This is a genomic window from Parasphingopyxis sp., from assembly GCF_028279465.1.
Classification (GTDB): domain Bacteria; phylum Pseudomonadota; class Alphaproteobacteria; order Sphingomonadales; family Sphingomonadaceae; genus Parasphingopyxis.
The window spans coordinates 1-54726 of record NZ_JANQNS010000017.1; the positions used below are offsets into that span (position 1 = coordinate 1).

62 protein-coding genes and 1 riboswitch (1 of these 63 only partly in view) are annotated in these 54726 nt (G+C 62.1%); of the genes, 22 read left to right on the forward strand and 40 right to left on the reverse strand.

The features are described from left to right. Positions 1-143: 143 nt before the first annotated feature. From Q0974_RS13650 to Q0974_RS13675, 6 genes are all read right to left on the reverse strand, one after another. Positions 144-1631, reverse strand: a complete 1488-nt coding sequence (locus Q0974_RS13650; RefSeq protein ID WP_299328699.1) for a lipopolysaccharide biosynthesis protein — start codon at positions 1629-1631, stop codon at positions 144-146. 21 nt (positions 1632-1652) lie between these two features. After that, entirely contained in the window at positions 1653-4415 is a 2763-nt protein-coding gene (gene polA, locus Q0974_RS13655) for a DNA polymerase I (RefSeq protein WP_299328702.1), read from the reverse strand. 41 nt (positions 4416-4456) lie between these two features. After that, positions 4457-5629 carry an MFS transporter gene (locus Q0974_RS13660; RefSeq protein ID WP_299328705.1) on the reverse strand — a complete coding sequence of 391 codons (1173 nt, stop codon included), beginning with the start codon at positions 5627-5629 and terminating at the stop codon, positions 4457-4459. A gap of 166 nt (positions 5630-5795) precedes the next feature. Next, positions 5796-7385, reverse strand: coding sequence for an L-aspartate oxidase (gene nadB / locus Q0974_RS13665; protein ID WP_299328707.1), 1590 nt, complete (start codon positions 7383-7385; stop codon positions 5796-5798). Continuing rightward, positions 7382-7765 carry an endonuclease domain-containing protein gene (locus Q0974_RS13670; RefSeq protein WP_299328709.1) on the reverse strand — a complete coding sequence of 128 codons (384 nt, stop codon included), beginning with the start codon at positions 7763-7765 and terminating at the stop codon, positions 7382-7384. Before Q0974_RS13670 ends, nadB begins: the two co-directional genes overlap by 4 nt. A gap of 52 nt (positions 7766-7817) precedes the next feature. Then, positions 7818-8738, reverse strand: coding sequence for an ABC transporter ATP-binding protein (locus Q0974_RS13675; protein ID WP_299328712.1), 921 nt, complete (start codon positions 8736-8738; stop codon positions 7818-7820). A 135-nt stretch (positions 8739-8873) separates the two neighbouring features. Here Q0974_RS13675 and Q0974_RS13680 point away from each other — a divergent pair, with 135 nt between their 5' ends. After that, complete coding sequence (locus Q0974_RS13680) at positions 8874-9398, forward strand: DUF4402 domain-containing protein (protein ID WP_299328714.1); 525 nt, start codon at positions 8874-8876, stop codon at positions 9396-9398. Between the two features lie 125 nt (positions 9399-9523). On the opposite strand, the gene Q0974_RS13685 is transcribed toward Q0974_RS13680, so the two are convergent. Beyond that, the gene (locus tag Q0974_RS13685) at positions 9524-10030 is read right to left on the reverse strand and encodes a DUF4402 domain-containing protein (protein ID WP_299328717.1); all 507 of its coding nucleotides are present in this window, start codon (positions 10028-10030) and stop codon (positions 9524-9526) included. 366 nt (positions 10031-10396) lie between these two features. Here Q0974_RS13685 and Q0974_RS13690 point away from each other — a divergent pair, with 366 nt between their 5' ends. The 8 genes from Q0974_RS13690 to Q0974_RS13725 all read left to right on the forward strand — a co-directional run bounded on the left by Q0974_RS13690 (position 10397) and on the right by Q0974_RS13725 (position 16304). Continuing rightward, the gene (locus Q0974_RS13690; protein WP_299329016.1) at positions 10397-10639 is read left to right on the forward strand and encodes a zinc-finger domain-containing protein; all 243 of its coding nucleotides are present in this window, start codon (positions 10397-10399) and stop codon (positions 10637-10639) included. A 19-nt stretch (positions 10640-10658) separates the two neighbouring features. Beyond that, a complete protein-coding gene (gene tldD / locus Q0974_RS13695; RefSeq protein WP_299328720.1) occupies positions 10659-12089 on the forward strand; it encodes a metalloprotease TldD in 1431 nt (476 codons plus the stop codon). Beyond that, complete coding sequence (locus tag Q0974_RS13700) at positions 12086-12571, forward strand: CPBP family glutamic-type intramembrane protease (protein WP_299328723.1); 486 nt, start codon at positions 12086-12088, stop codon at positions 12569-12571. The genes tldD and Q0974_RS13700 overlap by 4 nt, the downstream gene beginning before the upstream one ends. Before the next feature lie 308 nt (positions 12572-12879). Then, positions 12880-13461 carry a pyridoxamine 5'-phosphate oxidase family protein gene (locus Q0974_RS13705; RefSeq protein ID WP_299328726.1) on the forward strand — a complete coding sequence of 194 codons (582 nt, stop codon included), beginning with the start codon at positions 12880-12882 and terminating at the stop codon, positions 13459-13461. Further along, positions 13448-13660 carry a DUF2007 domain-containing protein gene (locus Q0974_RS13710; RefSeq protein ID WP_299328727.1) on the forward strand — a complete coding sequence of 71 codons (213 nt, stop codon included), beginning with the start codon at positions 13448-13450 and terminating at the stop codon, positions 13658-13660. Before Q0974_RS13705 ends, Q0974_RS13710 begins: the two co-directional genes overlap by 14 nt. Then, a complete protein-coding gene (locus Q0974_RS13715; protein WP_299328730.1) occupies positions 13657-14469 on the forward strand; it encodes a patatin-like phospholipase family protein in 813 nt (270 codons plus the stop codon). Before Q0974_RS13710 ends, Q0974_RS13715 begins: the two co-directional genes overlap by 4 nt. 150 nt (positions 14470-14619) lie before the next feature. Continuing rightward, positions 14620-14958, forward strand: a complete 339-nt coding sequence (locus tag Q0974_RS13720; protein WP_299328733.1) for a P-II family nitrogen regulator — start codon at positions 14620-14622, stop codon at positions 14956-14958. 14 nt (positions 14959-14972) lie between these two features. Continuing rightward, positions 14973-16304 (forward strand): ammonium transporter, encoded by a 1332-nt coding sequence (locus tag Q0974_RS13725; protein WP_299328736.1) that lies wholly within the window; start codon positions 14973-14975, stop codon positions 16302-16304. Between the two features lie 69 nt (positions 16305-16373). Here Q0974_RS13725 and Q0974_RS13730 read toward each other — a convergent pair whose 3' ends face one another. From Q0974_RS13730 to Q0974_RS13750, 5 genes are all read right to left on the reverse strand, one after another. Beyond that, complete coding sequence (locus tag Q0974_RS13730) at positions 16374-17309, reverse strand: sterol desaturase family protein (protein WP_299328739.1); 936 nt, start codon at positions 17307-17309, stop codon at positions 16374-16376. Continuing rightward, positions 17306-17716: a hypothetical protein gene (locus Q0974_RS13735; RefSeq protein ID WP_299328742.1), complete on the reverse strand. Its 411-nt coding sequence runs from the start codon at positions 17714-17716 to the stop codon at positions 17306-17308. The genes Q0974_RS13730 and Q0974_RS13735 overlap by 4 nt, the downstream gene beginning before the upstream one ends. Beyond that, on the reverse strand, positions 17713-18141 hold the full coding sequence (locus Q0974_RS13740) for a TIGR01244 family sulfur transferase (protein WP_299328745.1): 429 nt from the start codon (positions 18139-18141) through the stop codon (positions 17713-17715). Before Q0974_RS13740 ends, Q0974_RS13735 begins: the two co-directional genes overlap by 4 nt. A gap of 61 nt (positions 18142-18202) precedes the next feature. Continuing rightward, on the reverse strand, positions 18203-19966 hold the full coding sequence (recQ, locus tag Q0974_RS13745; protein WP_299328748.1) for a DNA helicase RecQ: 1764 nt from the start codon (positions 19964-19966) through the stop codon (positions 18203-18205). A gap of 47 nt (positions 19967-20013) precedes the next feature. Then, positions 20014-21231 (reverse strand): PQQ-dependent sugar dehydrogenase, encoded by a 1218-nt coding sequence (locus Q0974_RS13750; RefSeq protein WP_299328751.1) that lies wholly within the window; start codon positions 21229-21231, stop codon positions 20014-20016. 156 nt (positions 21232-21387) lie between these two features. Here Q0974_RS13750 and Q0974_RS13755 point away from each other — a divergent pair, with 156 nt between their 5' ends. After that, positions 21388-21807 (forward strand): hypothetical protein, encoded by a 420-nt coding sequence (locus Q0974_RS13755; protein ID WP_299328754.1) that lies wholly within the window; start codon positions 21388-21390, stop codon positions 21805-21807. Between the two features lie 175 nt (positions 21808-21982). Here the strand turns inward: Q0974_RS13755 and Q0974_RS13760 are convergent, their stop codons facing one another. The 3 genes from Q0974_RS13760 to Q0974_RS13770 are packed head-to-tail and all read right to left on the reverse strand — an operon-like array spanning position 21983 to position 23456. Further along, a complete protein-coding gene (locus Q0974_RS13760; protein WP_299328756.1) occupies positions 21983-22411 on the reverse strand; it encodes a CopD family protein in 429 nt (142 codons plus the stop codon). Further along, positions 22408-22737, reverse strand: coding sequence for a DUF3817 domain-containing protein (locus Q0974_RS13765; RefSeq protein WP_299328759.1), 330 nt, complete (start codon positions 22735-22737; stop codon positions 22408-22410). The genes Q0974_RS13760 and Q0974_RS13765 overlap by 4 nt, the downstream gene beginning before the upstream one ends. After that, positions 22734-23456 (reverse strand): DJ-1/PfpI family protein, encoded by a 723-nt coding sequence (locus Q0974_RS13770; protein WP_299328760.1) that lies wholly within the window; start codon positions 23454-23456, stop codon positions 22734-22736. The genes Q0974_RS13765 and Q0974_RS13770 overlap by 4 nt, the downstream gene beginning before the upstream one ends. 166 nt (positions 23457-23622) lie before the next feature. On the opposite strand from Q0974_RS13770, the gene Q0974_RS13775 reads away from it, so the two are divergent. After that, on the forward strand, positions 23623-24579 hold the full coding sequence (locus Q0974_RS13775; RefSeq protein WP_299328762.1) for a helix-turn-helix domain-containing protein: 957 nt from the start codon (positions 23623-23625) through the stop codon (positions 24577-24579). 74 nt (positions 24580-24653) lie between these two features. Here Q0974_RS13775 and Q0974_RS13780 read toward each other — a convergent pair whose 3' ends face one another. Beyond that, positions 24654-26459 (reverse strand): ABC transporter ATP-binding protein/permease, encoded by a 1806-nt coding sequence (locus Q0974_RS13780; protein WP_299328764.1) that lies wholly within the window; start codon positions 26457-26459, stop codon positions 24654-24656. A gap of 111 nt (positions 26460-26570) precedes the next feature. On the opposite strand from Q0974_RS13780, the gene Q0974_RS13785 reads away from it, so the two are divergent. Further along, entirely contained in the window at positions 26571-26798 is a 228-nt protein-coding gene (locus Q0974_RS13785) for a hypothetical protein (RefSeq protein ID WP_299328767.1), read from the forward strand. 7 nt (positions 26799-26805) lie between these two features. Here the strand turns inward: Q0974_RS13785 and Q0974_RS13790 are convergent, their stop codons facing one another. After that, on the reverse strand, positions 26806-27150 hold the full coding sequence (locus Q0974_RS13790) for a hypothetical protein (RefSeq protein ID WP_299328770.1): 345 nt from the start codon (positions 27148-27150) through the stop codon (positions 26806-26808). Between the two features lie 172 nt (positions 27151-27322). Here Q0974_RS13790 and Q0974_RS13795 point away from each other — a divergent pair, with 172 nt between their 5' ends. Further along, a complete protein-coding gene (locus Q0974_RS13795) occupies positions 27323-27868 on the forward strand; it encodes a hypothetical protein (RefSeq protein ID WP_299328773.1) in 546 nt (181 codons plus the stop codon). Here Q0974_RS13795 and Q0974_RS13800 read toward each other — a convergent pair. From Q0974_RS13800 to Q0974_RS13820, 5 genes are all read right to left on the reverse strand, one after another. Further along, positions 27865-29940, reverse strand: coding sequence for a TonB-dependent siderophore receptor (locus Q0974_RS13800; protein ID WP_299328776.1), 2076 nt, complete (start codon positions 29938-29940; stop codon positions 27865-27867). The genes Q0974_RS13795 and Q0974_RS13800 overlap by 4 nt on opposite strands. Before the next feature lie 142 nt (positions 29941-30082). Then, positions 30083-30310, reverse strand: coding sequence for a hypothetical protein (locus tag Q0974_RS13805; RefSeq protein WP_299328778.1), 228 nt, complete (start codon positions 30308-30310; stop codon positions 30083-30085). Positions 30311-30437: 127 nt separating this feature from the next. Beyond that, positions 30438-30872: a hypothetical protein gene (locus tag Q0974_RS13810; RefSeq protein ID WP_299328781.1), complete on the reverse strand. Its 435-nt coding sequence runs from the start codon at positions 30870-30872 to the stop codon at positions 30438-30440. A gap of 10 nt (positions 30873-30882) precedes the next feature. Next, on the reverse strand, positions 30883-31689 hold the full coding sequence (locus Q0974_RS13815) for a DUF72 domain-containing protein (protein ID WP_299328784.1): 807 nt from the start codon (positions 31687-31689) through the stop codon (positions 30883-30885). Next, complete coding sequence (locus tag Q0974_RS13820) at positions 31690-32487, reverse strand: hypothetical protein (protein WP_299328787.1); 798 nt, start codon at positions 32485-32487, stop codon at positions 31690-31692. It abuts the gene before it with no gap. Between the two features lie 194 nt (positions 32488-32681). On the opposite strand from Q0974_RS13820, the gene Q0974_RS13825 reads away from it, so the two are divergent. The 3 genes from Q0974_RS13825 to ung all read left to right on the forward strand — a co-directional run bounded on the left by Q0974_RS13825 (position 32682) and on the right by ung (position 34950). Next, positions 32682-33296, forward strand: a complete 615-nt coding sequence (locus Q0974_RS13825; RefSeq protein ID WP_299328790.1) for a hypothetical protein — start codon at positions 32682-32684, stop codon at positions 33294-33296. A gap of 514 nt (positions 33297-33810) precedes the next feature. Then, positions 33811-33993 (forward strand): PspC domain-containing protein, encoded by a 183-nt coding sequence (locus tag Q0974_RS13830; RefSeq protein WP_299328793.1) that lies wholly within the window; start codon positions 33811-33813, stop codon positions 33991-33993. Positions 33994-34248: 255 nt separating this feature from the next. After that, entirely contained in the window at positions 34249-34950 is a 702-nt protein-coding gene (gene ung / locus Q0974_RS13835) for a uracil-DNA glycosylase (RefSeq protein WP_299328796.1), read from the forward strand. Between the two features lie 6 nt (positions 34951-34956). On the opposite strand, the gene Q0974_RS13840 is transcribed toward ung, so the two are convergent. Next, a complete protein-coding gene (locus tag Q0974_RS13840; protein WP_299328799.1) occupies positions 34957-35967 on the reverse strand; it encodes a hypothetical protein in 1011 nt (336 codons plus the stop codon). A gap of 266 nt (positions 35968-36233) precedes the next feature. Here Q0974_RS13840 and Q0974_RS13845 point away from each other — a divergent pair, with 266 nt between their 5' ends. Further along, positions 36234-37445, forward strand: coding sequence for a diguanylate cyclase (locus tag Q0974_RS13845; RefSeq protein ID WP_299328802.1), 1212 nt, complete (start codon positions 36234-36236; stop codon positions 37443-37445). 49 nt (positions 37446-37494) lie between these two features. On the opposite strand, the gene Q0974_RS13850 is transcribed toward Q0974_RS13845, so the two are convergent. The 3 genes from Q0974_RS13850 to Q0974_RS13860 are packed head-to-tail and all read right to left on the reverse strand — an operon-like array spanning position 37495 to position 39561. After that, complete coding sequence (locus tag Q0974_RS13850; protein ID WP_299328805.1) at positions 37495-38820, reverse strand: NAD(P)-binding domain-containing protein; 1326 nt, start codon at positions 38818-38820, stop codon at positions 37495-37497. Beyond that, positions 38817-39149 carry a hypothetical protein gene (locus Q0974_RS13855; protein ID WP_299328807.1) on the reverse strand — a complete coding sequence of 111 codons (333 nt, stop codon included), beginning with the start codon at positions 39147-39149 and terminating at the stop codon, positions 38817-38819. The genes Q0974_RS13850 and Q0974_RS13855 overlap by 4 nt, the downstream gene beginning before the upstream one ends. A 19-nt stretch (positions 39150-39168) precedes the next feature. After that, entirely contained in the window at positions 39169-39561 is a 393-nt protein-coding gene (locus Q0974_RS13860) for an EthD domain-containing protein (protein WP_299328810.1), read from the reverse strand. Positions 39562-39747: 186 nt separating this feature from the next. Here Q0974_RS13860 and Q0974_RS13865 point away from each other — a divergent pair, with 186 nt between their 5' ends. After that, complete coding sequence (locus Q0974_RS13865) at positions 39748-40344, forward strand: lysophospholipid acyltransferase family protein (protein WP_299328812.1); 597 nt, start codon at positions 39748-39750, stop codon at positions 40342-40344. A gap of 10 nt (positions 40345-40354) precedes the next feature. On the opposite strand, the gene Q0974_RS13870 is transcribed toward Q0974_RS13865, so the two are convergent. Together Q0974_RS13870 and Q0974_RS13875 are read right to left on the reverse strand one after the other, a co-directional pair. Continuing rightward, positions 40355-40840 carry a DUF2505 domain-containing protein gene (locus Q0974_RS13870; protein WP_299328814.1) on the reverse strand — a complete coding sequence of 162 codons (486 nt, stop codon included), beginning with the start codon at positions 40838-40840 and terminating at the stop codon, positions 40355-40357. Positions 40841-40844: 4 nt separating this feature from the next. After that, positions 40845-42143: a PLP-dependent transferase gene (locus Q0974_RS13875; RefSeq protein ID WP_299328817.1), complete on the reverse strand. Its 1299-nt coding sequence runs from the start codon at positions 42141-42143 to the stop codon at positions 40845-40847. Positions 42144-42346: 203 nt separating this feature from the next. On the opposite strand from Q0974_RS13875, the gene Q0974_RS13880 reads away from it, so the two are divergent. The 4 genes from Q0974_RS13880 (at position 42347) to Q0974_RS13895 (ending at position 45237) form a co-directional block, all read left to right on the forward strand. Beyond that, positions 42347-43765, forward strand: a complete 1419-nt coding sequence (locus Q0974_RS13880) for a S41 family peptidase (protein WP_299328819.1) — start codon at positions 42347-42349, stop codon at positions 43763-43765. A gap of 36 nt (positions 43766-43801) precedes the next feature. Further along, complete coding sequence (locus Q0974_RS13885) at positions 43802-44314, forward strand: DUF1579 family protein (RefSeq protein WP_299328822.1); 513 nt, start codon at positions 43802-43804, stop codon at positions 44312-44314. Positions 44315-44392: 78 nt separating this feature from the next. Then, positions 44393-44845, forward strand: coding sequence for a GFA family protein (locus Q0974_RS13890; protein ID WP_299328826.1), 453 nt, complete (start codon positions 44393-44395; stop codon positions 44843-44845). Between the two features lie 2 nt (positions 44846-44847). Further along, positions 44848-45237: a globin gene (locus Q0974_RS13895; protein ID WP_299328829.1), complete on the forward strand. Its 390-nt coding sequence runs from the start codon at positions 44848-44850 to the stop codon at positions 45235-45237. A gap of 6 nt (positions 45238-45243) precedes the next feature. On the opposite strand, the gene Q0974_RS13900 is transcribed toward Q0974_RS13895, so the two are convergent. The 12 genes from Q0974_RS13900 to Q0974_RS13955 form a co-directional block, all read right to left on the reverse strand. After that, positions 45244-45981: a DUF427 domain-containing protein gene (locus Q0974_RS13900; RefSeq protein WP_299328832.1), complete on the reverse strand. Its 738-nt coding sequence runs from the start codon at positions 45979-45981 to the stop codon at positions 45244-45246. A gap of 118 nt (positions 45982-46099) precedes the next feature. Then, complete coding sequence (locus Q0974_RS13905; RefSeq protein ID WP_299328835.1) at positions 46100-46492, reverse strand: hypothetical protein; 393 nt, start codon at positions 46490-46492, stop codon at positions 46100-46102. Between the two features lie 107 nt (positions 46493-46599). Then, positions 46600-47271, reverse strand: coding sequence for a DUF4259 domain-containing protein (locus Q0974_RS13910; RefSeq protein WP_299328837.1), 672 nt, complete (start codon positions 47269-47271; stop codon positions 46600-46602). 129 nt (positions 47272-47400) lie between these two features. After that, positions 47401-47820, reverse strand: coding sequence for a hypothetical protein (locus Q0974_RS13915; RefSeq protein WP_299328839.1), 420 nt, complete (start codon positions 47818-47820; stop codon positions 47401-47403). Positions 47821-49373: 1553 nt separating this feature from the next. Then, positions 49374-49940: a hypothetical protein gene (locus Q0974_RS13920; protein ID WP_299328841.1), complete on the reverse strand. Its 567-nt coding sequence runs from the start codon at positions 49938-49940 to the stop codon at positions 49374-49376. Between the two features lie 10 nt (positions 49941-49950). Beyond that, the gene (locus Q0974_RS13925; protein ID WP_299328843.1) at positions 49951-50085 is read right to left on the reverse strand and encodes a hypothetical protein; all 135 of its coding nucleotides are present in this window, start codon (positions 50083-50085) and stop codon (positions 49951-49953) included. 7 nt (positions 50086-50092) lie between these two features. Further along, positions 50093-50323, reverse strand: coding sequence for a hypothetical protein (locus Q0974_RS13930; RefSeq protein ID WP_299328845.1), 231 nt, complete (start codon positions 50321-50323; stop codon positions 50093-50095). 26 nt (positions 50324-50349) lie between these two features. Then, positions 50350-50823 (reverse strand): Rid family hydrolase, encoded by a 474-nt coding sequence (locus tag Q0974_RS13935; RefSeq protein WP_299328848.1) that lies wholly within the window; start codon positions 50821-50823, stop codon positions 50350-50352. A 37-nt stretch (positions 50824-50860) separates the two neighbouring features. Then, a complete protein-coding gene (thiC, locus tag Q0974_RS13940) occupies positions 50861-52738 on the reverse strand; it encodes a phosphomethylpyrimidine synthase ThiC (RefSeq protein ID WP_299328851.1) in 1878 nt (625 codons plus the stop codon). 41 nt (positions 52739-52779) lie between these two features. Further along, positions 52780-52895: riboswitch (TPP riboswitch) on the reverse strand. Between the two features lie 54 nt (positions 52896-52949). Further along, complete coding sequence (locus Q0974_RS13945; RefSeq protein WP_299328854.1) at positions 52950-53702, reverse strand: VOC family protein; 753 nt, start codon at positions 53700-53702, stop codon at positions 52950-52952. A gap of 105 nt (positions 53703-53807) precedes the next feature. Continuing rightward, positions 53808-54317, reverse strand: a complete 510-nt coding sequence (locus Q0974_RS13950; protein ID WP_299328857.1) for a DUF2569 family protein — start codon at positions 54315-54317, stop codon at positions 53808-53810. Between the two features lie 76 nt (positions 54318-54393). Further along, positions 54394-54726, reverse strand: the end of a protein-coding gene (locus tag Q0974_RS13955; protein WP_299328859.1) for an NAD(P)/FAD-dependent oxidoreductase. It continues 1209 nt past the right edge of the window; only the last 333 of its 1542 coding nucleotides appear in the window; its start codon lies off the right edge, out of view; the stop codon is at positions 54394-54396.

The window sequence follows — 54726 nt, forward strand, 5'->3', positions numbered from 1 at the left end:
GCCCGCTCCCCCTCCCGACCTCCCAATAAGTGTACCCTGTGGGAGGTCGGGAGGGGGAGCGGGCCGGTGCCGCGCCGAGCCGTAGGAGAGGTCTGACAAACAAACCCAGTGCCGCGCTCAACCGATAGGTTGAGTCTGACGAATCACGCCGCTTTCTTCTTCCCCATTTTGAACAATATCCGATCCTCGGGGCCGAAGCCGCGATACCAGATCACCCAGCCATAGATGGCGAGCACGGCCGGGGCGCCGATGACGAGTTCCATCCATTCCGGCGCGAAGGTCGCAACATAACCGACGACCGTCGCTGTCGCGGCGGCCCAGACCAGCGCCCAGCGCCAGGGGCTGACGGGCGCTTCGAGCAGGCGGGAGAGCAGGCGCGCTTTCATCACCGATGCCATGCCGAGCGCCAGCATTAGCGCGATAGCCGGGCCCGTCGCCTGATAGAGGAGCGGCAGATCGTAGCTGCGCATGATCAGGATGATCCCCACGGTGAGCGCGGCCTGAACCGTCAGCATGAAGCAGGAAATCATGAGGTTGCGGTGCCGGGCGACATAGACGAGCGCGGCCTCCGATACGGCGGCGGTGGCCGCCACGACTTCGGCGGCCAGCAGAAAGGCGAGAATGCCCGTACCGCCGACAAAGGCCGCGCCGACCAGCCCCATCCAGGCTTCGCCGGGGATGCCGAGCGCGAGCGCGACCCCGGCCTGCGCCGCGATGATCCAGAATCCCGCTTGCCGCACCTGTTTGGCGACGGCCGCGCGATTGCCCTCGCGCAGATTCTGCGTGATCACAGGCCCGAGGATCGGGTCGAAGCTGGTTTTCAGTTTTTGCGGCAGCGATGCGAGCTGCTGCGCGACATAATAGATGCCGACGATTGCCGGCGAGAAGAACAGGCCGAGGATCGCGATATCGAGGCGGCGCGACACCCATTCGATTGCGTCTGCCCCGGCCATCGGCAGGTTCGCCCAGGCGAGCCGCATCAGCCGCACCGGATGCGGACGCCAGCCGGTCGGAAAGCCGTAGCTGCGGAAAAGCGGCCAGAGCGAGGCGATAAGCGCCGCGATCATCGAAAGGACATAGGCGAGGATCAGCCCGTCGCGCAGCGAGTAAAAGGCGAGGAAGAAGGCCGCGATGCTGATCGTCCAGGGCTCGACGATAGCACGGGCCCGCACGGTCGCGCCGATATCGTGGCGATAGGCGAGGGCGGCGAGCGCGATATCCGACGCGGCGAGCGCGAAAATCGTCAGCGGCAGGAGCCGCTCCATGCCCTGGATTTCGCTGTTCGGGAACATGGCTTGCGGGAAAGCGACGAGCAGCAGCACGGCAATCGCGGAGGCGACGAAACCGGCGAGCATCGCATCCCAGACGACATGGACATGGGGACGATCGGTCTTCGACAGCTGCTCGGCGAGGCCGCGCTTGAGTCCGAGCGTTGCGAGCTGGGCGGCAAATTCGACGACGATGACCGCATAAGCGAAAATGCCCAGCGCTTCGGGGCCATACCAGCGGCCGGCAATGAACAGGAACGGAATGCGGGCCGCCAGCCGGAGGAGGAAGCCGAAGAAATTGGTCCGCCCGCCTTTTGCGAGCGCCGCCAAGTCGGGCGGGGGCGTTTTCTTCGCGTCCGCCATCTTACTTCGGACCGCTCCGGATCAATGCGCCGCGCCCCAGCTATCGCCGGTGCCGATATCGACGGCGAGCGGAACATCGATCTTCGCCAGCGGTTCGGCCGCTGACGCCATGACGTCACTGATCACGGCTGACGCGGTTTCCACTTTCTTTTCAGGGAGTTCGAAGACCAGCTCGTCATGCACTTGTAGCAGCATTTTGACGTCATCCAGCCCCTCTTTGGCGAGTGCCGGGCCCATCCGCGCCATGGCGCGCTTGATGATATCGGCGCTCGTGCCCTGGATCGGCGCATTGATCGCAGCGCGTTCGCTGCCCTGCCGCTCATGCTGCGTCTTGCTCTTCAAGCGCGGGAAATGCGTCTTCCGGCCGAAGAGCGTTTCCGTATAGCCGGTCTCGCGCGCGGCGGTCAGCGTCTGGGTGATATATTGGTTGATGCCCGGGAAACGCTCGAAATACTTGTCGATCATATCCTGTGCTTCATCCGGTGTTATCTCCAGCCGTCCGGCCAGTCCCCAGCGCGAAATGCCGTAGAGAATGGCGAAATTGATCGTCTTGGCCTTGCCGCGCGTGTCGCGGTCGACTTCGCCGAACAGCTCCTGCGCCGTACGATTGTGAATATCCTCACTCGCCTCGAACGCCTGTTTAAGCGTATCGACATCGGCCATATGGGCGGCGAGCCGCAGCTCGATCTGGCTGTAATCCGCCGCCAGCAGCACATTGCCGGGTTCGGCGACAAAGGCGAAGCGGATCTTGCGGCCCATTTCGGTGCGGATCGGGATGTTCTGGAGATTGGGTTCGGTCGAGGAGAGCCGCCCGGTCTGCGCCCCGGTCAGGCTGTAGCTCGTGTGCACGCGGCCGGTCTTGGGATTGATCTCGGCCTGCAGCGCATCGGTATAGGTGCTTTTGAGCTTCGATAGCTGCCGCCAATCCAGGACTTTCTGCGCGATAGGCTCGCCGTCGCGCGCCAGCCGCTCCATCTCGTTCACATCGGTGGACCAGACGCCGGACTTGCCCTTGCGCCCGCCCTTGAGGCCCATCTTGTCGAACAGGATTTCGCCGAGCTGTTTCGGGCTGCCGATCGCGAAGGGTTCGCCCGCAATATCGTGGACTTCCTTTTCCGTCTCTTCCATCTGCGCGGCAAAATCGGCGGAGAGCCGCGCCAGTTCCTCGCGATCCACCTTGATGCCGTTGCATTCCATCTCGGCGATCACCGGAACCAGCGGCCGGTCGACCAGCTCATAGACGCGCGTCGCCCGGTCCGACACGAGTCGTGGCTTGAGCCGTTTCCAGAGGCGTAGCGTCACATCCGCATCCTCGGCCGCATATTCGGTGGCTTTGTCGAGCGGCACTTCGGCGAAGGAAATCTGCTTCTTGCCCGTACCGACCAGGTCCTTGAACTTGATGCACTGGTGGCCGAGGAACAGCTCGGCGATCTCGTCCATGCTATGGCCATGCATCCCGGCTTCGAGATCGAAGCTCATGACGATCGTATCGTCAAGCGGCGCGAGCGCGATATCGTGCTGCGCCAGCACCCCCAGATCATATTTAAGGTTATGGCCGATCTTGAGAACGGCAGGGTCCTCGAAGAGTGGCTTGAGCTTTGCGATGGCCGTGTCGAAATCGATCTGGTCGGGATTTTCGCCGAGCAGATCGCCGCCGCCATGGCCGAGCGGGACGTAGCAGGCCTTGCCCGGTTCCGTTGCCAGGCACACGCCGACGAGCCGGGCCGTCACCGATTCCAGCGAGTCCGTCTCGGTATCCACCGCCACATGGCCGATGCGTCGCGCCTCTGCGATCCATGCATTAAGCGCCGCCTCGTCGGTCACCGTCTCATAGGCGCTGCGGTCGATCGGCGGCTCGTCGTCGGCGTCTTCGGCCTCGGTTTCGCTGTGCTGCGCCATTTCGGCATTGGCCGCCCCGCCCCCGATCCGGGTGAGCAGCGACTTGAAGCCGTGATGGCTGAGAAACTCGCGCAAGGGATCTTCGGGTATGCCGTCGAGCAGGAAATCGTCGAGCGGTTCGGGCAGCGCAACATCGTCCTTGAGCGTCACCAGCACCCGCGACATGCGCGCATTGTCCGCCTGTTCGATCAGATTCTCGCGCATCTTGGACTTTTTCATGTCCGGCGCGGCGTCGAGCACCGCATCGACCGTCCCATATTCGTTGATCAGCTTGGACGCGGTCTTGGGTCCGATCCCGGTGACGCCCGGGATATTGTCGGACGTATCGCCCATGAGCGCCAGCACTTCGCCGAGCTTGTCCGGCTCCACGCCGAATTTTTCGAGCACATGCTCGCGGCCGAGCTTCCGGTCGTTCATTGTGTCGTAGAGATCGAGGCCCGGTTCGATCAGCTGCATCAGGTCCTTGTCCGAACTGACGATCGTGACCTTCCATCCGTCGGCCAGCGCCACTTTCGCGTAGGAGGCGATGAGGTCATCGGCCTCGAAGCCCAGCTCCTCGATACAGGGCAGCGAAAAGGCGCGCGTCGCGTCGCGGATCATCGGAAATTGCGGGACGAGATCTTCGGGTGGTTCGGGGCGGTTAGCCTTATACTGGTCGTAAATTTCGTTGCGGAAGGTTTCCGAGCTCGCATCGAGGATCACGGCCATATGGGTCGGCCCGTCCTCGGCGTTGAGCTGATCGACGAGCTTCCACAGCATCGTCGTATAGCCATAGACCGCGCCGACCGGCTCGCCATGCGTGTTCGTCAGCGGCGGCAGCCGGTGATAGGCGCGGAAGATATAGCTCGATCCGTCAACGAGATAGAGATGCTTCCCCTCGGGCATCGGGCGGGTCTAGCCGATGCAAGGCGCGGGGCAAAGGGACTCTAGAAGGCTCTCTGACCCTTGCGGTCCCGCCACCAGACCCAGGCCGAAAAGGCGATCAGATAGACGCCGCAGCAGCCATAGGCCGGGATGATGCCGATCGCCCATGCAAGGCCACCGATCGCAAGGCACATGCCGATGCTGGCGACGCAGTGAAAGAACATCATAGTCGATGTTGTCGTTGCCCGGCTCGCGCCGCCCATGACCTGCTGGAACCGGGTTTCGGCAAGCACCCAGACCGGCGCGCCGCAGATATAGGCCATCATCAGCGGAATCAGCAGCCAGGCCGATTCCGCGATGCCCGCGATCACCAGCAAACAGCCGCCGATCAGCGGAAACAGCCAGCCACCGGCGTGGAAACCGGCAAAGCGGTGCGCGGACATATTGGCGGCGGCATAAGCCGCGATGGCGAGCGCGCCGATCAAGCCGAAACTCCAGATCGGCATGCCCACGGCGAGATAATAGAGCGGGTCGAACTCGCTGAGCACGAAGAACAGCATGATGCCGAGCGTGAGGTACGCCGTGATGAACCGTAGATTGGCGCTGCGCCGGAATTCGCCCAAGGCTTCATGGAAATGGCTCAGATAGCCGGGCTTGTCTTCACCATCTTCCGGCCGCACGCGGATGTCGGGCAGCCAGAAAGCGATAATCGCGGCGAGCACCAGCGGCGGCACGGCGAGCCACAGGGCGAGCGGCATCGAGAAATGGCCGACAATGCCGCCCAGGATCAGCGCGATGCCCGCGCTGATCTCTACGATCGCCCGGTCGCGGCCCAGCACCCGGTCATACTCGTCCGTCTGCCCCGCGGCTTCCATATGCTCATAGAGCAAAGCCTGTTTGCAGCCCGATACGAGCGAATCGGCGAAGCTCCAGACGACAAAGCCGAGCACGAAGAGCGCGAAACTCCCGTCCGCCAGCGCCCAGATCACGAAGGCGCCGGCCTTGACCAGCGGCGCGGCCATCAACTGCCAGCGCCGGTCGAAATGATCGGCAAGCGCGCCGGACGGAATTTCGAAGACGGCGGCCACGACCGACCAGATGGCGAAAAGCAGGGCGATGCCCCAGACGTCGAGCCCGCTCAGCTGAAAATAGACCGTGTAGATCGCATAGCCGAGCATGAAATCGAACAGGAAGACATAGGCGTAATAGGCGCGCAGAAATCGGGGGAGGGGCATCTAAAGCTCCAGCGGCGAAGGGATCAGGACGATGAAATGCGTCTCTTGATCATGGCGGCGCTCTGGCATGCGCGCGGCCATGGGGCGTGGCTGTAGGAAGAAGGCGGCACGGGGCCGCCCGCCACGGTCAGATCATGTCATATGCGCTGGTCATGACCGCCCGATACTATGGTTTAAGCACGGTATCCACCGCATTTTTCGCAAGGTCCGGATAGTCGGTCGTGTAATGGAGCCCCCGGCTTTCCTTGCGGGCGAGCGCAGAGCGCACGATGAGCGCGGCGACTTCGATCAGGTTGCGCAGTTCGATCAGGTCCGGCGTCACGCGGAAATTGCCATAATATTCGTCGACTTCCTGGCGCAGCAGATCGATGCGGTGCTGGGCGCGTTCGAGTCGCTTGGTCGTCCGCACGATGCCGACATAGTCCCACATGAAGCGGCGGATCTCGCGCCAGTTATGCTGGACAACGACTTCTTCATCGGAATCCGTCACCCGGCTTTCGTCCCAGGGCTGGATCGCAGGCGGGTCGGGCAGATCGTCCCAGTTCGCGGCAATATGGTTGGCCGCCGCTTCGCCGAAGACGAAACATTCGAGCAGGGAGTTGGAGGCGAGCCGGTTGGCGCCGTGCAGCCCGCTCTCGCTCACTTCCCCGGCGGCATACAGGCCGGGCAGATCGGTGCGGCCGTCGAGATCGATACGCACGCCGCCGCAGGTATAATGCTGTGCAGGCACGACCGGGATCGGCTCTTTCGTCATATCGATGCCGAGGCCGATCAGTTTGTCATAGATGTTCGGGAAATGCTCGCGGACGAATGCGGGTTCGCGATGGCTGATATCGAGATGGACATAATCGAGACCGAGCCGCTTGATCTCATGGTCGATCGCACGCGCGACGATATCGCGGGGGGCGAGTTCCTCGCGGCTGTCGAATTCGGGCATGAAGCGATGACCGGGATTGGGTGCGTCCTGCGTCAGTTTCAGATGCCCACCCTCGCCGCGTACGGCCTCGGTGATCAGGAAATTTTTGACCTCGAGATTGTAAAGGCAGGTCGGGTGGAATTGCATGAATTCCATGTTGGAAATGCTGCAGCCGGCGCGCCAGGCCATGGCGATGCCGTCCCCCGTCGCGCCGCGCGGCGCGGTCGAGAACAGATAGGTGCGGCCCGCCCCGCCGGTCGCCAGGATCGTGGCGCGCGCCGCAAAGGCCTCGACATGGCCGCTCGCCTTGTTGAACGCATAGGCGCCCCAGACATGATCGGTCTCGGTCGGCGCATCGGCGTGCCGGTCGGTAATCAGGTCGATCGCGACCATGTCGGGCAGCATCGTGATATTCGGATTGGCCTCGGCCGCGCGTTCGAGCGCCTCCTGCACGGCCCAACCGGTCGCGTCGTCGACATGGACGATGCGGCGATGGCTGTGCCCGCCCTCGCGCGTCAGATGCAGGTCGCCATCATCCTCGACATTGAACGGCACGCCGAGTTCGACAAGCCGCTGGATCGCGCGCGGCGCATTTTCGACGACGAACTCGACGGTCTCCTCGCGGTTGAGTCCCGCCCCCGCATCCATCGTATCGGCGATATGGCTTTCGAACGTATCGCCGGGCTCCAGCACCGCCGCGATGCCGCCCTGCGCCCAGGCCGTCGACCCGCCCGATATCGCGCCCTTGGCGAGCACCAGCACCCTGAACCGCTCGGCCAATGTGATCGCCGCCGTCAGCCCGGCCGCGCCCGAGCCGATGATCAGGATGTCGTAGTTCACTGCGCCCCTCCCGCTTGCGGGAGGGGTTGGGGGTGGGCCCGACATGCGATCTCAATTTTCTGCAACACGCCTTCGATATTGCCCAAAACGTCCTCATTGGTGAAACGCAGCACGGTCAATCCTCGCGATTCGAGATAGCGTGTTCGATGCTTGTCATGCTCTTCCCGGGAATCATGCGAAGCGCCATCGATCTCGATAACGATGCTTTCCGCACGACATAGAAAATCGCAGTAATAGGGACCGACTGGCATTTGGCGACTGAATTTATGTCCAGCGAGCTGGCGGCGGCTCAGATATTGCCACAGTTTTCGCTCCGCAGGTGATGCGGCGTTGCGCAGATCGCGGGCGTGTTTGGTGTTGCGAGGTTGGAACTGGCCCACCCCTAGCCCCTCCCGCAAGCGGGAGGGGAACACATTGCCTGACCGCGCCTCCTCACGCCGCCGTCCGGGTCAGGTTGAGGAAGACATCCTCAAGGTCCGCCTCTTTGGTCGAGACGTCGATGATATTGTGTCCGGCTTCGCCGAGCGCGGTCAGCACCTCGCCCGCATTCACCTTGTCCTTGCGATAGGTGATGGAGAGTGTCCGCGCGTCGAGCTGCTCGACCTTTTCGAAGGCGGCTGTGTCGGGCGGTGTCGCGATATCGTTTTCGACCGTCACGACGACTGCCTTTTCCTGGGCCATGTCGACGAGTTCACGGGTCGGCTTGTCGGCGATCAGCTTGCCATGATTGATGATCGCGATCCGGTCGCACAGTTCTTCGGCTTCTTCGAGATAATGGGTGGTGAGGACGACTGTCACACCGCCCGCATGCAGTTCGCGCACATAGTCCCAGAGCTGCCGCCGGAGATCGATATCGACGCCGGCTGTCGGTTCGTCGAGCACGAGCACGGGCGGCGCATGGACCATGGCTTTGGCGACCATCAGCCGGCGTTTCATCCCGCCTGACAGCGTGCGCGCATAGGCGTCCGCCTTGTCCTCGAGCCGCACCGCTTTCAGGAGTTCGGCCGTGCGCTTTTTTTTGCGCGCTACGCCGTAGAGCCCGGCCTGGATATCGAGCGTTTCGGCGGGCGTGAAAAAGGGATCGAAGGTGATCTCCTGATTGACGATGCCGATGCTCGCCTTCGCGTTGCGCGGATCGCGATCGATATCGAAGCCCCAGATCGAGGCCGAACCCGCGGTCTTGTTCACGAGACCTGCGAGAATGTTGATCAGCGTCGATTTGCCCGCGCCATTGGGGCCCAGCAGGCCGAAAATCGTTCCGCGCGGCACGGTGAGGTTCACCGCATCGAGCGCTTTGGTCGTGCCCTCATAGATTTTCGTGACGTTCTCGACGCGGATCGCTGCTTCGCTCATGCCGCTGCGCATAGCGCGTCGCACGGGCAGCGCAAAGCGGGCTGGCCCTGTTTATGCTTTCCGCGCCGTTAACCAGTCTTGTTCGCCACATATTCGCCATTCCCGCGCAAACAGGCGTTCGGGGGACCATACTGAATGACACGAGCATCTGTTTTGGCGCGCCGGGGGGCGCTATGGGCTGTTGCGGTACCGGCCATGCTGGCCGCCAGCCCGGCTTATGCGGCAGAGCGCGACGGTGATGCCGAAGCCGAAATCCTCGAACAGATTACGCTGACCCAGGTCTCCGGCCTTGATTTCGGCACGATCATTCCGAGCAGCACGCCGGGCCGCATCAATGTGCGCCGCAATAATGATACGTGCCGCGCGCGGGGCGGGGTTACGCTTGTCGGCACGGATTGCCAGCGCGGCGAATTCCTGATCACCGGCCCGTCGCGCCAGCGCGTGCGCATCACGCTGGCCTCCGCGCCGATTACGCTCACCCAGCAAAGCGGCTCGGCGACGATGGTGATGGACAGGGTGCGCATCAATGGCGGCCGCAACAAGCGGCTCAATGCCGCCGGTCAGCGGACTTTCTATGTCAGCGGCCGCTTGCAGGTCGGGGCCAATCAGGATCCGGGCATTTATGACGGGACGTTTAACGTCACCGTCGACTATCGCTAGTAACCGACACAAAGTTGAAGGCCGGGACTGCGGATGCGCTCCGCAGTCCCGGCCTTTCTCGTTTCTATGCGCAATTATGCTGACGGTGACGCTGTGGCCGCGTCGCGCGTCTCAGAAATCGGTCTCTAGAAATAGGTGACGGTGATCTGGAAATCGCCCTCATAGGTGCCGGGCGCCTGGTTAGCGCCGACCTGCAGCGTGCCCCCCACGCGTAAGTCGAGCAGGCCGGCGCTATTCAGAAAGCGGAATACGGACCCGTTCAGGGTCAGCTGGCTCACATTCATGCTGCCGCCGCCGCCCACGCGATCGAGCACGGGCAGCGGGCCGCGTGTCACGAAGATGAACTGGCGCGGTCCGCCATAGGTCCAGAACTGGGCGGCCTGCCCCCCCGAACCGGCCGCCGTTACGCCGCCCGTGGTGGACCGCGCATCGTTATTCGGATTGATGATAACCGTGCCGGCCGTCGGTCCGGCGAGCAATGCGCCGAATTCCAGATCGCTGGTATTGACCAGCGAGAGCGGCGTTACGATCACCGCTTCGGAGCCGGCAGTGTCGTCGGCCGCGGTGGCGGCGCCAGGAAGGCCCAAAGCCAGTGCCGCGGCGCACGCCGCTCCCATCGTTTTGCGTTTCATAAATCCCCCCGGATCCAGTCCCCGCTTATGGCCGATCATCCTCAAAATCGGGTCAAGGCCTATGGTTAACACTCTCTGAAATAGCCGATCGCGGTAAAGCTTTGCTTAAGCCTGTTTCTCAGGAGGGGCTTAACGGGCCGGGGCCTAATCGGGATGCATGACATGGCAATCCATCCTTGGCGCCTGGCGCAAAATCGTCGCGGAATTCGGCGAATCCGCCGCACTCGTCGCGCAGACCTTTCAGTCCGGCTCCTTCTGATCCGGGCGGTGCGGATGCGCTCCGCAGCCGCGCGATTCTTCATCTTCTCTTAGTCTTTGCGAAGCCGATTGCGCGCCTATCGGCCGCTTGCTATGCGCAGCGCCGCAATGATCAACCGCCCTGAAACTGTCCGCGTTAGCGAATCGCGCGTCTGCTGCGACGGCGCGGACGATATTCCCGGCGGCGCCGCGCTCGGCCATCCGCGCGTCTGGCTGGAAATCGACGAGGCCGGTTTCGTCGATTGCGGCTATTGCGACCGCCGTTTCGTGCTGATCGGCGGCCCGGTGGATGTCGCGGCGACGGGTACGGACGCCGAACATGATTCCGACAAGGGTGTATCCGCCGGCTAATCGCCCTATATCGGGCGGCATGACGACCGCTTCCGATCCCCGTTCGCTTCTCTACCGCGCCGATGCGCTCGATCCCGATCGCGCCCAATCGCTGGCGGCCGAGATTCTGAAAACCGCCGATGATGGCGAGCTCTATTTGCAATATAGCGCGAGCGAGGCCTTCGCCTTCGACGATGGCCGCCTGAAAACCGCGGATTACAGCACCGAGGCGGGGTTCGGCCTGCGCGGCGTCTCGGGCGAGACGACGGCCTTTGCGCATGCGAACGAGATCAGCGAGGCGGCGATCCGCCGCGCGGGCGAGACGATGCGCCTGCTTGATCCGGGTGCCGAGGCGCGCCAGCCGCCGCCGCGGCCGACCAACCGGCATCTCTATACCGATGCCGATCCGCTGACGCTCGTCCCCTTCGCCAAGAAGGTTGCATTGTGCGAGCAGATCGACGCCGCCGCCCGCGCCCGCGATCCCCGCGTCGTGCAGGTGACGGCCGGGCTTTCGGGCTCGTGGAGCGTCGTCGAGATCGTCCGGCCCGATGGCTATGTCGCGACCGATATTCGCCCGCTCGTGCGATTGAACGTTTCGATCGTCGTCGAGGAAAATGGGCGGCGCGAGAGCGGTTTCTTCGGCATGGGCGGGCGCTATCTGTACGAACGCCTGTTCGAACCGGAGAATTGGAACCGCGCGATCGACGAGGCGCTGGCCCAGGCGATCGTCAATCTGGAATCGGAACCCGCGCCCGCGGGCGAGATGACGGTCGTGCTCGGGCCGGGCTGGCCCGGCGTGCTGCTGCACGAAGCGATCGGCCATGGCCTGGAAGGCGATTTCAACCGCAAGGGCACGTCTGCTTTCTCGGGCCGGATTGGCGAACGCGTGGCGGCGCCCGGCGTCACTGTGGTCGATGATGGCTCGATCACCGACCGGCGTGGCTCGCTCTCCATCGACGACGAAGGCACGCCGACGCAGGAAACGGTGCTGATCGAAGACGGCATCCTCGCCGGCTATATGCAGGACCGGATGAATGCGCGGCTGATGGGCGTGCCGGCAACCGGCAATGGCCGACGCGAAAGCTTCGCCCATGCGCCGATGCCGCGCATGACCAACACGTTCATGCGCGCGGGCGAAGACGATCCGGACGAGATTATGAGCCGGGTCAAGGACGGCATCTTCGCCAAGAGCTTCGGCGGCGGGCAGGTCGATATCACGAGCGGCAAATTCGTGTTCAGCTGCACCGAGGCCTATCGCGTGAAGAACGGCAAGATCGGCGCGCCGATCAAGGGCGCAACGCTGATCGGCGATGGGCCGACCGTGCTGACGAAAGTGGCGGCGATCGGCAACGATCTGGCGCTTGACGAAGGTATCGGCATCTGTGGCAAGGCGGGACAATCGGTGCCCGCCGGCGTCGGGCAGCCAACGCTGCTGGTCGATGGGCTGACCGTTGGCGGAACGGCGGCTTGAACGGCGTCCGCGAGACGTTCCAAGCCCTAAAAACCTGGCCTTCGTCGCGCCAATGGGCGTGGTCCCTGTCCGTCATAGTCCCGACGATCATCGGGCTGGCGCTGCTCTTCCTGATCGCCGGTTTGGCGCGATGGTCTCCCGTCCAAGATGTTACTGTCATTGTTTCCGTCGCGGCCATGCTTTTCGTTGCGCCGGCGCTGCTCGAAGAGCTGTTGTTCCGCGGGGTTCTGCTCAAGTCCGGCAGCGTCCTCTCGGCGGTCCTCTCCGTTTCGGCCTTTATCGCCTGGCACCCGCTGCAGGTGTATACGATCGGTCCGCCTTGGGCAGCGCAGTTTCTTGATCCGGCGTTCTTGCTCGGGGTTGCGGTTCTGGGAATCGCGCTCGCCCATCTACGGTTGCGAACAGCTTCGCTCTGGCCGCCGATCATGTTGCACTGGATCGTGGTCGCCGGTTGGAAACTGCTCCTCGACGGTCCCTTTTAGGCGCCGTGCGCACAGAGCTTCCATTGTTGGAGAAAGCCGTGCATTCTTCGGCGGATGTCGACCCCGCCGATCCCATTCTTCTGTTTCGCCAGCCGACTGACTGCTATGGCCCTGTCGCATGCAAATGGCAGACTGCGTGTCGATTATGTCAACTTGTTCAGTTTTATCTCAAAAGGGCTGAACGGATCGCGTGCAAGCGGCGTTCCTGTGTCAACCAGGCGGGAACTTAGCGCGGGCGGCGGGTTGGCGATCTGTTAGGTAAATGAGTGGCGTCCGGGCGGACCCATTTAAAGCGCGGAAGGACGATAATGGCTGATTTTTTCAATGAATTGACCGACAAGCATATCGCCTTTGTCGAGAAGCAGCCGATGTTCTTCGTCGCGACGGCGGCGAGCGATGGCCGGATCAATCTCTCGCCCAAGGGCTATGACAGTTTTCGCGTGCTTGGGCCGAACCGCGTCGCCTATCTCGATCTTGGCGGATCGGGCAATGAGACGCATGCGCATCTCGCCGCCGACGGGCGGATTACGCTGATGTTCTGTGCGTTCGAGAATCCGGCGCTGATCTTCCGCATCTATGGCCATGGCAAGGCCGTGCTCCCGCAGGATGACGGCTGGGACGAGCTGGCCGCCCAATTCGAGCTGCTTCCCGGCACGCGGCAGATATTCGATATCGCGGTCGATACTGTGCAGGAGAGCTGCGGCTGGGGCGTGCCGATGATGGAACACAAGCATGATCGCGTGACGCTGCAGAAGGCACATAAGCAGCTGGATGAAGAGGCCTGGCTCGACAAGGTGGCCGGGCGCACGGAGAGCATCGATGGCCTGCCGACCCGGCCGACGGCCCAATATTTCGGCGATCGCGAGATAAAGCTCGATGGCGCTCGTTGAACTCGCCAAATTTTCGAGCGGCGCCGAGGCCGCCATCGTCCATGGCCGGCTGCAGGCCGATGGTATCGAATCGGTCTGTTTCGATACCGGCATGAATATCGCCGAAAGCGTCGGCATCATGATTCCGGTACGGCTGATGGTTGATGAGGACGATCTGGAAGCGGCGCGCGCCGTGATCCGCGAAGCGGAGGCCGGGTGAGCATTGCGCTCGTCCTCGGCGGCGGCGCCGGGCTGGGCTGGGCCCATATCGGCGTGCTGCGCGAACTCGAAGCGGCTGGAATCGAAATCCATGCGATGACGGGCACGTCGATCGGCGGCGTCGTGTCGATCGCCTTTGCCTCGGGCCGGCTGCAGACGCTCGAAGAGTTGGCCCATTCCGCCTCCTCGATGCGCTCGGTACTCCGCTATCTGGGGCCGAACTGGCGGCCCGGATCGGTGTTGAGCGGCAAGGCCATCGCCAAATTGATCGAGGAGCATCTTGGCGATCTGACGTTCGAATCGCTGTCCATCCCTACCGCTGTCGTCGCCGCCGACCTGCTGTCCGGAGAGGCGGTCGTGCTCGATTCCGGCCCGGTCGGCGATGCGATCCACGCGACCATCGCGCTGCCCGGTATCTTTCAGCCGGTCGTGCGCGACGGGATGATCTTGTCGGATGGCGGCGCGGTAATGCCCGTGCCCGTAACGCCCGCCCGTGCCATGGCCGAGGGGCGGCCGATCGTCGCGATCAACCTGCAGGGCAATTATGCGGCGCGGCGGCAGGCGGTCGGGCTCAGCGACGTGGAAAATGCGAAGCTCACGACGCTATCGGTGGTGCGCAGTGCGACCGGCCTCATGCTCTCCAAGCTCGCGCGCCTGTCGATCGACAGCGATCCGCCGGACCTCGAACTGGCGCTACCGGTCGGCCATATCGATACCTCGAATTTCACGCGCGCCGAGGATCTGATCGATATCGGCCGGCGTTCGACGGCCGAGGCGCTGCCCCAGATCGAGCGACTGATACAGGCTTAACAAATTTTTTTCGCGTTGCCGTACTGCCCGAAAAACAGCCATATTTCGCCACATACGCAATAATATTACGCAGAAAACGGCATTTTTGTAGCTTTTCTGATTTGACACTTTTGTTGCGATGCAGCAAGTTTGGTCAAACAGGGAGGCGATATGAAACTCATTATTGCGATCATTAAGCCGTTTAAACTCGACGAAGTGCGAGAGGCGTTATCCGAAGTCGGCGTACAGGGCATGACCGCCACAGAGGCCAAGGGGTTCGGCCGGCAAAAGGGCCAAACCGAGGTTTACCGCGGCGCTGAATATGCCACCAACATGGTCCCCAAAATCCGGATCGAGACCGTGGTGAGCGACGATCTCGCCCCGCGCGTCGTCGAGACGATCGCCGCCGCCGCCAATACGGAATCGATCGGCGACGGGAAGATTTTCACGCTCGACGTGGGTGCTGCACTGCGAATTCGCACCGGCGAAACCGACGAAACCGCCCTATAGGGTCCAAGGGGGATATGATGAACAAATTTACCATTCCGGCCATCGGTTTTGCCGCGCTTGCTTTCGCCGAGCCGGCCCTTGCTCAGGAAGCGGTGGAAGCTGCGGCAGAGGCGTCCGATCCGGCAGCGGCCGTTTCGGGCGGCACCACCTACATCTTCAACACGCTGCTGTTCATGATTGGCGGATTTCTCGTCATGTGGATGGCGGCGGGTTTCGCGATGCTCGAAGCCGGGCTCGTTCGCTCGAAAAACGTGTCGATGCAGTGTCTCAAGAATATTGGTCTTTATTCGACGGCCGGGATCATGTTCTGGGTCACCGGCTACAATCTGATGTATACCGACGTCGCAAGCTGGATCGGGACGTTTGGCCCCTATGCGATGCAGGGCGTTGGCGAGGCCGATCTCGATTCGGGTTATTCAGTTGCATCGGACTGGTTCTTCCAGATGGTATTCTGCGCAACGACCGCCTCGATCGTGTCGGGCACTGTGGCCGAGCGCGTGAAAATCTGGCCGTTCCTGATCTTCGTCGTCGTTCTGACCGGGTTTATCTATCCGATCACCGGCAGCTGGGAATGGGGCGAAGGCTGGCTCGATCAGCGCGGTTTCTCCGACTTCGCCGGCTCGACGCTTGTCCATTCGGTGGGCGGCTGGGCGGCGCTCGCGGGCGCGCTCATCATCGGTCCGCGGCTCGGCCGCTATGCCGATGGCAGGGTCAACGTCTTTCCGGGCTCGAGTATTCCACTCGCCACGCTTGGTACATTCATCCTCTGGCTCGGCTGGTTCGGATTTAACGGCGCGTCGCAGCTCGCCATGGGTACGATTACCGATGTCAGCGACGTCTCCAAGATCTTCGTCAACACGAATATGGCCGCCGCGGCTGGTGTCGTCGTCGCGATCGCCATGACGCAGCTTCTCTACAAGAAGATCGACATCACCATGGCGCTCAACGGCGCGCTGGGCGGCCTGGTTGCGATTACCGCCGAGCCGTTGACGCCGAGCGTGCCGATGGCGCTGCTGATCGGCGGCATTGGCGGCGCGATTGTCGTCTTCGCCGTGCCAATGCTCGACAAGCTGAAGATCGACGATGTCGTCGGTGCGATTCCGGTCCATCTGCTGGCCGGCATCTGGGGCACGATGATCGTTCCGCTTACCAATAGTGACGCGACCTATGGCGTTCAGGCGCTCGGCGTCGTGTCGATCGGCGCCTTCGCCTTCGCCACCAGTGCGGTCGTGTGGTTTGCACTGAAGTTCACGATAGGTGTCCGTCCGACCGAGGAAATCGAGATGGGCGGCATGGACCATGCCGAAGTGGGTGTGGAAGCCTATCCCGAATTTGCGCGGACCTGACGGGGTCCCGCACACACAGGTTCGTTCCCGCGAATCCCTGGGTCGGCGAGGAGACTCGCCGGCCCATTTTTATTCTGCCGGTAGCGCCTCACGGTCGTGCCGGGCACCAGTCTGTTCCTGGCCTTCGCTTTCGCGCCACCGCGCCTTGATCGTATCGCTCGTATCGCGCGAGCCGTCATGGCTCCAGCCGGGCGGGCGGAAGACATAGCCCAGCTTGTTCTTGATACCCGGCACCGTCGCGACGTCTTTTGCGATGCCGATCCATTCGTGGAACGCGGCCCATAACAGGTTGAAGCTGCCAAGATTCTTGATGATGCCATAGCGCGGCCGGTCATCATCGCGCTCCGGTTCGAACGTGCCGGACATCCGGTCCCAGATGATCAGCATGCCGGCATAATTCTTGTCGAGATAGCGCGGATTGGTCGCGTGATGGACGCGGTGATGCGAGGGCGTGTTGAATATCGCCTCGAACCAGCGCGGCATCCGGTTGATCGCCTCAGTATGAATCCAGAACTGGTAGATGAGGTTCACGCCGCTTGCGAAGAACAGCATCTCGATCGGGAAACCGATCAGCACGATGGGGAGGCTGAACGCGAAGCTGAGCGAGAAAAAGCCCGTCCATGTCTGCCGGAGCGCCGTCGAGAGATTATAATGCTGGCTCGAATGATGGATGACATGGCTGGCCCAGAACCAGCGGACGCGATGCGCGAGCCGGTGAAAGACATAATAGGCGAGATCGTCGAGCAGAAAGACGAGAATCCAGGCCCACCAGACGAAGCTGATATCGAACAGCCGGAACTGGGAGAGCCAGACCGCCAGGCCGACCACGATCGATCCGGTCAGCGCGCCGGCCACCGTGCTGCCCGTGCCGAGCAGCAGCGAGGTCAGCGTATCCTTGGGTTCGTAGCGGCTCGGATCGACGCGCCGCGCGATCAGCATCTCGACGAGTACGAGGATGACGAAGGCCGGCACCGCATATTGGACCGGATCGGGTAGCTCGTTCACGCGGTCACCTCGCTGTGGCCGCCTGCCAGCCTTTCTGACCAGCGCGCGGCGTCCGCTTCGCCGAGATCGAGCCGCAGATCGCCGAACAGCTTTTCGCCCGTCGCCACCGTCAGTATCGCTTCGTCACGCCGTATATCGGGCGCCTGCCGGAACACGCGCGCCGCGATATTGGCGCCATGCTCGCGCAGCAGCACGAAATCCCCGTCCCGTCCGGCGACGAGCGCCGCCTTGCCGTCCCGGCTCACCGCCGCGTCGGTCGGTACGAAGCCGCTATGCGCGTCGCGCGCGAGCCGCTCGGCCTGCTCTGCATCGGCGATGCGCGGCGTCCGCCCCATGCCGAGCAGCCAGGCGATGGCGGCCAGCGCGAAAACCGCCGCCAGCGAGCCGATAAGCACGGTCAGGCTCATTTTGCCGCAGCGAAGGCGTTCATGATCGATCGGATCGGTGAGACGTCATAGCCCGCATTCGCGGCTTCGCCGGCAATCGTTTCGGGATCGCGTCCGTCATGCGCTTCAGCCAGCGCCCAGAGCAAGGTCGAGCGCGTGCCGGAGCGGCAAAAAGCGAGCGTCTTGCCATCATTGCCGTCCAACGCCTCGCGCATCGCCTCGACCTGCGGCACCGAAAAGCCGGCATGCGTCACGGGAATCGTAACATAGGCCATCCCCGCATCCTGCGCCGCCGCGGCGATCGTCGCGCCGGCCGGCTGGCCGGGATCTTCATCGTCTGGCCGGTTGTTGATGATCAGCGTCACGCCCATCTGCGCGGCCTCGGCGACATCGTCGGTGGAAATCTGCGGCGAGGCCAGAAAGCGGTCGGTCACGGTGCGGAACATGGGGTTCTCCTCTTGCGCCGCTCAATATGGCGAGACGGCCCTCCGGCGCAACCCGTGCGGCCTAAGCATGCTCCGCGATAACGGCCAGAAAATCCTCGCCATAGCGCGCAAGTTTGGCTTGGCCGATACCCGATATCTGCGCCATCGCCGAGAGGGTGGCGGGCTTTGCGCCGGCCATCTCGCGCAGCGTTGCATCGTGGAAGATCACATAGGGCGGCACGGCATTTTCCGCCGCCATCACGCGGCGCTTCTCGCGCAACGCATCGAACAGCGGATCGCCGACGGGATTGGCATCCTGGTTACGCCGCCGCTTGCGCGGTTTTTTCGGTGGCAGGACGAGCGCGACTTTGGTTTCGCCCTTTAGAATGGAGCGCGCCGCAGGGCCAAGCGCCAGCCCGCCATGCTCGGTCTGGACCAGCGCGTCGCGCGTCTGGAGCGCGCGGGCGACGGGCTTCACCATCGGCTCTTCTTCTTCGCCGACAATGCCGAAGACGGAGAGCCGATCATGGCCAAGCTTGACGATCCGCTCATTCTCGCGCCCGGCCAGCACTTCGCCGACATGGCCCATGCCGAAGCGTTGGCCCGTGCGATAGACGGCGGAGAGGAATTTGCGCGCGGTTTCGGTGGCGTCCACGGCCTGGGGCGGGTTCAGGCAGATATCGCAATTGCCGCAGGGTTCCGGCAAATCTTCGCCGAAATGCTTGAGCAGAATCACGCGGCGGCATTCGGCCGTTTCGACCAGCGCGGCGAGTGCATTGAGCCGGGCCCGTTCGCCGCTCTTTCGATGATCCTCGATTTCCGTTTCGATCCGCCGCCGCGCGCGCGCGAAATCGGCAGCGCTCCAGAAGAGATGCGCCTCGGCCGGATCGCCATCGCGGCCCGCCCGCCCGGTTTCCTGATAGTAGGCTTCGATGGACTTGGGGATTCCGGCATGGGCGACGAAGCGGACATCGGGTTTGTCGATGCCCATGCCGAAGGCGATGGTCGCGCACATCACCATATCTTCGGATGCGACGAAAGCGGCCTGATTGGCGGCGCGCTCTGCGGGCGGCAGGCCGGCATGATAGACGCCCGTGGGTCGCCCGGTCGCCGCGATCTGCGCGGCCAGCTTTTCGGTCGCCGCGCGGCTCGGCGCATAGACGATGCCGGCCCCCGGCTGTTCGGCGACCAACGCCTTGATCTGTCGCCCGATCCCCGCGCGCGGCTGGATCATATAGCGGATATTGGGCCGATCGAACCCGGCGACGATCGCGCCCTCTTCGGGAATGCCGAGCTGCTCGAGAATGTCGGCGCGCGTGTGCCGGTCGGCCGTGGCGGTCAGCGCGAGACGCGGCACATCGGGAAACTGGTCGAGCAGGGGCCGGAGGAGGCGATAGTCAGGCCGGAAATCATGGCCCCATTCGGATACGCAATGCGCTTCGTCGATAGCGATCAGCGCCAGCGGCGTCTCGCGCAGCATGTCCTGAAAACCTGATCCGCTCGCCCGCTCGGGCGCGACATAGAGCAGATCAAGTGCACCATCGCGAAACCGCGCCATGGTTTCCGCACGGTCGGTATCGGCGGACGTCAGCGTCGCCGATTCGATGCCCACGGCTTTTGCGGCGCGCACCTGATCATGCATCAGTGCGATCAGCGGCGAGATGACGAGCCCCGTGCCCGGCCGGGCGAGCGCCGGGATTTGATAGCAGAGCGACTTGCCCGCGCCCGTCGGCATGACGGCCAGGCTATGTGCGCCCGCCATCACCCGGTCGATCACCTCGCGCTGCGTGCCGCGAAAACTCTCGAAACCGAAAACGGTGTGGAGGATAGATTCAGGCGAGGGCATAGTGGGCTGAACTGCTGAATCCCTTTCTAGCCAGAAGCGGTCGTTTATCAGTCTGCAGTGCCAGATCCGGGCACAACGCGCAGAATTCTGCTTTCGGAGCCCGCTTCCTCGGTGAGCAGGTACAGAAATCCGTCAGGCCCGGACCGCACGTCTCTAAACCGCACATCGAGTTCGCCGAAAAGCTCCCGCTGCTCGCCCAGCGACCCATCGGCATTCATCTCGATGTGACGCACATGCATGAGCGCCAGCGCGGACACGAACAAATCGCCTTGCCAGTCCGGAAAAGCCGCGCCCGAATATTGCGCAAAGCCGGAGGGCGCGATCGAGGGCGTGAAATGGACCAGTGACTGCTCGGTGCCGTCGAGCGCTTCGAACGGAGACACGCGCCCGCCCGAATAGTCGAGCGCATAGGTGACCGTCGGCCAGCCATAATTGGCGCCGCGCTCTATCGCGTTGATTTCATCGCCGCCGGCCGGGCCATGCTCGTGCTCGAGCACGCGGCCATCGGCGGCGAGAATAATGCCCTGCGGGTTGCGATGCCCGTATGACCAGATTTCGGGTAATGCGCCTTCGGTATCGACGAACGGATTGTCCGCCGGCACCGAGCCATCGGCATTCAGGCGGACGATCTTGCCGAAATGATTGTCCAGTGTCTGCGCCGCTTCGCGGAAATGAAAGGCGTCGCCAATCGGCAGCATCACCGTGCCGTCGGGCAGGAAGATGAAGCGCCCGCCATAGTGATTGCCCTGAACCCGGCTCGGGGACGCGGAGAAAAGCTGTTCGCCTTCAATAAGCCGCGATCCGGCGTCGCCGTCCACATAGCGGAAGCGCATCAGGAAGAGCGTGTTCTCCCCGTCGTCCTGAATGCCGGCATAGGAAATATAGACGAGGGCATTCTCTTCGAACTCGGGATGCAAGACCACATCGAACAGGCCCGCCTGAAGGCCATCTCCGAAATGGACCGGGGGAAATTCGCCATTGCTGGTAAAGTCATGCACGGTCTGTGTCGCGCCATCCCGTCCAACCAGAAGCAGCGCGCCGGTCCGCTGCGTCACCAGCATGTTGCCATCGGGCAGGAACGCGATCGACCAGGGATGATCGAGGCCATCGGCCACCGTTTCCAGACTGTAACTTACCGGCGCCGCCTCAACGCGCCCGGCAAGCTCACTGGTCTTCTCGCCCGACGCCGATGCGCCTTGGTTTGAGCAGGATGCCGCAAGCAGGCCCGCCGCTGATATCGCAAAAATGGTCGAGAATGTCCGCATCTTAGGCCCTCAGTTCATCCGGACGCCATGTCCGTCAATCGGATCGCTAACAGCATTTCTCCGCCGTATCCATAAAGCTTGATCGCGCGCCGGAAGCATCTAGGCTGTTTCGGGACAGGAGAGAATGGAATGCGGTTTGTTCGCTGGATTGTTGCGTTGCTCGTCGCTGCGCTGGGCACCTATGTCGTGGCGGTCGTGGCCAATGCGCAGTTCGTGATGAACGCCCATAACGTGCCCATCAGCTTTGCCGACCGCCTCAACATGACCGCTTTCGACGTTTCCAATATGTGGCTCTATCTCATCATCATAGCGGTTGCCCTGCTTTTGGGCTTTCTGATCGCGGCGCTTCTCAAGCGGCTGCTTCCCGGCCTGTCACGCGCCGCATTTCCCATTGCCGGCGCCGTTGCGATCGGCGCCACGCTCGGACTGATGTATCTGCAGTTTCAGACGGTGCCGATCAGCGGCGCACGTTCGACCATAGGCTTCCTTTCGCAGGTCTTGGCCGGCGGAATCGGCGGATGGATCTTTGTGAAAATCCTTGGTGGCCGCAAAGCTTCGGCGGCGCAGTCAAAGTAGAGGGCCTTGGCCGGTTAGAAGAGCTTTCCGGGCAAACAAGAAATTCGCTTGGGCGCAAAGCGGACAGTCCGGTATTGGCCGGAAGCAGACTTTGACTGCTGTCGGCGATGCCGATGCTATCGAGATACGGAGGACTTGAAACGCTTGCAGCGTCATAGATTGTATCACATCTGCCTTATCCGGGCTTCACAACCGCCAATATGGAGATGCCGAGCACACAGCCCAAAGTGAGAAATGACACGATCATCGGCGGCTTTGCGGCGGCAGGGCTCGCTAATGCGTCGAAACGACGCAAACGCCCGGACAGCATGCCATGCAGGCCCGATAACAGGATTACGAGCAGCAGCTTTACCTGAAGCCAGCTATTGCTGAACCAATCGCCGGACATGGCCAGCCATATGCCAAGCGCCCAGGCGGCGATCATCGCAGGCGCGGTGATGCGTGCATCCCACCAACGCACCATCGCTCTCAACGATTGCGCCTGCTCCGCATCGCCGGGCTGGCGCGTTCCAAGGGCAGCACCAGCAAGCAGAAGCGCCAGCGTCCCGCCGACAAACAGCAGAACAGAAGCGACATGCGCGGCCTTCAGCCACAGATAGATCATCGGATCGCCTTCGCTTTGCGGGCGAGCCAACGCTCATTTACGAACCCGCCGAACGGAATCATCGCACCGATCAAGAGCCGCAAGCCGGCCCATCCGCCGATCATGCGAGCAGAGATCGCTTCGACGAGAACATAGAGAAAGAACAGAAATGCGAGCCCATGAACCGGGCCCATTATCTGAACCGCGATCGGGATGTCGGCAAAATGCTTGAGCGTCGATCCAACCAGCACGAGCGTGATGAGCGTAAAGCCCTCCAATGCGACGGCGAACCGGAGACGACCCCAGCACTCGCTGGTCCATGAGTCCGCTCGCGATGGTTCAGTCATCCTGCGCGCTTGTCCGCTACGCGCTTGGCGGTATTGAGCACCCTGTCGTCCATCTCGGTCATCATGCCTGAGAGAGCTTGCAGTATCTCCGGATCAGCAGTTGCGGGCGTGCCTCCCTTGAAGGGTGGATAGGGATTATATTCCATCGCCAGGGTCGTGGATTTCGCGACCATCTCCCCGCGCAGTTCTGCGAGAAGCGTCAGGCCGAAATCGATGCCTGCGGTCACCCCGCCGCCAGTCATGCGGTTTCTATCGGTCACTACACGCTCATCGCTTACCTCGACGCCCAAGGTGGCCAGAGCGTCGCGAGCGGCCCAGTGCGTCCCGGCGCGATAACCGTCCAGCAGGCCCGCCGCAGCCAGCAACAAGGAGCCCGAGCAAACCGATGTGACATATTTGGCAGTCTTTCCGGCATCGGCAAGGAAGTCGATTACTGCATCATCCTCCATCCAACTATCGGTACCAAATCCGCCCGGCGCAAACAGAACGTCGATGTCGCGCGGACAATCATCGAAGCTATGGGTCGGTATGATCGTGACACCGCTATCGGTCGGGACGGGCTCACGATCTTTCCAGACCAGATAGGTCTCGCCATGCATGCCCAGTGCAGCCTGCGGCCCGGCAAGATCGAGTAAGGTCATCATAGGATAGACCAGCATGGCAACGCGAAGCGGCGGCATCTGACCCGGATCGGGAGCGATTTCGGATATGGCTGACATGACCAGTTCTCCTATTTCTCCTTTCGCTATTTACCGGACAAAAGCCGATCATGCCGTGGCGGTTTTGACATAAAACGGGTAAATCCTGCCAAAATGATCATTTCGGATGGCTTGGCGAAGATTTGCAGGACAAGGATTGACTTGGGGCGGCAATTGAGGAGTTCGGATGCATAAGCTTGTCGTACTTGTGCCCCACAATGTGGTGCCGTTCGATCTCGGAATCCCGTGTGATATCTTCGAGCATGCGCGCCTGCCCGACGGCGCCAAGCCGTACGAGGTCACGGTTTGCGGGCAGGCCCGCCGCATTCGTGCGCGGCCCTTCGACATTGTGGTCGAAGAAACGCTCGGTGGCTTGCAGCGAGCAGATACGATCATCGTCCTGGGCACGGATATCCCCTGGCAGCCCGCCCCACCGTCCATCTGCAATGCTCTGCGTCTGGCATCGGATCGGGGAACGCGCATCGCATCGATCTGTTCTGGCGCCTTCCTTCTTGCGGCGGCGGGACTGCTGGATGGAAAGCGCGCGACGACCCATTGGCGCGGCGCTGATATTTTGGCGGACCGCTATCCGGAAATCGAAGTCGATCCAAACGTGCTCTTCGTCGACGAAGGCCAAATCGTCACGTCTGCCGGCGCTTCGGCGGGCATAGATATGTGTTTGCATCTCGTTGCGAGAGATTTCGGTCAGGCAGTGGCGGCCGCCTGTTCGCGGGCAGCGGTCGCCCCCTTTGGTCGCGAAGGAGGACAGAAACAGTTCATCTTGCCCGACGTCGAAGTCGGAAGGGTCGCTGGCGGCAGCATTGCCGAGACGATAGAATGGATGGAGACCCGCCTCGACCAGCCAATTACGGTTGCGCGGATGGCATCCAAGGCAGGAATGAGTCAGCGCACTTTCACGCGCAGATTCTCGGAAGACACTGGTACGACGCCTGGCCGATGGCTGATCGATGCACGAACCCGTCGGGCACGATTGCTGCTGGAAACGACATCACTACCGATCCAAGAAGTGGCCGCGAGAAGCGGCTTCGCCGATGCTTCGGGCCTTCGAGACCGGTTTCGTCAATCGCTCGGTGTAGGCCCCAAACAGTATCGCGTGAGCTTCGGCAGCCGAAACGGGGTTTGATAGAATTGCCGTGGGGGCATCCGGCGCTTGCTTTAGGCGCAAACCGAACATCGGCCGCCTCCATATCGGCAGCATCAGCCAACCGCCTCCCGCTCTTCCTGCTGGCGCGCCCACATTTCCGCGTACAGCCCGCCTTTGGTGATCAGCGCCGCATGGCTGCCGCGTTCGGCGATCCGGCCGTTGTCGAGCACGACGATCTCGTCGGCATCGACGATGGTGGAGAGGCGGTGGGCGATGACGATGGTCGTGCGGCCGCGGCCGGCGCGGTCGAGCGTCGCCTGGATTTCGCCCTCGGTACGTGAATCGAGGGCGCTCGTCGCTTCATCAAGGATCAGGATCGGCGGGTCTTTGAGGAGCGCGCGGGCGACGGCGACGCGCTGCTTTTCGCCGCCCGACAGTTTGAGCCCACGCTCGCCGACGCGCGTGTCATAGCCGTCGGGAAGCGAAAGGATAAACTCGTGGATCGCCGCGCCCTTCGCGGCGGCCTCGATCTCGGCCTGCGTCGCGCCTTCGCGGCCATAGGCGATATTGTAGCCGATCGTATCGTTGAACAGCACGGTATCCTGCGGGACGATGCCGATTGCCGCGCGCAGGCTTTCCTGCTGCACGGCGGCGATATCCTGTCCGTCGATCAGGATACGGCCGTTTGTCGTGTCGTAGAAGCGGAAGAGCAGCCGGGCGATCGTCGACTTGCCCGCGCCCGAGGGGCCGACAATGGCGAGCTTGCTGCCCGGTGCGATATCGAGGTCGACATCATGCAGGATGCGGCGGTCGGCGTCATAGCCGAAGCCGACCGCTTCGAAGCGGACCGTGCCCTTGGACACGGCCAGCGCCGGGGCATTGTCGCGGTCGACGATCTCAGCGGGCGTGTCGATCAGGTCGAACATCGCCTCCATGTCGATCATGCCCTGCTGGATCGTGCGATAGACGGTGCCGAGAAAATCGAGCGGGCGGAAGAGCTGCATGAGCAGCGCGTTGACGAGCACGACATCGCCGACCGTGAAGCGGCCCTCGCTCCAGCCCCAGACGGTATAGGCCATGGCGCCGGCCATCATCGCGTTCGTCAGCAGCGCCTGGCCAACATTGAGGAGCGCGAGGCTGTTCTCGCTTTTGACCGCCGCGCCGGCCCAGCTCGATACGGCCCGGCTGAAGCGCTGCGCCTCGCGCGCTTCTGCGTTGAAATATTTGACGGTTTCGAAGTTGAGCAGCGAATCGACGGCCTGGCTGTAGGCGGTGGTGTCGAGCTCGACCATGTCGCGGCGCAGTTTGGTGCGCCAGATCGTCACGAGCCGGGTGAAGGTGATGTAGAGCGCGATCACGCCGAGCGTCACGGCGACGAGCGTGGGGCCGAACTTCACATAGAAGATGATGCAGACGGCGAGCAGCTCGATCGCGGTCGGCGCGATGTTGAACAGCAGGAAATAGAGCATGGTGTCTATGCTCTTGGTGCCGCGTTCGATGATCTTGGTGACGCCGCCCGTCTTGCGCTGGAGATGGAAGCGCAGCGACAGGGCGTGGAGATGGGCGAAGACATTTTCGGTGAGCGCGCGCGCTGCGGTCTGACCGACCTTCTCGAAGATCACGTTGCGCAGATTGTCGAATAATACGCCGCCGAACCGCGCGCCCGCATAGGCGACGACGAGCGCGATGGCGAGCATGACGGCCGGGTCCGCCTCGCCGTCCATGCTGTCGATCACGGCCTTATAGGCAAACGGCATGATCAGGATGACGGCCTTGGCGCAGAGCACAAAGGCAAAGGCGCCGATGACGCGCGCCTTCAGCCCCGGTTGCCCCTTGGGCCAGAGATAGGGGAGGAAACGGCGCAGCAGGTCCCAGCCGGGCTGTTTGAGGGCGGTGTCGGTGGCGGTATCGGGCGGCATGAGCCGCTTTAGATAGGGCTTTTCACCGAAACGGCCAGCCCTGTGATGCGCGGCACAGTGGCGCGGCCGTCCCGATCCTACTCAGCACCCCATCGAAGAGGAGGAAAATCGATGGGTCCGGCTTTTTACATTTTGGCGATCATGGGATGCGGCGATGACGTCAGCCCATGCATACCGCTTATGCGCGAAGATCGTGTATTTCGCACCGAAGCGGCCTGTCAGGCCGAAATCGAAGATGCGTTGATGCGCGCGACGGACCTGCCCTATCCGACACTTGCCGCCCAATGCCAGAATGTTTCATCGCAGGTCGCAGCCTATTGGGGCGATACTGATAGCTGAGCCGGCTTTAGGGCATATCCAGAATGATGAGAGCGCATCGCTGGCGGGCCTGTTCGTCCCGGCAATCCCGCTGAACGACCGAGGCCGGCGCAACGGCAAGCCCCGGCGCCTGCGTGAAATCCATACCGCTTTCGAGCAACGCATCCGTACGCAGTGCGGTCGGATGCATGATTGTGGCGGTTGCATGGCCGACAGTCGAAACCCCGCGCACCGATGCCGCATCGTCGGCTGCAAGCGCCGAGCCGCCCAGACCGAACGGCACGAGCATCGCGGCGAGCGCAAGCACGCTGCCGCGCAATATTCTGTCCATGGTGGCACGACTGTCCATGCCGCACCGACGTTCAGCAGCCACATATGTTGCATCGCTGTGCAGACATGGAATTTGGTTTTTCGGGGTAACATTATGCGTAAAGCCTCTGTTCTCGGGGCTTTGCGGCCTGAAATACGATCTGCCGATTTAACCGTTACATAAGGGTTTTCCGCTAACCAGGCGTTGGCCGGGGGCGCGAATGCGCGAGGCCTGCATGTCCGTTATTCAACCAAGCGATCCGGCTTCCACCGGATCGGCCGCAATTCGGGCCGAAACCGTCCGGCTGCTGTCCGCACCGCAATTTGCGCGCGCGCCCGTGATGCGCCGCTTGCTCTCCTATCTCGTCGATCAAACGCTCGCGGGTAATGGCGACCGGCTCAAAGCCTATACGATTGCCGTAGACGGGCTCGGCCGCGACGCTGATTTCGACGCCGGGCAGGACAGCTATCCACGCGTCCAGGTCGGGCGGCTGCGCAAATTACTCGACGAAGTATATGCCATACCGGGTTCGCGCGCGGCCATGCGCCTTCATATCCCGAAGGGCGGCTATGCCGTCCATTTTCTTGGAGCGGCCACGAATTCGGATAGCCATGGCGAAGACCAGGGCGAGATCGCTGCCCGACATCGCCGGGCAATGCCGGAATGGATGCGTATGGCGGCGGTCGCGATTGCTGCGGCCATTCTCGCGCTTGTCGCCTGGCACATGCTCGACGGACTGGCAGGTATGGAAAGTGCGGGCGTCGAAACGCGCGTGCTTTAGAAGCTGCCGGCAATCTGGAAAGAGAAGATCGGTCCGAACTCCCGGACCCGGTCCTCGATAAAATTGATCGGGCCGTCCCGCCGGTTCACGAAAAATGTCCGCGTGAAAAGCTCGTCGCGATCGAGGAGATTGTAGACACCGCCCCTGACCCGCAGTCCGAACACGTCCTTATGCTCGATATAGGCGCCGACAAAGGGCGTACGCGCGCGGAAGAAGTTGGTCTGCGAGAGGCGAAACCCCGGTGCTTCGAGATATTCTTCATATTCGAGGCCCCAGGCCCAGTCGGTTCCGGGCACATCGTGACGCAGTTCGATTTCGATATCGCGCTGCATGTTACTGGATATCGAGCGGTTCTCTCCGGTTAAAGGATCGCGAACCCGGGTGCGTTGGAATGCGGCCTCGATATCGAGTCGACCGCCGCGCCAGCCCAGCGGATCGAAGTTGAACGTGCTGTTCCATTCGATGCCGTAGCGTTTGGCGCTGTCGATATTGCCCGGCGCCTCGGCCGTTGCCCCGATCGGTATCTGGTCGACGATATCGCTGATCTGCTCGTAATAAAGGCGCGCGGTAATCGATCCGAATTCTCCGAGCTGCTGGGTTGCTTCGATTTCGTAATTCCAGCTTTGTGGCGGAACGAGGTTCGGATTGGCCGCATCCTCTCTTTCGCCGGCCAGATCGCTCGATGCGACGAAATCGGAAAAATTAAGCTGCCCAACCTCGCGCTCGACCCGGACGCGGATGTCGAGCGCATCGCTGGCCCGCCAGGCCAGCGAGAGAAAGCCTTTCGGCCGGTAGAAAGTTCGCGTCAGACCAATCTCGCCACTTTGCGAGATCGTGGAATATTCACCGCCAATCGATGCCTGCAGCGTCAGGGAATCGGTCAGCGGTGTGCCATAGGTGATGTTGATCTCGGCCCGCTCTTCTTCGACCTCGGAGTTGGAGTTCGGCAGTATGACGGGCTGGAAATCGCCATTGGGGTCAAGCGTCGAGAGCTGGGAGCGCACGTCGAGCGTGTTGAGCGCGCCTTCCACGGCGACCTGCCAGTCGCCGCCCATGGCCCAGCCATATTCGGCCCGGGCGATCCATTCGCCTTCGTCCAGCGTGCGGATGAAGATATCGCCGATCGACGGTGTGCCGTCGACGAAATCGGTGATCAGGCTGGTCTCGAACGGGCTGCGTTCGAAGCGCCTCAAGCCGATCAGTTTGAGCCGGCCCGGCCCCAGCGCGAACTCGAAATCGCCGCCGATCTCGAAATTCCATTCATCCTCGCGGTCGCGGAAAAAACGGGTGCGGTCCGGCAGGCCCTGGCCTGTCCGTATCGAATCTTCGCTGACCCTGTTGTACCAGCGCTCGTAAGAGAGGTTCAGATTGCCGACCGAACTACCGGGGCCATCATAGCGGAATGTACCGGCCAGCTGCGGGCGGTCGCCGCTGAACGTCGCCACTTCGTCATGCCGGGCAATGATCTGGCCGTTCGTATCGAAGACGAGTTCGGGACCTTCCGCGCCGCCGCGAAAGGAGTCGTCGCTATTGGAGAGGCTGATTGTATAATCAAACGCGCCTTGCGTGCCGCTCACAGAGATTTCGCCATTGGTCAGCCGGGGATTGGTGATGCGGGGCCGGAACTGCGGATTCCAGGCGAAGTTTCCGCTGATACCGGTGGTTTCCGCGACGATGTTGACGACCTGACCGGAAAGACCTGGAATATCGAGCGATGCCGCGTCGCGGACCTCGATACGGATGACATTGCTCGCCGAAATCCGGCCAAGCGTCGTCACCGCATCGTTGGATTTGCCGGACACGCGCTCACCATTGATAAGGACATTGTCCCCGCCCTGGCCCAGGCCGCGCCGTTCATCGCCCTGCTGGATCGCGAATCCGGGGATTTGCCGCACCATGTCGAGCGCGGTGTTGGGCGAAAAGCGGGCGAAGAATTCGGGTGCATAGTCTTGCCCATCGGCTACCGATGCCGCCGCTTGCGCTGGAGGCGCATCAGCGCTGTCGTCATTCTGCGCATAGGCCGGGACCGCGAGCAGAGAGCCCGATGCGAGCAGCCAGCAGGATCGCCGCATTATCTTTGTCCCCTCCCAGAGAATGCAGCGTCCATTCAGCAATCCGGCGGCATCATCCAGTGCCCGGGCGATCCTTTACGACCGGTGGCGGATAGTTTTCGACAAATGTCGTAAAATTCTGTTTTTCTGATGATGCGGTCAGTCAGGAAGCCTTGGTCTTGCGCCCATTGCCTTCCATCTTATGCATTGGCAAGGCCCATTCGATCTGCGACCGCAAAATGTCTTCGAGATCCTTCAGACCGGCGCGATGTGCGGCGGCCCGCTTGGCGAGCAACCGGGCTAACACAGCCTCGCGGCTATCGGCGCGATGGTCGGCATCGCGCCCGTTCGCCAGGGCCTTGGAAAGCCTGAAAGAAGTTTCGGTGCTCACGCCTGTCTCCATGCGGCCAGATGCAATAACGCGCCCCGGCATTGCGACCATAACTCACTGTCCGCTCTGCGGTTCCCAACAATCATGGGTAACAGGCGGTTAAGGCAAGCGAAGCGCCGGGATATCGCTAGTTCGGACAGCGCATTCGGATCGACATGCTGCCGTCCGGCGAATGCACGGTGAGCCGGTCGCCATCCTCGCTCAACTCATAGGCCAGCGTCTCTTCCCACTCCTCGCCCTCGCCGGAAAAGCTGTGCACGACCGTTAGCGCACCCGGCTCAGTCTCGGTGACCGTCATCGGAATCGCCGCGCTCTCATAATAGGTGATCAGGTCCGCCGCGATATCGAGCCGCATTTCGCTGGCCGGGTCCGCGCAGGTGTCTTCGGAGAAATCCCAGCGGCCGTGGAATGGCTCCGGCACGGCGTTGAGCACGACCGGTTCCGCTGCCGGATCGCTCTCGGCCGCCATCGGCGCGTCGCCATCCTCTTCGGCGGCCGGATCGCTTCCGCCCGAACAGGCGGCAAGCGAGAGAAGAACGGCGATTGTCGCGATACGATACATGGCGATCTCCCTAGGATGATGTGCGCGCGCTTAGTGCTTGGGCTGCTGCGGGTGCTCGCACCTTCGCACCGCTGATGAAAAAGACATAGGCGTCCCGGCCGCCCTTAAGCGACGGCGCGTCGGGCGATGCATAGCTGCGCCCGTCCGGCTGTTTGCCGTCCTGCCACTGCTGCGCCGTCTCAGCCCAGTCATCGAGCTCGGCGTCCGGATAGCCGGTCTCCACCTCTTCGCGCGATCGCATCAACCGCGCATAGGCGAAATCGGCGGTCTGGTCGGCAAGCTGCGGATATTTGTCGCTGTCGGCGCAGACGATGGCGGCGTTATGCTTGCGCATCAGCGCGACGAATTCGGGGCAGATGAAACTCTCATGCCGCACGTCCAGCGCATGGCGCAGTTTCACGCCCTCCCATTTGCCGGGCAACATGTCGAGAAACGCGTCGAACTCCTCTGCGTCGAATTTCTTCGTCGCCATGAATTGCCAGAAGATCGGCCCGAGCTTGTCGCCGAGTTCCGCAACGCCCTGATTGCAGAATTTCTCGATGCTCTCGCCGGTTTCGCGCAAGTCCTTACGGTTCGTGCAATAGCGCGAAGCCTTGATCGTGAACTGGAAACCGTCGGGTGCGGCGTCCCGCCATTTGGCGAAGCTTTCAGGTTTCTGGAGCCGGTAATAGGTGCCGTTGATCTCGATCGCGCCAAGCTGGCTCGCAGCGTACTCAAGTTCATCGGCCTGACGCAGGCCCTTGGGATAGAATGTCCCGCGCCAGGGTTTGAAGGTCCAGCCGCCGATGCCGACACGAATTTTTCCCTTAGCCGCCATCTAGTCGGCCGCCTGCAGCGCGCGGATTTCCTCCAGGCTCTCGGGCGGCGTGCGCCAGAGTGGCGCATCGGCCTCGATATAGCTGCGCAGATCGGCCGGGATGTCGGCGAAATCGTCGATCCGCCAGGTGACCAGATGCATGATCACATCCTGCCCGCCGGCCCAGTTCGGCGCCGGGCCGTAGCGCACCCAGCTCAGCTGGTGCGGCTCGCCGACACTGCCTTCGGGCTGGACGAAGAAGTCGTAATTCTCGAACGCCTGATAGCGCATCTCGGTGCCCGGAATCGGAAAGTCGAGATAGACGGGGGCCGTGTAGACCGCCGTATCACCGAGCATCCGGGCGTGAATATCGCGCCCCGGCCCGATCCGCCGGACCGCCGCGCCCGCGCCCTGCTCCACAAAGGTTTCGACCTCGTCGCCGATCAGCTCATAGGTGATGAACTGATAGGGATAGGCGATCGGCTCGACGGGCAGGCCATCATATTCGCGCAGGATTTCGCCGCTTTCGGAATCGCGGAAGACGTAGATCTTGCGGTTATACTGGTGCGCGAGCGGTTGGGCGGGATCGGGCCGGTGCATGCGCGCTGTGTCATAACCTTCCATCGTGAAGAGCAATTCGCCGCTCGGATAAGCGCGCACCGTGCCGATCGAATACCAGTAGACGGGCTCGCCTGTCCCGACCCGCGCATCGATCCAGCGCTCGAACAGGTCCGGCGTAAAGCCGCCCGCCAATGCCGGGCTCGCCATGGCGGCGAGCGCAAGAAACGCGCCGCGTAACAGAGTTTTCACATGTGCCACTCTTCGGCCTCCCCACAATCAAAAGTCACAAAGACCACACCCCCAAAGCGCGAAACAGCGTTCACCGCGAACCAAGGCGTCATAGTCGAGTTGAGCGGTTTGGCCATCCGATGCTTATGCCATGTAGCCGTGGCTGTAGGAAAGGCAAATGCGCGGGGCTAGCGCCCCGGCGATGGTCTGCCTAAGATCGGTTCATGGTTCGTGCCGCGCCTATCCTTGCCACTCTCGCAGTGCTCGCCGCCTGTTCTTCGCCGGAAAGTGAGGGCACGCCGCTCGAGGCCGATCCCGATCCGCAGGTGGCGTTCCTCGAGCGTCTTACCGAACTCTGCGGCCAGGCCTTCGCCGGGGAGCTCGTGTCGGACGATGAAGCCGATGCCGATATCGCGGGCCAGCCGCTTGTTATGCACGTGGCAGACTGCGCGCCCGACCAGATTCGCATACCCTTTCATGTCGGCGAGGATCGCTCGCGGACCTGGGTGCTGACGGATACGGGCACGGGCATTCTCTTGAAGCATGACCACCGGCACGAGGATGGCAGCGAAGACGCCGTTACCCAATATGGCGGTGAGACGAGCGCGCCCGGCACGGCAACGCGGCAGGAATTCCCGGTCGATGACGAGTCCATTGCGCTATTCGAACGCGAGGGGCTGAGCGCATCGGTCACCAATGTCTGGGCGATGGAGGTGGACGAAAGCCGTTTCGCCTATGAGTTGCGCCGCCCCGCGGGCGAGAATGAACGCTTCTTTCGCGCCGAATTCGACCTGACCGAGCCGGTCGAACCGCCACCGCCGGCCTGGGGCAGCGAATAGCATTTCCTCCCAAAACCGGCGATTTGGCCAAATTTCTCACTATTAGTTGGTGAAAATACCCAACTCTCTGCGCGCAACTATCTGTCGCAAAATGGCGTTTTTTGTGCTATATATCTGAAAAATAACAATTTCCAGAAATTGGCACACCTCCTGCAGAGTATGGGGCGTACTGGCGGAATGGTCCGCTGGAGCAAACAGGAGACACACCATGCAGAACACTTTCAGCAACATTCAGACCACGGCCCTGTCGGCCATCGCTGCCCTTATCGTCAGCGCCATGTGCATCAGCGCCGCCATCGGTCCGGTCGTTCCCGTCGCCTAACAGGCCACGGGGACACCGATCGCCCACAACTTCCAGCGAAAGACACAGAAATGACCAACACTCTTAACGCCGCTTTTTCCGCCGTCGCCGCCCTGATCGTCAGTGCCGTCTGCATCACCGCCGCCGTCGGCCCGGTCCTCCCGGTTGCCTAAGCGCTGCACCAACCCAACCCAAACAGGAAAGACACAACTAATGACGCAGAATTTCGCCCTCGACCGCAGCAACGCCAAGATCATGGGCGTATGCGCCGGTTTCGCCCGCTGGACCGGGTGGAACGTGCTGGCGATCCGCGTCGGCCTGCTGGCCCTCACGCTCTTCGCTCTCGGCCCTATCGCGATCCTCGCCTATCTGCTGATCGGCTGGGCGGCCAACTAAAATGCTTGTGCCGACACGCATACGGCCAATCCGCATTGTGCCGGCGCGTCGGCAAGGCCCGAAACCGCCTTTCATAATCCGGTTGACACCGGTTGACACATGCCGGGCCAATCCCCGGCTTCAGTCTCACCGCCGAAACCGTCCCGGATATTTCCATAGCGCCATATCATAACGGCCCGGCTGTAGGACAGCCGCATATCGATCCTGTGGGATCGCCGATTGCCCGTCTCGCCCGCCACCGGCATAACGGCGCGCATGGCCGGACAGATCAAACTCCATGACAGCTGGAAAGAACCGCTCAAGGGCGAGTTCGCCGCGCAATATATGGCCGATCTGCGCGCCTTCCTTATCGGCGAGCGGGAGCGGGGCAAGCGCATCTTCCCGGCCGGAAGCCTGTGGTTCCACGCGCTCGATGCGACGCCGCTCGACAAGGTCCGTGCGGTCATCCTCGGCCAGGATCCCTATCACGGCCCCGGCCAGGCGCATGGGCTGTGTTTCTCCGTCCGCCCCGGCGTTCGCCCGCCGCCGAGCCTCGTCAATATCTACAAGGAGATGGAGAGCGATCTCGGCATAGCCCCGGCAAAGCATGGCCATCTCGAACACTGGGCCGAACAGGGCGTGCTGCTCCTCAACAGCGTGCTGACCGTCGAACAACACCAGGCCGCCAGCCATCGCGGCCGCGGCTGGGAACAGTTCACCGACGCGATCGTCCGGCTGGTGGCGGAGAAGGAAGAGCCCGTCGTCTTCCTCCTCTGGGGCAGCTATGCGCAGAAAAAAGCGGCCTTCGTCCAGAGCGTCGAACAGGGCGGCCGGCATTGCGTTTTGAAGGCGCCCCATCCGAGCCCGCTATCGGCGCATAATGGGTTCTTCGGGTGCCAGCATTTTTCGAAGGCGAATGCGTTTTTGGAGAGCGTGGGCAGGGAGCCGATTGATTGGGCTTTGCCGGAGGCGGGGTGAGAGAAGTCACCTCACCGATGGATCGATTTCTCCGGCGTTACTTCTGATTTGCTCGACTTGCTCTTGTGTCATCGTCTGCAACTGCCTGTCATAACGATCCAATGCGGCCACACGTTGGTTGAATTCATCAGCTTGTGATGGATCTTGAAAGTTGTACGCTCCGTTTGACAGCGTCCAGCCGCCTCTCGCCAAAACATTGCAAATAGCTGCAGCTTCACGCACTTTGAGACCAATAATGCGCCACTGATCTTGATGCCTCGCCTGTGCGGTCGCAACGCCATCATCGAAGCCCGCCATGAAACGGCGTCTTTCCTCTACGTTTTCGATTTCTTCGCGGACAATAACCCTAAATCTATCCATGTATGCGGGAAACCGTTCTGCCATAGCTGATGTAGTATTTTCCAAATTTTCTATCGCTCGACAATCATCCAATATTTCATCGTCCAAGGATGACACTTCTCCATTTAGCAGCGCGTAAAAACCTGCCTCTTGCGCATCTTCTTCAAAAGCAATGGTGTCCTGCGCAACGAGATTATAAAGCCGAGCCGTTGAGCGCTCCATCGGAGTTTGAGAGTCGGACAATGGCATCAACGATGTTTGTTCGCCCGCTTCGTAGCTGTTTGCGATCTCCGCCATTTGTCTGGCTACACGCTGACTGTCCTCGCTCGCAGTTTGTTGGGATGCGGGCAATCTGGCCATTCCTGCAAATACAGAAAACGTCAGCACGATTGCGAGCGAGCCAATTTTCCATCCAGTTCCCGCATGACGTATCGTTATTGCGAAAGCGATAAGCCAGACGAGCAGACCAGGGCCAACCAGACTTCCGATTATGAAGCCCATTCGTTCCGCACTGTTTCCGGTCGGTTGCAAAGGTCCCGACGCGCAGGACGTGAATAGCACAGCAACACAACAGAGAATTGTTGCGAAGCCAGGATAGCTGTCTGGTTTAGAAAGAGCCTCTGCCCAGTCCTCTTCTTCGGCGTCTGAAGTCTCGTCCTGATTGCTTATGTCATTCATTGCCACCCCTAGCTGCGTGCTACGCAGATATGCAATTATGACGATATAGCCGAGCAATGCCCCTCAGAATAGCACTCAATCGGTGCGGAACTCACCCCGCCCGATCTCTTTCATCAAATCCCGACAGCATGTCTCGAAATCGACCTGGATCGTAAGCCGCTTCGACGCATGCCGCCGACGCTCGCATCTCATCGACGAAACACGATTCCTAAAGGCGCCTTTAACCTTATTGGCCTAGCCCATGGGGACAGGAGCGCAACGGGTCGATGCAAACGCAAATTCTTGGACTGGTAACGCCGCTCATGGCGCTGTTTTTTGCGGTGACATTCGTGGTGCTGTGGCGGGTCGGGCGGATGAAGCGCCATGTGCTCGGCTTCGGTATCGCCTATGCCCTGTCCGCGGTCGGCTTTCTGATCACCCATCTCCTCCCGGCAGACGCCTTCTACGTCTTTCATATGACGCAGATATTCTACAGCCTGGCCTCGGTCGTGATGCTGGCATCGGTCTGCGAGCGGGCCGGGCAGCGGCTCCATCTCGGCAGCTTCGTCGCCGTCTATCTGATCAGCGCATTGACGCTGGCGGTGGCGGTAAGCTTTTCGAACGATGTCGGCCCGCGATTGATCATCGTGAATATGGGCTATGGGGTCATGTTCGCCATGGGGGTGACCACGCTGCTCACCGCACGGCGCCGCTCCGTGATGGATATCGCGATCATCGCCGTCATGGCATTCCAGGCCGTCGATTTCCTGGTCCGGCCAACCCTGACCCTGCTGTTCGAGCAGTCGATCCCGGCGGCGGTCTATCGGGATTCGATCTATTACTCGCTGATCGGGCTCGTGCTTGGCGTGAAAGGCGTGACCACCGCGATGGTTCTGATCGGCGCGGCGATCGCCGAATGGACGACTGCGCTGCGGGAAAGCAGTGAGCGCGATGCCCTGACCGGCCTGCAAAACCGGGGTTCGTTCGAACAATCGATACGCAAACTCCTCCCGCGCGCGCAGACGGAGCGGCGTCCGCTCAGCCTGGTGGTGGCCGATATCGACCATTTCAAACAGGTGAACGACATTTGGGGGCACCAGGCGGGTGACCAGGCGATCTCGGGCTTCGGTAAGCTCATCAGGGAGACGGTGCGCGGATGCGACATTGCGGGCCGGATCGGCGGGGAGGAATTTTGCATCGCGGTCTGGAATTGCGAAACCGAACCGGCCCATCGATTGGCCGAACGGATCCGGCAGACATTTGTGCGCCTCGAACATGCCGGTCTCAGCGACGATATCCGTCTGACCGCGAGCTTCGGCGTCGCCACGGCGCGCGATCGGGAAACCTATGAACAGCTATTCGCCCGGGCCGATGCGGCGCTGTACCGCGCTAAGTCGAAAGGCCGGGACCGTGTCGAAAATGCCGAGGACCGGCGACAGGACGCGGCGGCATCGGAACCCAATCCGGAGCCGGTCGAATTGAAGCGCAGCGCGGGCTAGCAATAGTCCGCTTTCGTTTGCCGGTTCGCGTTTTCCGGCGCGAGCAGGTCTAGGCTTCGGCGACTTGCCGCCGGCCTGCACCCCGCCCGATCTCTTTCGCCAAATCGCGGCAATAGGTTCCGAAATCGACCTGGATCGTATGGCGTTTGGATGCGTAGAAATGGCCGAGATGGATTTTCTCGTCCTCGACGATCACGCGTTCCATCTCCTTCGCGTCCGGGAAGGCATAGTCACCGGTCAGCGCGGCGGCGACCAACTTGCTCTGCTGCTCGGCGAGGTTGACGAGGGTCGGTAGCGGCTGCGCCAGCCCCAAGAAGAACAGATTTTCATAGCCCGGCTTCACCATGCGCTTGTAGAGCGGATAGGCGTTGTCTTCGCTGGGCTGCAGCGCTGGATCGGTGAAGAAGGGGAAGCTGATATTATAGCCGGTGGCCCAGATGATCGCGTCGATCTCTTCGCGCGATCCGTCGGCGAATACCACACCGTCGCCGTCGAGCCTCTGAATCGCCCCCTTGGGCACGATATCGCCGCAGCCGACGCGCGTCAGGAATTCGCCCGATACGCTCGGATGGCCTTCGAGCGGCTCATGGTCGGGCTTGGGGAGGCCATAATCCTCCATCCGGCCGAGCTGCTTCTTGATCGCGCGCTGCGCGAGCCGGCGGCCGAGCTTGGCCGGCATCCATGACGGCAGCACGGCCTTGTCCGCCGGCTGGCCGTTCGCATATTTCGACAGCACCCAGACGCCGCGCCGCATCGAGATATAGAGCGTATCGGCGAGCGGCTTTTGCGAAAGCTCGCTCGCGATATCCATCGCCGAGTTGCCGCCGCCGACCACCATCACCTTCTTGCCGCGAAAATTATACGGTTCGAACGGATCGCTATAACTGTGGCTATGCATCTGGTGGCCGTGGAATTCGCCCGGATAGTCGGGCGTGCGCGGATCCCAGTGATGGCCATTTGCGACGATCAGCGCGTCATAGTCTCGGGCTTCACCGGTCGAGAGGGTGACGCGCCAGCGCCCGTCCGCCAGCCGTTCGGCCTGCTCCACCCGCGTATTGAAGGTGATCGCCTCGCGTAGCCCGAAATGATCGACATAGTCGCGAAAATATTCGAGCATCTGCGCATGGTGGGGGAAATCGGGCCAGTCGTCGGGCACCGGATAATCCTCGAACGCCAGCCGGTATTTGGACGTGTCGATATGGAGGCTCTGGTAACAGGCCGACATGCCGTTGGGATTCTTATAGTACCAGTTCCCGCCAATATCGTCCGACGCCTCGAACTGGTCGTAGGCGAGGCCATGATCTTTGAGCCGCTTGGCCATAGTGAAACCGGAGCAGCCCGCGCCGATAATGCAAATCGCCGGTGTTGCGCTCATGCGAGGCGGGCCAGTCCGGTCAACAGGCCGAGCGCGACGACGGTGGCGAAGCTGCTCCATTTCCATCCGCGCGAGGCATGGCGGATCGTGATCGCCCAGGCGATACCCCAGAGGAAGACGCCCGCAAACGCCCAGCCGAGTATAAAGCCGATGCTTTCCGCGCCGCTCGAGACGCCCGCGTCATTGTCACGGCCGCCGAACAGGGCGAGCACCAGCAACAGGCTCACGATGATGGTCGCGGCAAGCGGATAGCCCTTCTTCTCCTTGGGCGCCTCGGGCTCGGGCGCTTCGGGTGCGGGGCGGGGTTTCACGGTTTCTCGCATCGTCACTCCTGCGCTGTAGGCGTACTCAATTATGTTCGTCGATTGCCGCGCCGACCACAACATTCTCCGCTCCGAAAAACAGGCGGGACTTTGAGAAATCGATGAAATTGGCTTCGTCCTCGGCGAGGATCGCACCGTGCCGCGCGCCCTCTTCGGTCTGCGTGGCGGCGACAAGCGCGTCGATACTGTCGTACCAGAGCTCGGCTACGCCATCATAATCGGCAGGGTCCAGCCCGCGGCTTTCGCGGACCGGCGCGTCGAGCGGCGTATCGGCCGTGTGCGACTGGACGTAGCGCCGGATGCCGAGCGCGGCGGCGGCGGCATGAACGAGCGGCGCATGCGTTTCGCGCCAATAGGTCTGGAACGCCTCGCGCGTGAGATCGGAACGGCGGGTCAGGCAATAGGTGAGTTTCAGCATGGCTCCTTCTGTTAGCGGCCAATAGTCGTGTTCGCCAAGAGGGTGGACACAAGCCTTCGACCTTGATCGACGATGCGGATCAATGTTGTCCTGCGGGAGCTTGGTTTATCCGCCGGTCGCGTTCCATGGAGGCGCAACGTGGAAAGCCCGTGGCCAAGCCCGCGCGTTTCGTGCAGAGGGCAGGCGATGGATTCGCGCCGTTCAGATGATCCGCCACGGATGGGCCTGCTCGCCCGCTTCGTGCGGGCCATCCTGCTCTTCATCTACCGCCGCCACGAGTTTACGGCAGTGGGTACGCCGCCTGCCGAGCGCCGCTTCGTCATCATCGCCGTGCCGCATACGAGCAACTGGGACTTTCCCAACTATATCGGCCTGACGCACGAGCTCGGGCTGAACACGCATTTCATGGCGAAGGCGTCGCTCTTCAAATGGCCGATCGGCAAATTCATGCGGCAGGTCGGCGGCGTGCCGGTCGAGCGCAGCGCCAATCGCGACATGGTGCAGCAGATGGTCGATGAGTTCGCGCGGCGCGAGGAGTTCGTGCTGACCGTGGCGCCCGAAGGAACGCGGCAAAAGGTCGCCGGCTGGCGCACGGGTTTCTATCGGATCGCGCATGGCGCGGGCGTGCCGATCGTTTGCGGTTTCATGGACTACAAGACCAGGCGCGCGGGCGTCGGCCCTGTAATCGTGCCCACCGGCGACTATGAGGCGGACATGGCGCCGGCATTCGAGTTTTATCGCGACATGCTCGGCAAGCGCGGACCGGGGACCGATCCGGTCTGACGCACGCGCCTCAGCTATGCTCGGCGATATAGGCGAATTCGGCGGCGATCTTCGCGTCGGAATCGGTGATCATCAGCTTCTCGATCTTGCCGCCCATCAGCGGGATCGAACAGCGCGCTTCCATCGTCGCATCGCAGCGGCAGCCGGACCCGTTGGGACTGAGCACCGTTTCGCCCTGCATCGAGGCCCGCATGCCGACCGGCTCGACCGCGACGTCCGCCGCGTACCGCCCGCCCGCTTCGCTGCGCCAGCGCTCGGTCTGGCGCACGCGCTGGCTGTCGCCGACCGCTGCCTGGAGCGGGCCCGATACCTTGACCGGGACGGTGCGTTCGATCGTGACGACGGTCTCGCCGTCCGCCTCGCTGACATCGATCTCGATTTCCCGCGATCCCAGCGCCTCGAGCTTGGCGCGCACGAAGTCCGGATCGGTGAAAGCGGCATAGACCGTATCGACGCTCTGCGCGAAATCATGGGCGTGGTGGCTTTTGCGTCCCATCGCGTCAGGCTCCCGCCGCCGTCAGCGCCTGATCGATATCGGCGATGATGTCGTCGACATGTTCGAGCCCGATCGAGAGGCGCACATAGCCGGGCGAGACGCCAGTCGCCATCTGCTCTTCGGCGGCGAGCTGGCTGTGCGTCGTCGAGGCCGGATGGATGGCGAGGCTGCGCGCATCGCCGATATTGGCGACATGATAGAGTAGCTCCAGCGCATCGATAAACGCCTTGCCCGCATCGATCCCGCCTTCGAGCTCGAAGCCGAGCAGCCCGCCGAGCCCGCCGGTGAGCACGGCTTCGGCCCGCGCTTTCTGCCCGCCTTCAAGCAGCGAGGGATGGATAACGCGGGTCACACCGGCGCGGCCCGTGAGCCAGTCGGCGACGGCTTGTGTGTTTTCGCAATGGCGCGGCATGCGCAGTGGCAGCGTCTCGAGTCCCTGCAGGAACTGGAATGCGTTCATCGGACTCATCGCCGCGCCGAGATCGCGCAGCAGCACGGTGCGCGCGCGCAGGATATAGGCGATCGGGCCGAGCGGCGCGGCGGCCTCGGTCCAGACCGCGCCATGATAGCTTGGGTCGGCCGTATTGAGCAGCGGTTGGCGTTCGGCATGGGCAGCCCAGTCGAAATTCCCGCCATCGACGATCAGCCCGCCGATCGAAGTCCCATGGCCGCCGATATATTTGGTCGTCGAATAGACGATGATCGCCGCGCCATGCTCGAAGGGCCGGGCGATCAGTGGGGCAGCCGTATTGTCGACAATCAGCGGGATGCCCATCGGCCGCCCGGCCGCGGCGATATCGGCCATGGGCGGCACGACGAGCTTCGGGTTGGGCAGCGTCTCGATATACCAGGCGCGCGTCCTGTCGTCGCTCGCATCGACGAACGCCTGCGGATCGGCGGGATCGACGAAGCGCGTCTCGATGCCGAGATCCTTCAGTGTGTTACCGAAGAGGTTATAGGTGCCGCCATAGAGATCGGTGCCCGAGACGATATTATCGCCGGATCGCGCGAGATTCTGCACGGCATAGGCCGATGCCGCTTGGCCGGACGCGACGGCGAGCGCCGCCGCGCCGCCCTCGATTGCCGCCATGCGTTCTTCCAGTATCGCGACGGTCGGGTTGCCGATCCGCGTATAGATATTGCCGAGTTCGGACAGCGCGAAGAGATTGGCCGCATGCTCGGTGCTGTCGAACTGATAGCTTGTCGTCTGGAAAATGGGCGGCGCGACCGAGCCAGTGCCCGGGTCCGCGCGCCATCCGGCGTGCAGCGCCAGCGTTTCGGGGTGGAGCGGTTTGTCGGCCATCGATCGTCTCCTCAACTGTCGCCAAGTGCCTTACCCCAGCATCGCTGCGGAGACACGGATAAATATGGCCCGGCAGCAATCTTCGTCTTGCGCGCCGTGCATCTCCTGTTCAAATTACAACCGATAAGCGACATATCTGTTGCACATATGCGCGGGAGTGGACGATCCGGAAACCGGGAAAAATTGGAGCGGCGCTCGGCGTATTGGCGCTGCTGGCCGCGTGCGGCGGGGAAGGCGGCGGTACGCCGTCCCCACCCATCGCCGGGCCGGCGCCTCCGCCACCACCGCCCTCGAACAGCGCCTGTTCGATCAGCCAGCGCCAGCAATGGGCCGAGGCGCAGATCGACGAATGGTATCTGTTTCCCGAGACGCTGCCCGCCAATCGCGATCCTTCCGGTTTTGCGACGGTCACCGCCTATATCGACAATTTGACGGCAACGGCGCGCGCCCAGGGCCGCGACCGTTTCTTCACCTTCCTGACCTCGATCGCCGAGGAAAATGCCTTCTTCCAGCAAGGGTCGAACGCGGGCTTCGGTATCCGTCTCGCCTATGACAGCGCCAACCGGCGGCTGTTCGTATCCGAAGCGTTCGAGGGCGCGCCGGCGCTCGCCGCAAACATTGATCGCGGCACGGAGATACTCGCCATCGGAACGAGCAGTGCGAACCTCCGAGATGTCAGCGATATCGCCGCGTCGGGTGGGTCTGCCGCGCTCACCGAGGCGCTCGGCCCCTCATCGGCGGGCGTCAGTCGCACGCTTCGGGTGACTGACAGTGCGAACGGCACGCGGACAATATCGGTCACCAAGGCCGATTTCGATCTCGCCCCCGTATCGCCGCGCTACGGGGCGCAGGTGATTACGGATGGCGGCCGCGAAATCGGCTATCTCAACCTGCGTACCTTTATCGAGACGGCCGATTCGGCGCTGACCGACGCGTTCAGCGATTTCCGGGCGCGGGGCATTACCGAGTTCATCGTCGATCTGCGTTATAATGGCGGCGGGCTTGTCAGCACGGCCGAGCTGATGGGCGACCTGATGGCGCGCAACCGGGCGAACGACATTTTCTCGCGGCTCGTCTATCGGGCCAGCAAATCGCAGTTCAATTCGACCAACCGGTTCGCGCCCAGCGGCGCTTCGGTGGCACCGACGCGTATCGCCTTTATCAGCACCGGCGCGACGGCGTCCGCGAGCGAACTCGTGATCAACGCTTTCATTCCGTTTCTGGGGCCCGATCTGGCGTTGATCGGGAGCGATACGTTCGGCAAGCCGGTCGGCCAGATCGCGCAGGACCGGGCGCAGTGCGACGACCGGCTCCGCATCGTGGCCTTCGCCTCGGAGAATTCGGCCGGCAATGCCGATTATTTTGACGGGCTCGCGGGCAGCGTCGGCGCGACCTGCGCGGCCGGCGACGATATCGCCTTCCCACTTGGCGATCCGCGGGAAAATTCGGTGGCCCGCGCGTTGGACTTCCTCGCCGGCCGCAGTTGTCAGCCGATTACGGCGACGAGCGCCGCCACGGGCACCGAAGCGGGCCTGGCCGAAGCGCTCCAATTGCGCCAGCGCACGATGCTGACACCGACCCGGCCCAACGCAGCGCAAATCCATTCGCCAGGGATATTCTAGGTGCGCGGCCGACTTTCTGTTTTCGCTTGCGTCATAATGTTCGCCGCTCCGGCATCGGGTCAGAGCGCTGCCGAAGAGCCGAACGCGGCGCTCGATTTTCTGATCGGCGAATGGGATGTCGATCGCGTCTATCGGCCGGGCTCTGCAGAAGAGCGGCGTGTCGCTGGCCAGCTGAGCTGCGCACGCGCGATATATGATGCCTTTGTCCGTTGCGTTTACGACCTGGACCGTCCGGATCGCGGCCCGGCGCAGGAAGTCGTCTATTTCAACCATAATGCCATCTATGGCACATATGAGAATATCTGGCTCAGTTCGTCATGGCCGATAAAAGTGATCATGGCCGGTTCGCTAAATAGCGAAGAGCGCAGCATGGCATCCGAAGCGCAATTCATGATCGAAGAGGGGCGCACCGAATCTGTGCGCAGCTCCCATCGCTGGACCGACGACAGTATTGCCTATCGCGTCGATATCCGAACGTCTGAGGATCCGGAAGGCGAATGGACCTACCACATGGAAGAGGTCGCCAGACGCGTGTCGACCGACCAATAGCCATGCTCGCGAGCGGGAACGCGATGTTCATAGGCCGAGCATCCCTCTATAGGATCTTTGATATCCGGGAGGGGAGCGATGAACGAATCATCCGAAGCGATCGAGCTGCAGGGTCAATGCCTGTGTGGCGCAGTGACGGTAAAGGCGACGCCGGTGCGGCCGCATATCGAGGCGTGCCATTGCGACATGTGCCGGCGCTGGGGCGGGATCGCCTTTGCCGGCGTGCAGTGCGCTCAGAATGTCGAGTTTACGGGCGAGGAACATATCGGCCGCTACGCCTCGTCCGACTGGGCCGAGCGCGGGTTCTGCAAGAAATGCGGCACCAATCTCTTCTACCGTTTCGTGCCCGCCGACAATTATTCGCTGCTCGCTGGGCTGTTCGACAATGATGCCACCGGTGGCCTGACGCTTGGCGAGCAGATTTTCATCGACGAGAAGCCCGGCTGGTACGATTTCGCGCAGGATACGCCGCAGAAGACCGGCGCCGAGGTGGTCGCCGAGGCCAAGGCGGTCGGGTTCAGCTTCGATTGAGTATGGACGATACCGCCGCGATGACGGGGCTGCTCGATGCGGCGGGCGAGGCGGGTGTCGACATCGTGCCCATCGTTTTCGATCGCTTCTTCGCCGCCCATCCCGAGGCCCGCGATCTTTTCCCGCATGTCGAGGCGGCGGCAGGGCGGATGGTCAACGAGACGCTCGAAGCGTTGCTTGGCCTTGCCGAAGAGGCCTGGTGGGTTGAGACGACGATCGTCAATTTCGTCGATCTTCACCGCAATTATGGCGACATAACGCCCGCGCAATGGAGTGTCTGGGTGGATATGACCGTCGATGTGCTGGCCAAGGCTGCCGGTCCCGATGCGCCGGGCGAAGCGGCGTGGCGGCGGCAGGCGGAGCGGCTCAAGGCGATGATCGCGGCGCAATAGCGCGCGTTACCAGCCGCCTGTGCCCGGCCCGCCTTTGATCGGGCCCTTGATCCGGTCCGTAACCCAGCCGCCGTAGAAATTCCCGGGCTGCGGCCGCGCCTTTTCCTCGCCGATGAAGCAATCGAGCTTGCCGGCGTAAATGCCGAACCAGCCGGCGATCTCCGCATAGCCTTCAGAGAGATCGTCGAACGGATCGGGATAGTTCCATGCCGCCTCCGCAATGCGGATCGGTTTTTTGGTCAGACCTTCGCTACGCTCAGGCGCGGCACCAGCCCACTCCCCCTCCCGGCCTCCCAACAGGGTACACTCAATGGGAGGACGGGAGGGGGAGTGGGCTGGTGCCGCGATTTTCCGCGAGGAAAATTCTGACAAAGAAGCGTTCCCGCCCGGCAGCGCGAGATCGTAATAGAGCGTCGCGCCCTTCCATTCGCACACGGTGAGCCGGCTTGTGTCTTCCAGCCATTCAGTCCGCACATCCTCGGGCCGGATATAGGGCACGGGTGCCCCGGCCGTCTCCTTCACCTCCAGCGCACAATCGCTCTCGGCAATCGCGATATCGCCCAGCATCACGCGGACCGGGCCGGGCACCGGCGCGATGATCGGCGGGCGCGGATAGTCCCACACCGATTCCTCGCCCTCGCCCACCGGCTCGACGCCCGGCGGGCGGAAGCTGCGGTCCCAATTGTCACGATAGGGCTTTGCGCGTTCGAGCAGGGCGGCTTTGTCGGGCAGCGGGGTTGGCATCGCGTGATCGCAGCAGGCTCTCGCCTACATTGCAAGGCCGATGCGTACGAGCTCCAACGATAAGGAGCGCATGGCGGGCATTGCTGCCGCGCCATGCGCCCCGCCCCCTAACCGGTCGTCAGGACGATAAGACTTCGATGCGTCCTTCATAGACATAGACGGTGACATAGGCCCGGCCATTCCGGATCGCCGCGGCCGCCGACGGATCGACATAACCGTTGCTGACCCAGCCCGGGATCAGCGCGCGCGAGGCGGAGGAGAGGAACATGTCCTCATACTGGTCGCCCGCATCCGCCCGGCCGAAGCGGTGCATGTTCGCCCGGTCCTGCCGCAGGATCGCGCCGACTGAGCGCAGCCGGTTGCCGCTGCTGTTCACCGTGTCCTGCGGGCTGATGACCGTTTGGTAGACGCCGATCGGATCGTCATACATGCCATAATCGTCGCCGGCCTGCGCCGCCATCGGCATCGCTGCCGCCGCCATTGCCGCCATTGCCATAACCGTCTTTTTCATTCGTCTTCTCCCTGTTTGCCCCTTGGGCCGTTGTGGTGTTGGGAGCGGTATGGGCGTTTCGACCGGGGCGATCTGTGGCGCGGATCACAGGCCGGGCGTTTTGCCGCCTAGTCGATATCGGGCAGCGCGTCGGGATCGAACCGGAAATCCTGGATCATGAACTGATGGTGCAGCCGCGCATTGAGGCAGGCGAGGTGGAAGAACATGCCGCGCCGGAACGCCGTCCGGTTGCGATAATCGTGGATGTTGAGGCCGAACAGCTCATCCTCCGCAATCGGCTTATTGCAGAAGCAGCAGAGCGTCACCGGCCCGCCCGCCGCCTCTTCGATCTCCTCCGCGCTCCAGGGTTCGGTCGCGATATCGGGATTGAGCCGCTCGATCAGCGCCGTCATCTCCACCTGCCATACATTCTCTTCACCCGGCGTGACATCCTCGGCCCAGAGTTCGGCGAGCTCGGAATGGGCGATCACGAGCGAGAGCGCCTCCTGCGCCTCGCCGACAAGTTCGGCGCCGGGCGCGTCCGCATCGGCGAGCGTCTTGGCAAGCGCTTCGGGAAAGCCGTCGATCCGCCGCCCCATCATCATCGCCACCGTCTCGGCCGCCGCGACGAGCGCGCACGCCAGGTCCGCCTCGATCGCGATGGGCTTGCCATCCGCAAAGGCCGCCGCGATCGGCTCCAGCCGGGCAAAGGTCGCGCCGACATCGCCGGGCGCAGCGATCTCCGCCGCCCAATCGAGCGCATCGTCATTCTCGAAACTGCCAGCGCCCCAGGCACCCATGGCCTCGCCTTTCGTCGGTTGAGCGGCGGGCCTAGCAGGACAAGGTGGCGAACCGGTTAAGGCCGGGATAGGCGCGATGCGGCGCGACTGGGTGGCGGAGATGTGGCGCGCCATTACTTCACACATAGTTCACACCGAACGCGGTTTTTGATTTCTGTGACCTTTGCGCGGATCATACCGCGCGGGCGGCTCGGCGGACAGACGATCGAGCCGCCCGAGAGCGCTGCGCAGCGCAGAATTGTCGGGTTTGTGGAGCGTCCCGGCATAGCGCCCGCCGCGCAGCACGGGGCGGTAGCTGCCCTGCGCGATCCGCCGAAACAGCGCCTCGAGTGTGACCTTCGGCCGCGGCCGGTCCGGCGCCCCGAGGATCGTGTCCCATGCCATACAAAACGGCTCCGCGCCGGCTTTCCGGCGCAGCCGATAGGCGCTCTCCCGGCTCATGCCGACCCTAGCCGCCGCCCGCTTCACACATCGCGTCTCGGCCAGATAGCCGATGAATTCGGCCTGCCGGAGCGGCGTCCACCCGTCGCGGCGGGCGCGAAGGGGCACGGGCGTGAAGGCGGGGATGCGCGAGATGCGGCGGGACTGGATGGCGGCTGAGCGGGGGTGTGGCGTGTCGGCCGGAGCTTTAGCGGAGGCTGGGGTGGGGCACGTCATGCGCGGAGGGCATCATGGACGCTCCTACATTGCAAGTGGCACTAGCGCACGTCCGGGACTGGTTGTCCTGAGCTTACATCAATTACGCGGCCAAGCTCGTAATCAAGTATTCCTGGTACCGGGGCCAGACGGTTTATCGCTAGGGCACGAGGTTCGAAGAAGCGGCCAATTGCTGAATAGTTGGCCGGGTTGATGAGGCCTGGGTCTATTCCGGCGGGAAAATGGGTATCGGTTCGAGCTGGTCGAACAGTCGCCCCTAACAAGATCGTCATTCCGTAAGAGCTTGGACCAAACCCTGATTCTGGGGCTAGTTCTGGTATGACTGATGTCTCATGGACTCGATCAGCTAGGAAATAACCCATATCTGTGATTTCCCCCACGGCAGCAGCAAAGCCCACTGTTCCCAAGCACATGCAAACATATAGATGCGGTGTACCTCCGGCATAGGTTGCACCGTAGAGTACATAGTCACCGGGAGGCACTTCTACTAAGTATAGCCGCTCTGACGACAGTTCGACTAGGGAGCCACTCGCGTCGACGCTTTGAACGTTTTCGATGTCACCCAAGCGACCCAATTCGCCCGGTCTGGGAATCCGCAGGAAAACAGGCTCAATTGATGGAACTCCACGTGGGCGAACTGTTCGAAACATTATGTAGGCCCGGTCATCACGGATCGTAACATCTTCCAGGGATTCGATCTCAACGAAACTGCTCTGAGCATATAACGCCGCCGGGATCAGAAGGAGAAAAAGGCAAAGCGTGGCCTTCATCGTATGACGGGTTCTAAGTTGGGCGTAGGGCCGGAGGCGGCCAAGGCCTGCAAAGCAATGGCGTCTGTCGAGTAACCATCAGTCAGTTGTCGCCAGATATCGCGAGATATCGGATAGCGAACGTAGCCTCTTGGTTCCAAACAACGTCGTAGTCGGGATTGCCGATTGCGTCGCTCCATCGCCCCAGAAACGAAGCCGAGTATGACTTGCCCTACAACGCCATACGGGCTTTGAGTGGAGATTCCCTCAGAGGTTTCGGGTTCGCTGTTCCAAGATACAGACATTGGGAGTTCGGACCGCCCGCTGACGGTCGCCAAAAACTGGTAACAGTCGTGGAAATCTTCGAATGCTTCTTGATAAGTGACACCCTCTTTATGGAAATAGAAATACTTCCACCCGTTACGGATTACGCTTGAGCTGGTGGTCGGAGTCATGTCTGGCAGCTCAAGCGAGCTAGGGTCCGGCGGCGAAGCAGCTTGCGATTGTTGGCTATTTGCGGTTGTAGACGCGGTCGCGGCGACCGCGAGCGGAACAAGCATAGCGACCGTCGTCAGCCGCTTACGCATACATGTTTGCTCCGCCTTGTCGAAAATCTTCGCTCATCTAGATCAACCCCTCATCGGTTCCCTTCAAATAAGTTGGAACTGAGCTTCCCAGAAGACTGTCGGCACAATTCTAATCGTTGGCATCCTGCGGAGGATAGCCCGCTTCGGCCAGTGCTTCGTCTATAGATTCTACTTGGCCTTTTAGAAATCGGTGAACTGGGTGGTTTTCTAGGACGGCCTTTGGATCTGCCGCCTGTTGAAAGAACTGGAGAAACTCGCAATTGCCGTGCGCTAGGATGTGGTTCTCTATGCCGACAAAGTGATCCTTGTAGTGGAGGCACTCGCACTCAATTACATCCAATCCTTCCTCGCTTGATAGGAGTGGCCAAATAGCAGAAAAATATTGATGACTCAGATAATTCCGAAAAACGATGGCATTGTCCAAGGCGATCCGGAATTGGTCAGACTGTAACTCCTTGTGAGATTCATAAAACTCATTTGCCGACTGGGAAAAGTGCGGTTTTGTTGCCTTCTCAACAAGTTTCGCTCGTTTGGCTTCAAAGTTTCGAGAGTCGCCAACCAGTTCCAGTGCACGGTCGTGAAAGTTAGAAACTTTCACCAATAAATCCAAAGCCGCTGCCGCGGCCATGGCTTGACCATAGGCACCCCACGCGCGGGATTGATTAATACCGACCATTTTCACGCCCCTATTTTGAGCTAATGTATATTTCGCTCCCTTCTTTGCGAAATTTCTCGCTCATCTCCGCCATGCCCTTCTCGGCGTCTTCGGCTTCGCCGCTCGTAGCAATAAACTCCTCTGCGCCGCTATTCTGCTTCGCCATTGCCCGCTCACGCCGCTTCTGGTTCCAATTTGCGGGGCGTTGCGACGAAGGGCCTGTCGTCCAGATCGCGCAGGCTGCTCGCGATTCGGGTGCGGTCGCTGATCAGCCGGATATATTGCGCATCGCAGCCCGAGATCGGCGTCGGGTAAGCGGCGATTTCCTGCAGGATCAGCGACAGCGCGCTTTCCAGTTCCGTGCGTGCGCGCTCCAGCGCCTCTTCATAGGGTAGCTGCGTCATGCTCGTCTCCTTTTATTGCGGCCCGCTTATTCCTCCGGTTCGGCATCGCTGACGCGCGCGACGATCTTGATTTCCACCAGCCCGGAATCGGGGAGCAGGCGGTCGATGTCGATCGCGGTCCAGGCCGGGAAGGGGGCGATGATGTGGCGGTGTTTGACCTCCGCGAAAAGGTCGATCTGCGCGGGCAGGTCGGTGTGGTACGTGGTGATATCCAGAATATCGTCGAGGCTCGATCCGGCGCGTTCTAGGATGGAGGCGATATAGCGCCAGGCATTGTCGTAGGCCTCTTCCTCGCTCAGCGTGCCGCCGCGCGTGCCCGCGACCACGCCCGAGAGATAGACCGTATCGCCATGCACGACCGCTTCGGAAAAGCCGAAGCGTTCCAGCATGGCGCGCGCCTGCTCGTCTTCGGGCATGATCGTGCGGACCGGCTCTTGCGCCGCAATGGGCGCCGCCAGGCACGACACGGCAAGGGCAGCGGTTATGGTCTTCCCGGTCATTGTGCATCCTCCGCTTTCACATACAGATCGCCGGCCGCTATTCCGCGGCTGGAACATACAGTTTCCCGCCCTCCTCTTTGAACTTCTCGCTCATCTCTTCCATGCCAGCCTCGGCCGCATCGGGTTTCACGTCTTCCGCATTCCCGAGCACGCCATTCGGGTTGTTCGCCGCAAACTCTCTGACCTCCTGCGAAATCTTCATCGAGCAGAATTTCGGCCCGCACATCGAACAGAAATGCGCGGTCTTTGCGCCCTCTGCGGGAAGCGTCTGGTCGTGGAAATCCTCGGCCGTGTCGGGGTCGAGGGACAGGTTGAACTGGTCGCGCCAGCGGAATTCGAAGCGGGCCTTTGACAGTGCGTCGTCGCGGACCTGGGCGGCGGGGTGGCCTTTGGCAAGATCGGCGGCGTGGGCGGCGAGCTTGTAGGTGACCACGCCGACTTTCACATCGTCGCGGTCGGGGAGGCCCAGATGCTCTTTCGGCGTCACGTAGCAGAGCATCGCCGTGCCGTACCAGCCGATCTGGGCGGCGCCGATGCCGCTCGTGATATGGTCGTAGCCGGGGGCGATGTCGGTCGTGAGCGGGCCTAAGGTATAAAAGGGCGCTTCGCCGCAGGCTTCGAGCTGCTTCTCCATATTCTCCTTGATCTTGTGCATCGGCACATGGCCGGGGCCCTCGATCATCACCTGCACATCCTGGTCCCAGGCGAGTTTCGTCAGCTCGCCCAGCGTATAGAGCTCGGCGAACTGGGCTTCGTCGTTGGCGTCGTAGATCGAACCGGGGCGCAGGCCGTCGCCAAGGCTGAAGGCGATGTCGTAAGCCTTCATGATCTCGCAGATCTCCGGGAAGCGTTCGTAGAGGAAGCTCTCCTTGTGATGCGCGAGGCACCATTTCGCCATGATCGATCCGCCGCGGCTGACGATGCCCGTCATCCGGTCCGCGGCCATGGGGACATAGGGGAGGCGGACGCCGGCATGGATGGTGAAATAATCGACGCCCTGCTCGGCCTGTTCGATCAGCGTGTCGGCGAAAATCTCCCAGGTCAGATCTTCGGCAACGCCGCCGACTTTTTCGAGCGCCTGATAAATCGGAACGGTGCCGATGGGCACAGGGCTGTTGCGCAAAATCCATTCGCGGGTGTCATGGATGTTGCGGCCGGTCGAGAGGTCCATGACCGTGTCGGCGCCCCAGCGGATCGCCCAGACCATTTTATCGACTTCGCTCGCGACATCGGAGGCGACGGCGGAGTTGCCGATATTGGCGTTCACTTTCACGAGGAAGTTGCGTCCGATCGCCATCGGCTCGCTTTCGGGATGGTTGATATTGTTCGGGATGATCGCGCGGCCGCGGGCGACCTCGTCGCGGACGAATTCGGGGGTGACGTACTCGGGCAGCGCCGCGCCGAAGCTCTGGCCCTCGGCGAGCTTGGTCCGCGCCTGTTCGGCGGCGAACTCCCGGCCGAGATTTTCGCGCTCGGCGACATATTCCATTTCGGGGGTGATGATGCCTTTGCGGGCATAGTGCACCTGGGTGACGTTCGCGCCGTCTTTGGCGCGGAGAGGCCGCTTGACGACATTGGGGAAGGTATCGACCCCGCCCGAACGGTCCGGGCCGAGCTGGCCATTATCTTCCGGCTTGGTCTCGCGCGCATCGTAACTCTCGACATCGCCGCGATCCACGATCCAATCGCGCCGCATCGCGGGGAGGCCCGCCATGATGTCGATATGCGCGTCCGGGTCGGTGTACGGTCCGGAGGTATCATAGACGCGGACCGGCGGCTCGTCGCCTTCGAGATGGATCTCGCGCATTGCGACGCGCACGCCGCTGCCGGACTGGCAGGCGACATGGACTTTCTTCGAGCCACGAATGGGGCCGGTGGTCACGCCGATTTCGGTGCGGGCGGGGATATCTGCCATGGGTCGTCTCTCCATCTAATCGGAGAGGGTCTGCGGATTTCGGGTGAAGACCGCTCCCTCCCTCCGCCGGTGTCAACCGGATCAGGTTCTGCGGGTCGCGAGCCCTCTAATTCTCGCCTCTCAACCGCATCTGGGTGCGGTCCCCCGGGGATGAGGCAGAATGTAAGCGGTGATGCGGAGCTTGTCGAGCGATTCCGGTACGGCGTTTCCGCTAACCTGCGCGCCGGAACAGGTGGCGCAGATAGAGGCTGGCCATCTTCGCCATCGCTCCGATACCTTCAAACGCCAAAGCCGGTCCTTCGAAAGACACCGGCCCGTTGGGCGTGTCGAGATCGATGGCGATATGCGCCGGCCCCTGCGCGACCGGCTGATCGATGCCGAGCGTCGCGAAAAGGCTCCGGAGTTCGACAGCGTCGGGATCGGAAAGCCGCAGGGAACGCAGCGTCAACGCGGCTGGGGCGTTCATTTGCGGCGGGCGTTGATTCCACTGGATGACGCAGGGCCGGGTACCTTTGAAGCCCGGTCCCAATATGCCGCGCTGATAATCGACCCTGTTGCCATCGCGTTCATAGCGGATGGTTTCGATTCTCTGGACCGGAGCGCCGGCTGCCTTCGCCGCTTCGCGAAAGGCGGCGAAGTCGCGCGTGCCGACATACCAGAAAGCGGGCCGCAGTTCGTCAAAGCTACGGATGGTTTCCATGAAGGGGTTGAAGCCGCGAAAGTTTGGATTCGGACCGAGTATTTCGAGAAACCGGCCTTGTCCAAGCGGAATCCCGCCACTCCAGTAAAACTGCCCGGGCTCGGGATCGCCAAGCTCGGGCGTGACGCCGGTAATTTCGGCCACCTTCGCTATGCCGGCACGCGTGTCCGGACAGCATAGCGCAAGATGGTCGAGCGGACTGCCGTCCCGTACATGGATCAGATCGCTCGACATGCCCGCCTCATAAGTGATAACGCGTTGCATTAGCAGATAGCTGCCCTCGAAGGTAATGGCAAGCGGGCAATTGGCGGGCGAGGGCCCGGTATGACTATAGTATCCGCGCAATATGCGCGCATATCGGCGCACGGTCTATGTGAACACTTCCTCCAGCCCCTCTTCGTCCGCGCCTTCCCGATAGGTGTTCGCGACCCGGCGCGAATTGAAGAAATATAGCGTCCATATCACGGCCCAGACGGCGGGCCGTATGAGCTCGGCCGGCGCTTCGGCAAAGGTGCCCGATAGCAAGGGTAGGTAGGCGCTGCCTGTGAAGATAGAGATGAGCGCCAAGCCCATGGGCGGCATCACAAGCGTATTGATCCAGATGATCACGAGCGCGATGCGGACGGTGCGCGGGCTGTGCACCTTCGCCAAGCGATATCCCATGAACCATAGCATACCCAGTTCGAGCGCGATCAGCGCCATGTACGTGCCGACGAACAGCGACCAGTTGGAAACGATCGGACGAAGAATGTCCGATGTGGGGCCCGCCACCAGATCGATGATCGCGAACAGTTCGGCCAAGGGCGTGAGCACACAGTAGATGACGACGAGAAAGATCAGCCATCCGCCAAAGCCTTGCGGGCCGTCCCGATACGCCATGCAACCTCCCTATGCGTGCTGCTTCGTCGGCGGCCGACGATGATCTGTCAAGCAACCGGGACCGAGGGGCGAACGCCTATTTGGCGGTGGCGGGCTCCCGCTCGGCCCGTGCCCTATCGGCGGTGTAAACGAACTCTGCTCCCTCCAGATCGATCGCCGGGATCACGTCGCATTCGGTCCAATAGTCTTGCGTATGCCGCCATTCCGGTTTGTCACCGGCCTTGGGCAGCAGGTGCATGTCGCGCATCAGGTAATTGGGGTTGAAATCCTCGGGGTCGACCCAGGGGCCGATCGTCATGTCGGCGTCTTCGGGGCGCAGCGCGACCTCGACCCGCCGCGCGCCGGTCGCATCCATATGGTTGAGCAGGCCGCAGACGAAATCGGAGACGATATCGACGCGCAACGTCCA

Bases quoted from the DNA above. Each gene is read 5' to 3' on its own strand.
- thiC (WP_299328851.1), bottom strand. From the start codon at position 52,738: ATGGCAGATATCCCCGCCCGCACCGAAATCGGCGTGACCACCGGCCCC.
- Q0974_RS13785 (WP_299328767.1), top strand. From the start codon at position 26,571: ATGGGTCCGGCTTTTTACATTTTGGCGATCATGGGATGCGGCGATGAC.
- Q0974_RS13945 (WP_299328854.1), bottom strand. From the start codon at position 53,702: ATGCAACGCGTTATCACTTATGAGGCGGGCATGTCGAGCGATCTGATC.
- Q0974_RS13720 (WP_299328733.1), top strand. From the start codon at position 14,620: ATGAAACTCATTATTGCGATCATTAAGCCGTTTAAACTCGACGAAGTG.
- Q0974_RS13825 (WP_299328790.1), top strand. From the start codon at position 32,682: ATGGTTCGTGCCGCGCCTATCCTTGCCACTCTCGCAGTGCTCGCCGCC.
- polA (WP_299328702.1), bottom strand. From the start codon at position 4,415: ATGCCCGAGGGGAAGCATCTCTATCTCGTTGACGGATCGAGCTATATC.
- tldD (WP_299328720.1), top strand. From the start codon at position 10,659: ATGACGACCGCTTCCGATCCCCGTTCGCTTCTCTACCGCGCCGATGCG.
- Q0974_RS13735 (WP_299328742.1), bottom strand. From the start codon at position 17,716: ATGAGCCTGACCGTGCTTATCGGCTCGCTGGCGGCGGTTTTCGCGCTG.
- Q0974_RS13810 (WP_299328781.1), bottom strand. From the start codon at position 30,872: ATGTATCGTATCGCGACAATCGCCGTTCTTCTCTCGCTTGCCGCCTGT.
- Q0974_RS13815 (WP_299328784.1), bottom strand. From the start codon at position 31,689: ATGGCGGCTAAGGGAAAAATTCGTGTCGGCATCGGCGGCTGGACCTTC.
- Q0974_RS13750 (WP_299328751.1), bottom strand. From the start codon at position 21,231: ATGCGGACATTCTCGACCATTTTTGCGATATCAGCGGCGGGCCTGCTT.
- Q0974_RS13905 (WP_299328835.1), bottom strand. From the start codon at position 46,492: ATGAAAAAGACGGTTATGGCAATGGCGGCAATGGCGGCGGCAGCGATG.
- Q0974_RS13890 (WP_299328826.1), top strand. From the start codon at position 44,393: ATGAACGAATCATCCGAAGCGATCGAGCTGCAGGGTCAATGCCTGTGT.
- Q0974_RS13660 (WP_299328705.1), bottom strand. From the start codon at position 5,629: ATGCCCCTCCCCCGATTTCTGCGCGCCTATTACGCCTATGTCTTCCTG.
- Q0974_RS13910 (WP_299328837.1), bottom strand. From the start codon at position 47,271: ATGGGTGCCTGGGGCGCTGGCAGTTTCGAGAATGACGATGCGCTCGAT.
- Q0974_RS13930 (WP_299328845.1), bottom strand. From the start codon at position 50,323: ATGACGCAGCTACCCTATGAAGAGGCGCTGGAGCGCGCACGCACGGAA.
- Q0974_RS13760 (WP_299328756.1), bottom strand. From the start codon at position 22,411: ATGATCTATCTGTGGCTGAAGGCCGCGCATGTCGCTTCTGTTCTGCTG.
- Q0974_RS13690 (WP_299329016.1), top strand. From the start codon at position 10,397: ATGATCAACCGCCCTGAAACTGTCCGCGTTAGCGAATCGCGCGTCTGC.
- Q0974_RS13830 (WP_299328793.1), top strand. From the start codon at position 33,811: ATGACGCAGAATTTCGCCCTCGACCGCAGCAACGCCAAGATCATGGGC.
- Q0974_RS13680 (WP_299328714.1), top strand. From the start codon at position 8,874: ATGACACGAGCATCTGTTTTGGCGCGCCGGGGGGCGCTATGGGCTGTT.
- Q0974_RS13765 (WP_299328759.1), bottom strand. From the start codon at position 22,737: ATGACTGAACCATCGCGAGCGGACTCATGGACCAGCGAGTGCTGGGGT.
- Q0974_RS13710 (WP_299328727.1), top strand. From the start codon at position 13,448: ATGGCGCTCGTTGAACTCGCCAAATTTTCGAGCGGCGCCGAGGCCGCC.
- Q0974_RS13845 (WP_299328802.1), top strand. From the start codon at position 36,234: ATGCAAACGCAAATTCTTGGACTGGTAACGCCGCTCATGGCGCTGTTT.
- Q0974_RS13885 (WP_299328822.1), top strand. From the start codon at position 43,802: ATGTTCGCCGCTCCGGCATCGGGTCAGAGCGCTGCCGAAGAGCCGAAC.
- Q0974_RS13800 (WP_299328776.1), bottom strand. From the start codon at position 29,940: ATGCGGCGATCCTGCTGGCTGCTCGCATCGGGCTCTCTGCTCGCGGTC.
- Q0974_RS13865 (WP_299328812.1), top strand. From the start codon at position 39,748: ATGGATTCGCGCCGTTCAGATGATCCGCCACGGATGGGCCTGCTCGCC.
- Q0974_RS13850 (WP_299328805.1), bottom strand. From the start codon at position 38,820: ATGAGCGCAACACCGGCGATTTGCATTATCGGCGCGGGCTGCTCCGGT.
- Q0974_RS13895 (WP_299328829.1), top strand. From the start codon at position 44,848: ATGGACGATACCGCCGCGATGACGGGGCTGCTCGATGCGGCGGGCGAG.
- Q0974_RS13950 (WP_299328857.1), bottom strand. From the start codon at position 54,317: ATGGCGTATCGGGACGGCCCGCAAGGCTTTGGCGGATGGCTGATCTTT.
- Q0974_RS13900 (WP_299328832.1), bottom strand. From the start codon at position 45,981: ATGCCAACCCCGCTGCCCGACAAAGCCGCCCTGCTCGAACGCGCAAAG.
- Q0974_RS13795 (WP_299328773.1), top strand. From the start codon at position 27,323: ATGTCCGTTATTCAACCAAGCGATCCGGCTTCCACCGGATCGGCCGCA.
- Q0974_RS13925 (WP_299328843.1), bottom strand. From the start codon at position 50,085: ATGGCGAAGCAGAATAGCGGCGCAGAGGAGTTTATTGCTACGAGCGGC.
- Q0974_RS13775 (WP_299328762.1), top strand. From the start codon at position 23,623: ATGCATAAGCTTGTCGTACTTGTGCCCCACAATGTGGTGCCGTTCGAT.
- ung (WP_299328796.1), top strand. From the start codon at position 34,249: ATGGCCGGACAGATCAAACTCCATGACAGCTGGAAAGAACCGCTCAAG.
- Q0974_RS13860 (WP_299328810.1), bottom strand. From the start codon at position 39,561: ATGCTGAAACTCACCTATTGCCTGACCCGCCGTTCCGATCTCACGCGC.
- Q0974_RS13725 (WP_299328736.1), top strand. From the start codon at position 14,973: ATGATGAACAAATTTACCATTCCGGCCATCGGTTTTGCCGCGCTTGCT.
- Q0974_RS13650 (WP_299328699.1), bottom strand. From the start codon at position 1,631: ATGGCGGACGCGAAGAAAACGCCCCCGCCCGACTTGGCGGCGCTCGCA.
- Q0974_RS13770 (WP_299328760.1), bottom strand. From the start codon at position 23,456: ATGTCAGCCATATCCGAAATCGCTCCCGATCCGGGTCAGATGCCGCCG.
- Q0974_RS13935 (WP_299328848.1), bottom strand. From the start codon at position 50,823: ATGACCGGGAAGACCATAACCGCTGCCCTTGCCGTGTCGTGCCTGGCG.
- Q0974_RS13705 (WP_299328726.1), top strand. From the start codon at position 12,880: ATGGCTGATTTTTTCAATGAATTGACCGACAAGCATATCGCCTTTGTC.
- Q0974_RS13870 (WP_299328814.1), bottom strand. From the start codon at position 40,840: ATGGGACGCAAAAGCCACCACGCCCATGATTTCGCGCAGAGCGTCGAT.
- Q0974_RS13675 (WP_299328712.1), bottom strand. From the start codon at position 8,738: ATGAGCGAAGCAGCGATCCGCGTCGAGAACGTCACGAAAATCTATGAG.
- Q0974_RS13685 (WP_299328717.1), bottom strand. From the start codon at position 10,030: ATGAAACGCAAAACGATGGGAGCGGCGTGCGCCGCGGCACTGGCTTTG.
- Q0974_RS13780 (WP_299328764.1), bottom strand. From the start codon at position 26,459: ATGCCGCCCGATACCGCCACCGACACCGCCCTCAAACAGCCCGGCTGG.
- Q0974_RS13840 (WP_299328799.1), bottom strand. From the start codon at position 35,967: ATGAATGACATAAGCAATCAGGACGAGACTTCAGACGCCGAAGAAGAG.
- recQ (WP_299328748.1), bottom strand. From the start codon at position 19,966: ATGCCCTCGCCTGAATCTATCCTCCACACCGTTTTCGGTTTCGAGAGT.
- Q0974_RS13920 (WP_299328841.1), bottom strand. From the start codon at position 49,940: ATGGTCGGTATTAATCAATCCCGCGCGTGGGGTGCCTATGGTCAAGCC.
- Q0974_RS13875 (WP_299328817.1), bottom strand. From the start codon at position 42,143: ATGGCCGACAAACCGCTCCACCCCGAAACGCTGGCGCTGCACGCCGGA.
- Q0974_RS13740 (WP_299328745.1), bottom strand. From the start codon at position 18,141: ATGTTCCGCACCGTGACCGACCGCTTTCTGGCCTCGCCGCAGATTTCC.